Source organism: Mesorhizobium sp. M6A.T.Cr.TU.014.01.1.1 (assembly GCF_004022765.1).
Taxonomy (GTDB): Bacteria; Pseudomonadota; Alphaproteobacteria; order Rhizobiales; family Rhizobiaceae; genus Mesorhizobium; species Mesorhizobium mediterraneum.
Genome location: NZ_RZPG01000026.1, coordinates 1 through 57671, shown reverse-complemented (window position 1 = coordinate 57671; position 57671 = coordinate 1). Strand labels below are relative to the sequence as shown.

The 57671-nt window shown below is 63.2% G+C and carries 48 protein-coding genes and 1 tRNA gene (1 of these 49 running past the window's edge); 30 read left to right on the top strand and 19 right to left on the bottom strand.

The genetic code is table 11. From position 1 onward, the window contains the following. Nucleotides 1–723, top strand: the 3' portion of a protein-coding gene (tdh, locus tag EN885_RS25510) for an L-threonine 3-dehydrogenase (protein ID WP_128335231.1). It extends 312 nt beyond the left edge of the window; the window shows 723 of its 1035 coding nt (coding positions 313–1035); its start codon lies beyond the left edge, outside the window; the stop codon is at nucleotides 721–723. 4 nt (nucleotides 724–727) lie between these two features. Here tdh and EN885_RS25505 read toward each other — a convergent pair whose 3' ends face one another. Continuing rightward, entirely contained in the window at nucleotides 728–1195 is a 468-nt protein-coding gene (locus EN885_RS25505) for a MarR family transcriptional regulator (protein ID WP_128243899.1), read from the bottom strand. A gap of 145 nt (nucleotides 1196–1340) precedes the next feature. Here EN885_RS25505 and hmgA point away from each other — a divergent pair, with 145 nt between their 5' ends. The 6 genes from hmgA to EN885_RS25475 are packed head-to-tail and all read left to right on the top strand — an operon-like array spanning nucleotide 1341 to nucleotide 5720. After that, a complete protein-coding gene (gene hmgA / locus EN885_RS25500) occupies nucleotides 1341–2654 on the top strand; it encodes a homogentisate 1,2-dioxygenase (RefSeq protein WP_095485683.1) in 1314 nt (437 codons plus the stop codon). Next, nucleotides 2651–3547 carry an MBL fold metallo-hydrolase gene (locus EN885_RS25495; protein ID WP_128243900.1) on the top strand — a complete coding sequence of 299 codons (897 nt, stop codon included), beginning with the start codon at nucleotides 2651–2653 and terminating at the stop codon, nucleotides 3545–3547. The genes hmgA and EN885_RS25495 overlap by 4 nt, the downstream gene beginning before the upstream one ends. Beyond that, a complete protein-coding gene (locus EN885_RS25490; RefSeq protein ID WP_128243901.1) occupies nucleotides 3544–4557 on the top strand; it encodes a fumarylacetoacetate hydrolase family protein in 1014 nt (337 codons plus the stop codon). Before EN885_RS25495 ends, EN885_RS25490 begins: the two co-directional genes overlap by 4 nt. Before the next feature lie 4 nt (nucleotides 4558–4561). Further along, nucleotides 4562–4855, top strand: a complete 294-nt coding sequence (locus EN885_RS25485) for a hypothetical protein (RefSeq protein ID WP_127204350.1) — start codon at nucleotides 4562–4564, stop codon at nucleotides 4853–4855. Between the two features lie 36 nt (nucleotides 4856–4891). Then, nucleotides 4892–5179 carry a hypothetical protein gene (locus EN885_RS25480; RefSeq protein ID WP_127204349.1) on the top strand — a complete coding sequence of 96 codons (288 nt, stop codon included), beginning with the start codon at nucleotides 4892–4894 and terminating at the stop codon, nucleotides 5177–5179. A gap of 1 nt (nucleotide 5180) precedes the next feature. After that, entirely contained in the window at nucleotides 5181–5720 is a 540-nt protein-coding gene (locus EN885_RS25475; protein ID WP_127204348.1) for a DinB family protein, read from the top strand. Here the strand turns inward: EN885_RS25475 and EN885_RS25470 are convergent, their stop codons facing one another. The 3 genes from EN885_RS25470 to hppD all read right to left on the bottom strand — a co-directional run bounded on the left by EN885_RS25470 (nucleotide 5721) and on the right by hppD (nucleotide 7505). Beyond that, nucleotides 5721–6095 (bottom strand): type II toxin-antitoxin system VapC family toxin, encoded by a 375-nt coding sequence (locus EN885_RS25470; protein ID WP_095485688.1) that lies wholly within the window; start codon nucleotides 6093–6095, stop codon nucleotides 5721–5723. It abuts the gene before it with no gap. Next, complete coding sequence (locus EN885_RS25465; RefSeq protein ID WP_095485689.1) at nucleotides 6092–6319, bottom strand: type II toxin-antitoxin system prevent-host-death family antitoxin; 228 nt, start codon at nucleotides 6317–6319, stop codon at nucleotides 6092–6094. The genes EN885_RS25470 and EN885_RS25465 overlap by 4 nt, the downstream gene beginning before the upstream one ends. Before the next feature lie 70 nt (nucleotides 6320–6389). Next, complete coding sequence (hppD, locus tag EN885_RS25460) at nucleotides 6390–7505, bottom strand: 4-hydroxyphenylpyruvate dioxygenase (RefSeq protein WP_128243902.1); 1116 nt, start codon at nucleotides 7503–7505, stop codon at nucleotides 6390–6392. A gap of 142 nt (nucleotides 7506–7647) precedes the next feature. Between hppD and EN885_RS25455 the strand changes: the two genes are divergently transcribed. Further along, nucleotides 7648–8115 (top strand): Lrp/AsnC family transcriptional regulator, encoded by a 468-nt coding sequence (locus tag EN885_RS25455; protein WP_095485837.1) that lies wholly within the window; start codon nucleotides 7648–7650, stop codon nucleotides 8113–8115. Here the strand turns inward: EN885_RS25455 and EN885_RS25450 are convergent. From EN885_RS25450 to aztA, 4 genes are all read right to left on the bottom strand, one after another. Further along, nucleotides 8112–8450 carry a TIGR01244 family sulfur transferase gene (locus EN885_RS25450; protein ID WP_126106965.1) on the bottom strand — a complete coding sequence of 113 codons (339 nt, stop codon included), beginning with the start codon at nucleotides 8448–8450 and terminating at the stop codon, nucleotides 8112–8114. The two genes, EN885_RS25455 and EN885_RS25450, sit on opposite strands and share 4 nt — an antisense overlap. 234 nt (nucleotides 8451–8684) lie before the next feature. Beyond that, nucleotides 8685–9605, bottom strand: a complete 921-nt coding sequence (gene aztC, locus EN885_RS25445) for a zinc ABC transporter substrate-binding protein AztC (RefSeq protein ID WP_128243903.1) — start codon at nucleotides 9603–9605, stop codon at nucleotides 8685–8687. Nucleotides 9606–9627: 22 nt separating this feature from the next. Beyond that, on the bottom strand, nucleotides 9628–10503 hold the full coding sequence (aztB, locus tag EN885_RS25440) for a zinc ABC transporter permease AztB (RefSeq protein WP_127291041.1): 876 nt from the start codon (nucleotides 10501–10503) through the stop codon (nucleotides 9628–9630). Beyond that, a complete protein-coding gene (gene aztA, locus EN885_RS25435; protein ID WP_128243904.1) occupies nucleotides 10503–11309 on the bottom strand; it encodes a zinc ABC transporter ATP-binding protein AztA in 807 nt (268 codons plus the stop codon). The genes aztB and aztA overlap by 1 nt, the downstream gene beginning before the upstream one ends. 215 nt (nucleotides 11310–11524) lie before the next feature. On the opposite strand from aztA, the gene EN885_RS25430 reads away from it, so the two are divergent. Further along, nucleotides 11525–11869 carry a RidA family protein gene (locus EN885_RS25430; RefSeq protein WP_095485694.1) on the top strand — a complete coding sequence of 115 codons (345 nt, stop codon included), beginning with the start codon at nucleotides 11525–11527 and terminating at the stop codon, nucleotides 11867–11869. A gap of 156 nt (nucleotides 11870–12025) precedes the next feature. On the opposite strand, the gene hutC is transcribed toward EN885_RS25430, so the two are convergent. Then, nucleotides 12026–12772 carry a histidine utilization repressor gene (gene hutC / locus EN885_RS25425; RefSeq protein ID WP_128243905.1) on the bottom strand — a complete coding sequence of 249 codons (747 nt, stop codon included), beginning with the start codon at nucleotides 12770–12772 and terminating at the stop codon, nucleotides 12026–12028. Beyond that, nucleotides 12769–14121 (bottom strand): formimidoylglutamate deiminase, encoded by a 1353-nt coding sequence (locus EN885_RS25420; protein WP_128243906.1) that lies wholly within the window; start codon nucleotides 14119–14121, stop codon nucleotides 12769–12771. Before EN885_RS25420 ends, hutC begins: the two co-directional genes overlap by 4 nt. Before the next feature lie 99 nt (nucleotides 14122–14220). On the opposite strand from EN885_RS25420, the gene hutI reads away from it, so the two are divergent. The 10 genes from hutI (at nucleotide 14221) to EN885_RS25370 (ending at nucleotide 34498) form a co-directional block, all read left to right on the top strand. Next, nucleotides 14221–15456: an imidazolonepropionase gene (hutI, locus tag EN885_RS25415; protein WP_128243907.1), complete on the top strand. Its 1236-nt coding sequence runs from the start codon at nucleotides 14221–14223 to the stop codon at nucleotides 15454–15456. Beyond that, the gene (gene hutH / locus EN885_RS25410) at nucleotides 15453–16994 is read left to right on the top strand and encodes a histidine ammonia-lyase (RefSeq protein WP_128243908.1); all 1542 of its coding nucleotides are present in this window, start codon (nucleotides 15453–15455) and stop codon (nucleotides 16992–16994) included. The genes hutI and hutH overlap by 4 nt, the downstream gene beginning before the upstream one ends. After that, complete coding sequence (hutG, locus tag EN885_RS25405) at nucleotides 16991–17806, top strand: N-formylglutamate deformylase (RefSeq protein ID WP_128243909.1); 816 nt, start codon at nucleotides 16991–16993, stop codon at nucleotides 17804–17806. Before hutH ends, hutG begins: the two co-directional genes overlap by 4 nt. A gap of 38 nt (nucleotides 17807–17844) precedes the next feature. Continuing rightward, a complete protein-coding gene (gene hutU / locus EN885_RS25400) occupies nucleotides 17845–19515 on the top strand; it encodes a urocanate hydratase (protein ID WP_128243910.1) in 1671 nt (556 codons plus the stop codon). Between the two features lie 8 nt (nucleotides 19516–19523). After that, nucleotides 19524–20111: a HutD family protein gene (locus tag EN885_RS25395; RefSeq protein WP_128243911.1), complete on the top strand. Its 588-nt coding sequence runs from the start codon at nucleotides 19524–19526 to the stop codon at nucleotides 20109–20111. Nucleotides 20112–20358: 247 nt separating this feature from the next. Next, on the top strand, nucleotides 20359–28920 hold the full coding sequence (locus EN885_RS25390; RefSeq protein ID WP_128243912.1) for a glucoamylase family protein: 8562 nt from the start codon (nucleotides 20359–20361) through the stop codon (nucleotides 28918–28920). A 360-nt stretch (nucleotides 28921–29280) separates the two neighbouring features. Beyond that, complete coding sequence (locus tag EN885_RS25385; RefSeq protein WP_128243913.1) at nucleotides 29281–31053, top strand: glucan ABC transporter ATP-binding protein/ permease; 1773 nt, start codon at nucleotides 29281–29283, stop codon at nucleotides 31051–31053. 98 nt (nucleotides 31054–31151) lie between these two features. Then, nucleotides 31152–31913 carry a heme ABC transporter permease gene (locus EN885_RS25380; RefSeq protein ID WP_128243914.1) on the top strand — a complete coding sequence of 254 codons (762 nt, stop codon included), beginning with the start codon at nucleotides 31152–31154 and terminating at the stop codon, nucleotides 31911–31913. A 216-nt stretch (nucleotides 31914–32129) separates the two neighbouring features. Continuing rightward, nucleotides 32130–32810, top strand: a complete 681-nt coding sequence (locus EN885_RS25375; protein WP_095485704.1) for an outer membrane beta-barrel protein — start codon at nucleotides 32130–32132, stop codon at nucleotides 32808–32810. Between the two features lie 56 nt (nucleotides 32811–32866). After that, a complete protein-coding gene (locus tag EN885_RS25370) occupies nucleotides 32867–34498 on the top strand; it encodes a sulfotransferase (RefSeq protein ID WP_128243915.1) in 1632 nt (543 codons plus the stop codon). 34 nt (nucleotides 34499–34532) lie between these two features. On the opposite strand, the gene EN885_RS25365 is transcribed toward EN885_RS25370, so the two are convergent. After that, on the bottom strand, nucleotides 34533–35591 hold the full coding sequence (locus tag EN885_RS25365) for a D-TA family PLP-dependent enzyme (RefSeq protein WP_128243916.1): 1059 nt from the start codon (nucleotides 35589–35591) through the stop codon (nucleotides 34533–34535). 139 nt (nucleotides 35592–35730) lie between these two features. On the opposite strand from EN885_RS25365, the gene EN885_RS25360 reads away from it, so the two are divergent. Continuing rightward, nucleotides 35731–36417 (top strand): D-lyxose/D-mannose family sugar isomerase, encoded by a 687-nt coding sequence (locus EN885_RS25360; protein ID WP_127206727.1) that lies wholly within the window; start codon nucleotides 35731–35733, stop codon nucleotides 36415–36417. 41 nt (nucleotides 36418–36458) lie between these two features. Here the strand turns inward: EN885_RS25360 and EN885_RS25355 are convergent, their stop codons facing one another. Genes EN885_RS25355 through EN885_RS25335 form a run of 5 tightly spaced genes read right to left on the bottom strand, consistent with a single transcriptional unit; the run spans nucleotide 36459 to nucleotide 41449 of the window. Beyond that, nucleotides 36459–37769: an aspartate aminotransferase family protein gene (locus tag EN885_RS25355; protein ID WP_127290599.1), complete on the bottom strand. Its 1311-nt coding sequence runs from the start codon at nucleotides 37767–37769 to the stop codon at nucleotides 36459–36461. Beyond that, nucleotides 37766–38533, bottom strand: coding sequence for an N-formylglutamate amidohydrolase (locus EN885_RS25350; protein ID WP_128243917.1), 768 nt, complete (start codon nucleotides 38531–38533; stop codon nucleotides 37766–37768). The genes EN885_RS25355 and EN885_RS25350 overlap by 4 nt, the downstream gene beginning before the upstream one ends. Further along, a complete protein-coding gene (locus EN885_RS25345; protein WP_128243918.1) occupies nucleotides 38533–39855 on the bottom strand; it encodes a glutamine synthetase in 1323 nt (440 codons plus the stop codon). The genes EN885_RS25350 and EN885_RS25345 overlap by 1 nt, the downstream gene beginning before the upstream one ends. After that, the gene (locus tag EN885_RS25340; RefSeq protein ID WP_095485711.1) at nucleotides 39852–40499 is read right to left on the bottom strand and encodes an isochorismatase family cysteine hydrolase; all 648 of its coding nucleotides are present in this window, start codon (nucleotides 40497–40499) and stop codon (nucleotides 39852–39854) included. The genes EN885_RS25345 and EN885_RS25340 overlap by 4 nt, the downstream gene beginning before the upstream one ends. Then, the gene (locus EN885_RS25335; protein ID WP_126106946.1) at nucleotides 40496–41449 is read right to left on the bottom strand and encodes a MurR/RpiR family transcriptional regulator; all 954 of its coding nucleotides are present in this window, start codon (nucleotides 41447–41449) and stop codon (nucleotides 40496–40498) included. Before EN885_RS25335 ends, EN885_RS25340 begins: the two co-directional genes overlap by 4 nt. A 156-nt stretch (nucleotides 41450–41605) precedes the next feature. On the opposite strand from EN885_RS25335, the gene EN885_RS25330 reads away from it, so the two are divergent. The 9 genes from EN885_RS25330 to EN885_RS33885 all read left to right on the top strand — a co-directional run bounded on the left by EN885_RS25330 (nucleotide 41606) and on the right by EN885_RS33885 (nucleotide 53888). After that, the gene (locus tag EN885_RS25330) at nucleotides 41606–42772 is read left to right on the top strand and encodes an FAD-binding oxidoreductase (protein WP_128243919.1); all 1167 of its coding nucleotides are present in this window, start codon (nucleotides 41606–41608) and stop codon (nucleotides 42770–42772) included. A gap of 14 nt (nucleotides 42773–42786) precedes the next feature. Then, nucleotides 42787–44652: a branched-chain amino acid ABC transporter ATP-binding protein/permease gene (locus tag EN885_RS25325; RefSeq protein ID WP_245493141.1), complete on the top strand. Its 1866-nt coding sequence runs from the start codon at nucleotides 42787–42789 to the stop codon at nucleotides 44650–44652. A 42-nt stretch (nucleotides 44653–44694) separates the two neighbouring features. Then, nucleotides 44695–45867, top strand: coding sequence for an ABC transporter substrate-binding protein (locus EN885_RS25320; protein WP_128243921.1), 1173 nt, complete (start codon nucleotides 44695–44697; stop codon nucleotides 45865–45867). A gap of 4 nt (nucleotides 45868–45871) precedes the next feature. After that, complete coding sequence (locus EN885_RS25315) at nucleotides 45872–46576, top strand: ABC transporter ATP-binding protein (RefSeq protein ID WP_128243922.1); 705 nt, start codon at nucleotides 45872–45874, stop codon at nucleotides 46574–46576. Between the two features lie 3 nt (nucleotides 46577–46579). Then, nucleotides 46580–47461, top strand: a complete 882-nt coding sequence (locus EN885_RS25310; RefSeq protein ID WP_095485717.1) for a branched-chain amino acid ABC transporter permease — start codon at nucleotides 46580–46582, stop codon at nucleotides 47459–47461. Nucleotides 47462–47825: 364 nt separating this feature from the next. After that, on the top strand, nucleotides 47826–48455 hold the full coding sequence (locus EN885_RS25300) for an FMN-binding negative transcriptional regulator (protein WP_128243924.1): 630 nt from the start codon (nucleotides 47826–47828) through the stop codon (nucleotides 48453–48455). 11 nt (nucleotides 48456–48466) lie between these two features. Beyond that, the gene (locus tag EN885_RS25295) at nucleotides 48467–49540 is read left to right on the top strand and encodes an ornithine cyclodeaminase (RefSeq protein ID WP_245493140.1); all 1074 of its coding nucleotides are present in this window, start codon (nucleotides 48467–48469) and stop codon (nucleotides 49538–49540) included. 369 nt (nucleotides 49541–49909) lie between these two features. Then, the gene (gene metH / locus EN885_RS25290; protein WP_128243925.1) at nucleotides 49910–53719 is read left to right on the top strand and encodes a methionine synthase; all 3810 of its coding nucleotides are present in this window, start codon (nucleotides 49910–49912) and stop codon (nucleotides 53717–53719) included. Between the two features lie 19 nt (nucleotides 53720–53738). Beyond that, nucleotides 53739–53888, top strand: a complete 150-nt coding sequence (locus EN885_RS33885; protein WP_206616848.1) for an HK97 family phage prohead protease — start codon at nucleotides 53739–53741, stop codon at nucleotides 53886–53888. A gap of 438 nt (nucleotides 53889–54326) precedes the next feature. Here EN885_RS33885 and EN885_RS25280 read toward each other — a convergent pair whose 3' ends face one another. Beyond that, nucleotides 54327–54521 carry a hypothetical protein gene (locus tag EN885_RS25280; RefSeq protein ID WP_245329883.1) on the bottom strand — a complete coding sequence of 65 codons (195 nt, stop codon included), beginning with the start codon at nucleotides 54519–54521 and terminating at the stop codon, nucleotides 54327–54329. Nucleotides 54522–55122: 601 nt separating this feature from the next. Here EN885_RS25280 and EN885_RS25275 point away from each other — a divergent pair. Continuing rightward, nucleotides 55123–55392 carry a hypothetical protein gene (locus EN885_RS25275; RefSeq protein ID WP_128243927.1) on the top strand — a complete coding sequence of 90 codons (270 nt, stop codon included), beginning with the start codon at nucleotides 55123–55125 and terminating at the stop codon, nucleotides 55390–55392. Between the two features lie 186 nt (nucleotides 55393–55578). Here EN885_RS25275 and EN885_RS25270 read toward each other — a convergent pair. Further along, nucleotides 55579–55652: transfer RNA gene (locus EN885_RS25270), tRNA-Gln, on the bottom strand. 537 nt (nucleotides 55653–56189) lie between these two features. After that, nucleotides 56190–57122 carry a lysylphosphatidylglycerol synthase domain-containing protein gene (locus tag EN885_RS25265; RefSeq protein WP_127290625.1) on the bottom strand — a complete coding sequence of 311 codons (933 nt, stop codon included), beginning with the start codon at nucleotides 57120–57122 and terminating at the stop codon, nucleotides 56190–56192. Nucleotides 57123–57671: the final 549 nt, after the last annotated feature.

The window sequence follows — 57671 nt, the reverse complement described above, 5'->3', positions numbered from 1 at the left end:
GCGGGCAGGGGGCATCTGTGCCGCAACACACTCGGCGTCGGTGTCAACCGGCCGGGCGCCTTCGGCGAGTATCTGGCAATCCCTCAGCACAATGTCGTGCCGATCCCCGACGACGTGCCCGATGAGATCGCCGCGATCTTCGATCCTCTGGGCAATGCCGTGCACACGGCATTGTCCTTCGATCTCGTCGGCGAGGACGTGCTGGTCACCGGCGCCGGGCCGATCGGCATCATGGGTGCGCTGGTGGCGCAGTGCGTCGGCGCGCGAAAAGTGGTCATCACCGACATCAACCCGGTGCGGCTGGCGCTGGCGAAAAAGCTCGGCGTCCAGCATGTGGTCGACGCGTCGAAGGAAAAGCTGCGCGACATCATGCCGGCACTCGGCATGACCGAAGGTTTTGACGTCGGCCTTGAAATGTCGGGCGCCGCACCCGCCTTCCGCGACATGATCGACACCATGAACAATGGCGGCAAAATCGCCATCCTCGGCATCGCGCCGACCGGCTTCGAGATCGACTGGAACAAGGTTATCTTCAAGATGCTGCATCTCAAGGGCATCTATGGCCGCGAGATGTTCGAGACCTGGTACAAGATGATTGCGCTGGTGCAGGGTCCGCTCGACGTCAGCGGGTTGATCACCCACCGCATCGGCATCGACGACTTCCAGACCGGGTTCGATGCGATGCGCAGCGGCAATTCGGGCAAGGTGGTGATGGACTGGTGAGCACCTAATCCTTGCCCAGAGCCTTCTTAAGCGCAACCAGTCCGTTGGTGATCGCGGTGCGCTCGCCAGCGCCTAGTTTTGCCAGCAATTCCCGTTCGAATGCCTTCGCCAGCGGCACCATTTCGCGATAGGCGGCATGGCCGGCCTTGGTCAGCATCAGATGCTCGATCCGGCGGTCTTTTTCATCAGGTGTGCGAGTCAGCCACCGCCGCCGTTCAAGCTCGGCGACGGCGCGCGAAACCTTGGTCTTGTGCATGGCCGACTGCTCACCGAGCGCTGTCGCGGTCATGGTCCCGTGCTGTCCGAGCCCGGCCAGCGTGCGCCATTCGGGCCGCGTCAAGCCGTGGCGATCTTTGTAAATCCTGGAGAATTCGCGGCTGACGGCGTCGGCAAGGCGATAGAGCCGGTAGGGCAGGAAGCTTTCAAGTTCGAGGATTTCCGGTTCGTTAGAGATCTCGCGCTTGGTTGTCATTTTCGCAGTCGCCGCATCTCTTAAGTCAGTTGATGGTTACATTTTCAATGGTTACAAATGAAACCAGTTTGGTCAATCCAGAGCGGCCGCGCGTCCTCGTGGACGCGCAGAGGCCGCTCTGGCACTGTGGATTCGGGAGGAAACCATGGCCTTTTCCTACATGCCGGGGTTCGGCAACGACTTCGAAACCGAAACCCTGCCAGGTTCGCTGCCGCAAGGGCGGAATTCGCCGCAGCGACCGGCCTACGGCCTCTACGCCGAGCAGCTTTCCGGCTCGCCCTTCACCGCGCCGCGCGGCACCAACGAGCGCTCCTGGCTCTATCGCATCAGGCCGAGCGTCAGGCACACCGGCCGCTTCAAGCCGGCGAGTTATCCGCTGTGGAAGAGCGCGCCCAATCTCGGCGATCACGAGCTGGCGCTTGGTCAATATCGCTGGAATCCGGTGCCGATGCCGAAGGAGCCGACCGACTTCATCGCCGGCATGCGCAGCATCACCACCGCCGGCGACGTGCTCGGCCAGACCGGCATGGCCGCCCATGTCTATGTCGCCAACCGTTCGATGGTCGACGATCATTTCTTCAACGCCGATGGTGAGTTGCTGGTCGTGCCGCAGATCGGCAGCCTACGCCTCGTTACCGAGATGGGCGTCATAGAATTGCGACCGGGCGAGATCGCGGTGCTGCCGCGCGGCCTCGTGTTCAAGGTCGAGCTGGTCGATGAAACAGTGCGCGGCTATGTCTGCGAGAATTACGGCGCCAAGCTGACGCTGCCGGATCGTGGCCCGATCGGCGCCAATTGCCTGGCCAATCCGCGCGATTTCAAGACGCCTTGCGCCTGGTTCGAGGAGAAGGAAACGCCCTGCCGGCTGATCGTGAAATGGTGCGGACAGTTTCATGTCACCGAACTCGATCATTCGCCGCTGGATGTGGTGGCGTGGCACGGCAATTATTCGCCCTATAAATATGATCTTGCAACGTTTTCGCCGGTCGGCGCGATCCTGTTCGACCATCCCGATCCGTCGATCTTCACGGTGCTGACCGCGCCGAGTGGCGAGGAGGGCACCGCCAACATCGACTTCGTCATCTTCCCGCCGCGCTGGTTGGTGGCCGAAAACACGTTCCGCCCGCCCTGGTATCACCGCAACATCATGAGCGAGTTCATGGGCCTGATCCACGGCCAGTACGACGCCAAGGAGGAGGGGTTCGTTCCCGGCGGCATCAGCCTGCACAATCTGATGCTGGCCCACGGGCCTGACGCATCTGGCTTCGAAAAGGCCTCGCGCGCCGAGCTGAAACCGGTCAAGCTCGACAACACCATGGCCTTCATGTTCGAGACGCGATTCCCGCAGATGCTGACCCGCTACGCCGCCGAGGTTGAAACCCGGCAGGACAACTACATCGACTGCTGGGCCGATCTGAAGAAGCGCTTCAACGGCACGCCCGAGGGCGACTGGTCTTGAGCGCTGATCCAACGCGGCTGGTGCTGCTGGGCTCGAAAGGCGGCCCGGCGCTCCGGCCGGGCGGGCCGTGGCCGAGTTCATCGCTGCTGGAGATCGGCGGCCGCACCATCGTCGTCGATTGCGGGCTTGGCGTGACGTGTGGGCTGGCCGACGCCGGCTCCAGCTTGAAGACGCTGGACCTGATCTTCATCACGCATCTGCATTCCGACCATGTGCTGGAACTCGGTCCGCTGATCCACACCGCTTGGACGGCGGGTCTGGCGACACCGGTCACTGTGTTCGGCCCGCCCGGCACCGGCCACTACTGGCAGCGCTTTTGCCAGGCGATGGAATTCGACATCGAGATCCGCATCGTCGACGAAGGCCGGCCCAATATCGCAGACATCGTTTCGATCGTCGAATTCGGCGAAGGCCGGGTGATGGAGGAGCGCGGCCTGAAGGTTTCAGCGCTGCGCGTCGACCATCCGCCGGTGACCGACTGCTTTGCATTGCGCTTCGAGCATGCCGGACAAAGCGTGGTGTTCTCCGCCGATACGGCATTCTTTCCGCCATTGGCCGATTTCGCCAGAGGCGCCGCCATCCTCGTCCACGAAGCCATGCTGGAAGAAGGCATCGAGCGGTTGGTTGCTCGGACCGGCAACGGCGCACGGCTGAGAGAACATCTGCTTGCGAGCCACAGCTTCGCCGAGGAGGCTGGACGCATCGCCAGCGATGCCGGAGTGAAGAGGCTTGTGCTCAATCACCTCATTCCGGCTGACGACCCCGAGATCGGCGAAGCCGATTGGGTCGCCGCTGTCAGGAAAACATGGGCTGGCGACTTGACGATTGCCCGTGACGGCCTTGTTGTGGGCTTAAGCAGCGAGAAAACTGTACCAGGAGAGGAAACCGCATGAAGCTTGCCACATTGAAGGACGGATCGCGTGACGGAAAGTTGGTCGTCGTCTCGCGCGACCTGACGCGGTTCACCGATGCCTCGTTTCTGGTGCCGACGCTGCAGGCGGCACTCGACGACTGGAGCCGGATCGCGCCGCATCTGGCCGCCATGGCGGAATCGCTGGAGAACAATGCGGTGCCGTCAGCGCGCTTTCACGAGCATGACGCCCAGTCGCCGTTGCCGCGCGCCTATCAATGGGCGGATGGCTCGGCCTATGTGAATCATGTCGAGTTGGTGCGGAAGGCGCGTGGCGCCGAGATGCCAGCAAGCTTCTGGACCGATCCGCTGATCTATCAGGGTGGTTCCGACAGTTTCATCGCGCCGCGTGATCCGATCCGGGCGACCGACGAGGCTTTTGGCGTCGACATGGAAGGGGAGGTCGCCGTCGTCGTCGATGATGTTCCGATGGGGGCAAGCCTGGATGAGACGCGGGCGGCGATCCGGCTGGTCATGCTGGTCAATGACGTCACGCTGCGCTCCCTTACCGCGCCAGAGCTTGCCAAGGGCTTCGGCTTCTTCCAGTCGAAACCGTCCTCGGCTTTTTCGCCCGTCGCGGTGACGCCGGACGAACTGGGCGAGGCCTGGGATGGCGGCAAGGTCAGCCTGCCGCTGCTGGTCGATCTCAACGGCAAGCCGTTTGGCCGGGCGAACGCCGGTGTGGACATGACCTTCGATTTTCCGGCGCTGATTGCACATGCCGCGAAAACCCGGCCGCTGGCCGCCGGCACGATCATCGGTTCTGGCACCGTCTCCAACAAGCTCGACAGCGGCCCGGGCAAACCTGTCTCGGCAAGGGGCGCCGGCTATTCCTGCATTGCCGAGTTGCGTATGATCGAGACCATCGAGGCTGGCGCGCCGAAAACGCCATTCCTTCGCTTTGGCGACACTGTGCGCATCGAGATGAAGGACAAGGCCGGCCATTCGATCTTCGGCGCGATCGAGCAGAAGGTCGAGAAATACGAGAGCTAGGACAATGACAGGCACGTCTTTCTATATGCTGTGCGGTGTCTGGGCCCTGGTCATGCTGGCGATCTTCATCCACGCGATCCGGCTGAGCTATCGCATCGAGGCGCGCTCCCCCGACCTGACCAACCGCAGCGGCTTTCCGCGCAACGCGATGATGTTCCACACCGTCACCAACATGAACGTCGCGCGGGATCAGGAAACGCAAGCCATGCGGCGGCGCATGAACCGGCTTCTGCTGATCGTTCTCGCCGGATTTGCGCTTCTGTGGGCGGGCGTGTCCTTGGTCCAGTCAGTGGAGTGATCTAGCTTAATCGTTCCAAACGCGGGGGGACCCAAGATGCCTTACACCGCTACTTACCTTTGGTTCGTGGGAATTTGCAGCATCGTTACTGCCTGGCTTTTGATTTCGGCGATCCGGCTCTGCCGGCAGATCGAGGATCGATCTGAAAGACTGCGTAACTTCAGTAGCGTGGCGCGGCTGCCGAAGCTTGTTAACGTCGCTATAAATCGGGACGTTGCGAGCGATGTTGAAACGCAGGCGCTGCGCCGTGGTATGATCGCTCGTCTGCTAGCCATAGGTGCTATCGGTATCGCCGTGAATTTGGTTGCCTGGACTGGTGTGTGACGTGGACCTGCTCGACTATCTCCGCCGCATGGCGCGCAACAATCTCTGGTCGAACGACCGGCTCTATCGCGCTGTGCTGCAGCTTCAGCCCGGTGAATTCGAAGCCGAGCGAACCAGCTTCTTCCCTTCGATCAAGGCGACGCTCAACCACATCCTGGCGGTCGATCATCTCTATCTCGATTTTCTCGAAGAGGGTGGCGTTGGCGCCGCGGCCCATGACGATTTCGCGCCGTTCGATGAACCACAAGCGCTGTTTACCGCCCAAGCGGCGGCCGACCGGCGGCTGATCGCTTTTTGCGACCGTCTGTCGCCGGACGATCTCGAGCGGCGCGTCATCACCGACCGGCGCGAGGACGGAAAAATACCGGAGCGCATCGGTGACCTGCTCGCCCACCTCTTCATCCACGATATCCATCATCGCGGCCAGGTGCACGCAATGCTGTCCGGCACGTCGGTGAAGCCGCCGCAGCTCGACGAGTTCTTCCTCGACTATGATCTGAAGCTGCGGAAAGCGGAGGTCGAGCGGCTGAACCTGGAATGATCAAACCAACGCAACGTCATAGGCTGAAAAATGCCGATCCGCAGTGACCAACGTCAGGCCTTCAATTTGAGCCTGCGCGATGAGCAGACGGTCGAAAGGATCGCGGTGATGGAGCGGCAAATGCTCAAGCCTCGCCGCGTGTAGTTCATTCACACTGAGGATCGGAATGCCGTTCGATCGCAAGATTTCCACTATGTTGCCTGTCAGCGTGACTTTGCCGAGCGATTTCTTGATGGCGATCTCTGCTACCGAGACGGCGCTGACGACCACATCCTCGCCCGCAAGAAAGATGTCGCGATGGTGGTCCGAAAGGCGTGAGTCTGCGTTGAGTACCCAAAGCAGAATATGAGTATCCACCAGATATTGGTGGCTCATTTAGTGTACTCGTCCCATTCGGGACCGAGTTCATCAAAATCATCCGATATTCGAATTTGGCCTTTCAGGGCCCCAAAAAGGCCCTTGCTCCCGCCAGCCCGGGCGGGCGCGCTCAAGGTCGCCACCACCTCTCCATGCCGCGTCAGATGGATCTCTTCGCCGGCCTGGGCGCGTTTCACCAACTCGGAGAGTTGGGCCTTTGCTTTTGCCATCGGAACATTCATGGTCAGACCTCTTATGACCAGAATTTAGGTCATAACTGATCAAACCACAAGGCATCCTCGGCCGAACTGGCTACGCCGCCTTGCCGTCCACCTTGATCACCCCGCGCTTGATCTGGTCCTGCTCGATCGATTCGAACAATGCGCGGAAATTGCCCTCACCAAAGCCTTCGTCGCCCTTCCTCTGAATGAATTCGAAGAAGATCGGGCCGATCACGGTTTTGGAAAAGATCTGCAGCAGAATCTTGGTCGTGCCGCCATCGACCACGCCTTCGCCATCGATCAGGATGCCGTGCTTTTTCATGCGCTCGATCGGCTCGTCATGGCCGTGCACGCGGGCATGGGACATATCATAATAGGTTTCCGGCGGACCGGGCATGAATTTTAGCCCGTTGGCGGCCAGCCTGTCGGTGGCGCCGTAGATCTCGTCCGTGCCGACGGCGATGTGCTGGATGCCTTCGCCATTATACTTCTTCAGATATTCGGCGATCTGGCTGGTCTCGTCCTTGGATTCGTTGAGCGGGATGCGGATCTTGCCGCAGGGCGAGGTGATGGCGCGGCTGACCAGCCCGGTGATCTTGCCGTCGATGTCGAAGAAATGGATCTGCTTGAAGCCGAACAGGTCGCGGTAGAAGTCCCACCATTTGTCCATGTTGCCGCGATAGACATTGTGGGTGAGGTGGTCGAGATAATAGAAGCCGACGCCTTCCGGCTTCGGGTCGCGCGCGCCCAGCCAGTTGAACTCGGCATCATAGGCCGAGCCCTTCTCGCCATAGACCTCGATGAAATAGAGCAGCGAACCGCCGATGCCGACGATTGCCGGCACGTCGAGCGCCTTGTCGGTGCCCTCATAGGGGGTGGCGCCTTTGGCAATGGCGTGGTCGAACGCATGCTTGGCATCGACCACTCGCCAGGCCATCGAGGCCGCGCAGGGGCCGTGCTTGTCGGCGAACTTCATTGCATGCGAGCCGGACTCGGCATTGACGACATAGTTGATATCGCCTTGTCGCCAGACGGTGATGTCCTTGGTGCGGTGCTTGGCCACCGGCACATAACCCATGCGGGTAAAAAGCTCGGCGAGCTTTTCCGGTTCGGGATGGGCGAACTCGACGAATTCGAAGCCGTCTGTGCCGGCGGGATTGGCCTTGCTGATCTTTGCGGGCGGTGCATCGTGCGGGAAGGGACCCATGGCATTGTCCTCCAAAAAGCTTGGCGTGGCCGGAAAGGCCATTTCGGCGCTATTATAGCGCGAAGCAGCTGCATGGTGCTTGCATTCAAACGCTTGAAATGATCAGATTATGCGGGAATTGTGCATGATCGAAGGAAACTTTATGGATGACGCGCGCGTTGATCAGTTTGACCGCAAGATAATGGCTCTACTGCAGAGCGACGCGCGGCTGACCAACAACGATCTATCGGAACGGGTGAACCTGTCGGCGTCGCAATGTTCGCGCCGCCGCCAGAGGCTGGAGGAGGACGGCTATATCAGGGGCTACAGGGCTGTGCTCGACCGCGACAAGCTCGGCTTCTCGCTGGTCAACGTCATTTCGGTGACGCTCGCCACCCACAACCGCGACAATGCACAGCGGTTCGGCGAATTGGTGGCGCGGCTGCCGGAGGTGCAGGAGGCGCACGCGCTGACCGGCGAGATGGACTACATCCTAAAAGTGGTAACGCCGGACCTGAAGTCGCTGTCGGAATTCGTCAACGGCGTGCTTCTGCCGCACGAATCTGTGCAGCATGTGAAGACGGCGATCGTGCTCGAAACGCTGAAGGAAACCGGCGCGCTGCCGATTTAACCCTTCGATTGCTGGATCAGCCCATAAAGGTTGGTGCAGCGTGCGCCGGAACGGCAATAGGCGAAGATCGGGCCTTCGAGTTCGTCGAGCGCCTCGGCTTGATCCTCGACATTCTCATGCGTGATCTGGCCGCTGATGACCGGGATGTAGCGGAAAGCGAGCCCGGCGGCTTCGACCGCCGCCTTGACACTGTCCGCCGAAGGCTGGCCGGGCTGCTCGTCATCAGGTCTGTTGCAGATGACGCTCTTGAAGCCGGCGGCCTTGATGGCGGCGACTTCTTCGGGTTGGATCTGGCCGGAGACCGAATAGTCCTCGCTGATCTGACGATATTCCATGATGGCGTCCTCGCAATGTTCGATGCCTGCTGGCCAGGGGCGGAGTCTTGCCGCTCCCAGGCCTGGGCGGCAATCCGCGCAGAAAGAAATCCCTCTGCGCAGATAGACATTCTCATGCGGGAAATCCAGCCGGGCTACCTAAGGCGCCGTGCGTCCTTTGGATGCGCAAAGGACGCTGTAGCACTTTGTTGCCCGCACGTGCGCAAGCCCCACCGAGCGAACGGCGTCGACCGCTCAGCTTCCGAGGATCGCGCCTTTGATCTGGGCGATGTTGTTGTGCATCAGGTCGATATAGGTCGAGGCCGGGCCGTCGGGTTGCGACAGCGCGTCCGAATAGAGCGTGCCGCCAACCTTGATGCCGGTCTCGCTGGCGATCTGCTCGATCAGCCGCGCGTTGGTGATGTTCTCGATGAAGACCGCCGCCGCCTTGTCCTGCTTCACCTGGCTGACCAGCTTGGCGACGTCGGCAGCGGAAGGCTCCGACTCGGTCGACACCCCTTCGGGGGCCAGGAAGGTGAGGCCATAGGCCTTCTCGAAATAGCCGAAGGCGTCATGCGAGGTGATGACGACGCGTTTCTCTTCCGGTATGGACTGGATTGCCGCTTTCACTTCGCCTTCGACCGCATTAAGCTTCGCTGTGTATGCGGCGGCATTGGCCTTGTAGCTGTCGCAACCCTCAGCGTCGGCCGTGCAGAAGGCATCGGCGATGTTCTTCACATAGATCTTGGCATTGGCGATCGACTGGAAGGCATGTGGATCGGTGTCTGCACCTTCAGCGGCGTCGGCATCGGCGAATTCGGGTTTGAAGTTGATCGGCGTGACGTCCTTGGTCAGAACGGCGATTGTCGCCTTGGTGGCGCTGGCGTCGACCAGGCGCTGCAGAAAGCCTTCGAAATGCAGGCCGTTGACCAGCACCACGTCCGCCCCAGCCATTGCCACCGCGTCCGCCGGGCTCGGCTCGTAGACATGGGCATCGCCATCCGGCCCGACGATGGTGGTCAGATTGATGCGGTCGCCGCCGACATTTTTGGCGAAATCGGCGATGATGGTGAAGCTGGCGACCACTTTCAATGGCTCCGCGAGAGCCGCCGATGCACCAAAGGCGGTTAATGTTATAACGCTCATTGCCAAAGCGGCGCGGATCGATTTCAGCATGGACGGGTCTCCTTTGTTGGGATCAGGCGGTTCTGTGGCGGTGATGGATGATACGGGCGCGCAGGATGCCGCGCGTGCCGAACAGGATCGAGGCGAAATAGACGACGCCTGCAGACAGGATGATCGCCGGGCCGGAAGGCAGCGACACGTGATAGGACAGAAGCAGCCCGGCGACGCAGGAGGCAAAGCCGATCAGCACCGCCAGCGCGCACATCGGCTCGACGCGCATGGTCCAGAAGCGGGCGGCGGCTGCAGGCAGCATCATGAGCCCGACCGAAAGCAAAGTGCCGAGCGCCTGGAAGCCGCCGACAAGATTGAGCACGACGAGGCCGAGGAAGATGAAATGCACCGGGCTGCCCAGCCGGCTGACTGAGCGCAGGAACAGTGGATCGAGGCATTCGGCGACCAGCGCCCGCCAGAAGATGGCGAGGCTGACCAGCGTGACCACGACGATGCCGCCGATCAGTGTCAGCGCTTCATTGTTGAGTGCCAGCACGGTGCCGAACAGCACATGCATGAGATCGACGCTGGAGCCGCGGATCGACACCATCAGCACGCCGATAGCCAGAGAAATCAGGTAGAAGGCCGCCATCGAGGCGTCCTCGCGCTGGATGGTGAAGCGCGAGACGGCGCCGGCGCCGAGTGCGACGATGATGCCGGCGATCAGGCCGCCGATGGTCATCGGCAGGATCTCCAGCCCATAGAACAGGAAACCGGCCGCAGCGCCCGGCAGGATAGCGTGGGCCATGGCGTCGCCGGAAAGGCTCATGCGCCGCAGCATCAGGAACACACCGACCGGGCAGGCGCCGAGCGACAGCATCAGCGATCCGAAAAGCGCGCGCTGCATGAAGGCGAAATCGGCGAACGGAGCGATGAGAAGACCGTAGAGCGTGTCCATCATGCCGCCCTCGGCCCGGAACCGTGCTGATGGTCGTGCCCAGGGTCATGAGCGTGATCACCGTGCTCATGGTTGTCGGGCTCGCACCAGGGCGCGTTCTCCTCCCAGGCTTCGTGGAAGCGGCGCGCGCGCAACAGGTTTTCCGGCCGCAGCGTTTCCTTGGTCTCGCCCCAGGCGATCGGCTGACGCGCCAGCAACAGCGTTTCGGGGAAATTCTGCCGCACCAGATCCAGATCGTGGACGACGACCATGATGGTGCGCTCCTCGCCATGCCAGCGCTTGATCATCGCGATCAGATCGCCGACCGTCTTGGTGTCGACGGCGTTGAACGGCTCGTCCAGCAGGATGAGGTCGGCATCCTGCAGCAGAACGCGGGCAAACAGCGTGCGCTGTAGCTGGCCGCCCGACAGCGTGTCGATCGGGCGCTTCTCGAAGCCGCCGAGGCCGACGGCCATGAGCGCCTGGCTGACCGAATCGCGGTCTTCCTTGGTATGGCGGCCGAGCAGCCCGCGCTGTGGCCAGAGTCCGAGCGAAACCAGGTCGACAACCCTGGCCGGAAACGAGCGGTCGAGCTCCGACTGCTGCGGCAGATAGGCGGCGCGCACGCCGGGCGCGCGGACAACCGTGCCGGCCATCGGCTTCAACACGCCGACGATACCCTTCATCAGGGTCGACTTGCCCGAGCCATTGGCGCCGACGACGGCGGTCAGCGATCCCCGGCGGATCGTGCCGTCGAGATGATGGATCGCCGGATGGCTGTTGTAGCCCAGCGTCAGGTCGCGGAAGGTCAGGCAGGTTTTGGTCATGTGACGATCCGTGGGGGCACTGCTGGTACGGCGGCGGCGATTGGATATGTGATGTTATTACATTAGTCAACAAGTCAATCGGGCGGAATTGCGGCGACCGAGGCAATTTGCCCTGTGCTCTTTGGCGGTTGGCTCAAGAGGATTCGCTCGTGCAACCTTGCCCCCGGCGAACCGCGACTCTAAAGAGGCGCGACCCACAAAGGAAGGAACGTCCCATGAGCATTCGTCGCATCGATGTAGGCCCGCGCATGAGCCAGATCGTCATCCACGGCAACACCGTCTATCTGGCCGGTCAGGTCGGCCAGCCGGGCGGAAACGTCGGCGCCCAGACACGTGACATTCTGGCGGCCATCGACGAATTGCTGGCCAAGGCCGGCACCGACAAGACCAAGATCCTGCAGGCGATCATCTGGCTGGCCGACATGAGCACGTTCGCCGAGATGAACGCGGAATGGGACAAGTGGGTGCCGCAGGGCCACACCCCGGCCCGCGCTACCGGCGAGGCCAAGCTTGCCGGACCGGAATATCTGGTCGAGATCATTGTTACCGCTGCGATTTGAGGCAGAGCGCTTTACCCTCCCCCTTGAGGGGAGGGTCGGCGAGTAGTCGGAGCGAAGCGTAGCTTGCGAGACGGGGTGGGGTCGGTGGGTTGCACCGACCCCACCCCGTGCCGCCATGCGGCATTTGCTCCGCGACCCTCCCCTCGAGGGGGGAAGCTAGCCCTGCGAGGGCGTGAACCGTGCGACCAGCGCGTGGCTCTCGGCCGCATAGGTGAACCGGACATGGGTGACCGGGTGCTCGGCGCTCCATGTCCGTCGCTCGACCACCAGGCACGGCGCACCGGGCTCGATGTCGAGCGCGGCCGCAATGTGCCTGTCGGCGGCGACTGCGCGAATGCGGTGCTCGGCGGCACTCCACGGCACGCGGGCAATCAGCCACGGCCCGGGCGCGATGGCATGAAATTCCTCGTCGGCGGCTTCGGCCACGGCGGCTAGGTTGATCAGCCGCTGTTCGTGGGCAAACGGCCGTTTGCCGGCGAAATGCCGACATTCCAGCGCGAGCACCGGCCCGTTGGAGTCAAGTTCCAGCAAGGCGCGATCCTCCGCGCTGCTGCGCCTTTTATGTCGCGCCAGACGCTCGTAGCGGTAGGGCAGGCCGAGCGCCTCGACCTCGATCCTGATGTCGTGAATTTCCAATACCGCGGCTTGCGACTGCGGCCGCCGGACAAAGCTGCCGGAGCGGCGGCGGCGCTCGATCAGCCCGGCCTTGGCAAGCTGCGACAGCGCCTTGTTCACCGTCATGCGCGAACATTTGTACTCGGCCGTCAGCTCGTGCTCGAACGGAATGCGGTGGCCGGGTGCCCAGGCGCCGGACAGGATCCGTTCGCTAATGTCGGACAGGATGCGCTGATGCAGCGAGACAGACTCGCCGACGTCCACATCCACTGCCTCGATTGCGCTCATGCCGAAAGCGCCGTCATCACCTTGCGAAAACGCTCGGCAATGGCATCGCGCCTTGCATGCCTGCCGCCGCTGACCAGTTTCTTGCCATGCACCCAGGCGCAATCGACCTTGGCGCCGTTGGCGAAGATCCAGGCGTCGAGCACCGCATCGCCCGTCTTGCCGGCCAGCGAAGGGTGCTTGCCATCGAGCGAGACGAAATCGGCTGAGGCACCAGCGGCGATCCGCGAGGGGCCAGCACCAAGGGCGGCACTGCCGCCGTCGAGCGCTGCATCGAACAGCGCGCGGCCGGTCGAGCCGCCGGCGACCGCAAGCACATTGCGGGCGTGATGGGCGAGGCGCTGCGAGTATTCAAGCTGTCGCAATTCGTCCGGCAGGCCGATCAGCACGTTGGAATCGGAGCCGATGCCGAAGCGGCCGCCATGTCGTTTGAATAAGGGTGCTGCAAAGGTGCCATCGCCGAGATTGGCCTCGGTGATTGGGCAGAGACCGGCGATTGCCTCGCTTTTCGCCATGCCAATCGTTTCCGCATCGGTCATGTGGGTGGCATGGATCAGGCACCAGCGCTCATCGACCTTGGCGTTGGCGAGCAGCCATTCGACCGGTCGCGCCCCCGACCAGGCAAGGCAGTCCTCGACCTCCTTCACTTGCTCGGCGATATGGATGTGGATCGGCCCGCCGGGCACCATTGCCGCGATGTCTTCCAATTCTTCCGGTGTCACGGCGCGCAGACTGTGTGGTGCGACGCCAACGACGCCTTGATTCAAGGCGCGAACGGATTCGCGGCATTTCTCAACAAGCCGCGAGAACCGATTCACATCGTTGATGAATCGCCGCTGGCCTTCATTCGGCGTAGCGCCGCCGAAAGAGGAATGCGCATAGAACACCGGCAGCAGCGTCAGCCCAATGCCGGTGTCAGCAGCAGCGGAAGTGATGCGTTCGGCCATTTCGGCGATGTTGGCATAGGGCTGGCCGTCACGATCGTGGTGGAGATAGTGAAACTCGCCGACGCGCGAAAAGCCGGCCTCCAGCATCTCGACATAGAGCTGCGCGGCGACCGCCTCGACCTGATCCGGCGTCATCGACAGCGCGAAACGATACATCACCTCGCGCCAGCTCCAGAAACTGTCGGCTGAAGGGCCACGCAGCTCGGCAAGGCCGGCCATGCCGCGCTGAAAGGCGTGGCTATGCAGGTTCGGCATGCCTGGCAGCAGGATGGCATGGCGTTCGTCGCCGGGCCGAGATGTGGTGTTCGGCTCGACCGTGGCGATGCGGCCATCACTGACGATGATTCGGGCATTGGAATGCCAGCCGTCGGGCAGAAGCACCTGTTCTGCAAAGATCGCCGTCACGTTTTTCTCCAAAATCCCATTTGGCAGTATGATCATAGCACTTGCAGCGCCTTTCAATATGTATATACATAATCGCCATCGATTGAAACGGAAAAGATCATGGCTGGAGAGAGCAAAAGCCGGGCAGGGGAAGTTCGCCTCTGGCGCAATGCGCGCTTGGCAACCATGGCCGAAAACGCCGCTGGACTTGGCATCGTCGAACACGGCGCAATCGCCGCACGCGATGGCCTGATCGTCTATGCCGGCCCGGAGGCCGACATGCCGTCAGCACTTTTCCAAGACGCCAAGATTGCCGATTGCGAAGGCCGCTGGATCACGCCAGGCCTGATCGACTGCCACACCCATCTGGTCCATGCCGGCAACCGCGCCAACGAATTCGAGATGCGGCTCGCCGGCGCCAGCTATGAAGAGGTCGCCAAGGCCGGCGGCGGCATCGTCTCGTCGGTCAAGGCGCTGCGCGCCGCCAGCGACCACGAACTGGTTGCGCAGTCGCTGCCGCGCCTCGATGCGCTGATCGCCGAAGGCGTCACGTCAGTCGAAATCAAATCGGGCTACGGGCTCGATCTCGAAAACGAGAAGAAATCGCTGCGTGCAGCGCGGGTCCTGGGCGAACGTCGTCAAGTAACAGTAAGGACGAGCTTCCTCGGCGCCCATGCCCTGCCGCCCGAGGCGAAAGGCGACAAGGACGCTTTTATCGACCTGGTCGCAAACGAGATTTTGCCGGCCGCCGCCGCCGAGGGCCTGGTCGACGCGGTCGATGGTTTTTGCGAAGGCATCGCCTTCTCGCCCGAGCAGATTTCTCGCGTGTTCGACGCGGCGAAAGCAGCAGGCCTGCCGGTCAAGCTCCACGCCGACCAGCTGTCCAATCTGCACGGCGCCGAACTTGCGGCGCGTTATGGCGCCCTGTCGGCCGACCACCTAGAATACACTGACGAAGCGGGTGCTGCGGCGATGGCGAAGGCGGGAACCGTGGCGACGATCCTGCCCGGCGCCTACTATTTCATCCGCGAGACCAAGAAGCCGCCGGTCGGACTGTTTCGCCAGCACGGCGTCAGGATGGCGGTCGCCACCGATTGCAACCCCGGCACCTCGCCGCTGACTTCGCTGCTGCTGACCATGAACATGGCGGCGACTTTGTTTGGCCTGACCATTGACGAATGCCTTGCCGGTGTCACCCGTGAGGCTGCCCGCGCGCTCGGACTGCTCGGGCAAACCGGCACGCTGGAGGTCGGAAAGTCAGCCGATCTGGCGATCTGGGACATCGAGCGCCCGGCCGAGCTCGTCTACCGCATGGGCTTCAACCCGCTGCATGCCCGCATCTGGAGAGGACAATGAGCCAACTCAAACTCAAGCCGGGCAACACAACCCTGGCCGACTGGCGTGAAATCTATCGTGGTGCCGTGCCGAAGCTGGATGCCGCCTGCCGGCCGAAGATCAAGGCGAGCGCCGAGGCGGTTGCGCGGATCGTCGCCAAGGGTGAGCCGGTCTATGGCATCAACACCGGCTTCGGCAAATTGGCCAGCGTCCGCATTCCCGCCGCCGACCTCGAGACCCTTCAGCGCAACATCGTGCTGTCCCATGCCGCCGGTGTCGGCGAGCCGATGCCGGTTGCGATCACCCGGCTGATGATGGCGCTGAAATTGGCCAGCCTGGCCCAAGGTGCTTCCGGTGTGCGGCCGCAGACGATCGAGCTGCTGGAAGCGATGCTGGCCAATGACGTCATTCCGGTGGTTCCTGCGCAAGGCTCCGTCGGCGCCTCCGGCGATCTCGCGCCGCTGTCGCACATGACGGCGGTGATGATCGGCGTCGGCGAGTGCTTTACCCCGCATGGCCGGTTCCCGGCCAAGGTCGCCTTTGTCTCGCACGGGCTGGAACCGGTCACGCTTGGCGCCAAGGAAGGGTTGGCGCTGCTCAACGGAACGCAGTTCTCGACCGCCTATGCGTTGGCCGCCCTGTTCGATGCCGAAGTGCTCTACCAGTCGGCGCTGGTCGCCGGCGCGCTTTCGACCGATGCCGCCAAGGGCTCCGACGCCCCCTTCGATCCGCGCATCCATTTGCTCAGGAAGCATCCTGGCCAGATCGAGACGGCAGAAGCGCTGCGCAACCTGATGGCCGGCAGCGCCATCCGTGAATCGCACCGGCTCGGCGACGAGCGCGTGCAGGATCCGTATTGCCTGCGGTGCCAACCGCAGGTGATGGGCGCGGCGCTCAGCGTCCTGCGCCAGGCCGCCGACACGCTGGGCACCGAGGCCAACGGCGTCACCGACAATCCACTGATTTTCGCCGAGGACGACACAGCGCTTTCCGGCGGCAATTTTCACGCCGAGCCGGTGGCCTTCGCCGCCGACATGATCGCGCTTGCCGTCTGCGAGATCGGCTCACTGTCGGAGCGGCGCATCGCCATGCTGGTCGATCCGGCACTGTCGGGCATGCCGGCCTTCCTGACGCCGAAGCCCGGCTTGAATTCCGGCTTCATGATCCCGCAGGTGACGGCGGCAGCACTCGTCTCGGAAAACAAGCAGAAGGCCTATCCGGCCAGCGTCGATTCGATCCCGACGTCGGCCAACCAGGAAGACCACGTCTCGATGGCAGCACACGGCGCGCGCCGGCTGATCGGCATGGTCGAGAATGCGACGGCCGTCATCGGCATCGAATTGCTGGCCGCCGCGCAAGGCTGCGATTTCCATGCACCGCTGGTGTCGAGTGCGCCGCTCGAAGCAGTGCGCAGGCTGGTCAGGGCGGAGGTGCCGCATCTCGACAATGACCGGCATTTCCATCCCGACATGGAAAAAGCCATCGCCATGGTGCGCAGCGGCGCTGCGGTGAAAGCGGCGGGCGCGGTGGCGCTGCCGGCAATTTCTGGAGCGGCATGATGGACAGCTGGCTCACGGTTACGCGCGGCACGGCACCTTTACTGGTCTCGATCCCGCACACCGGCATCGATCTCGCCGGCCTCGAAAACCGGCTGGTGTCGCCTTGGCTTGGCCGCCGCGACGCCGACTGGTGGATCGACAAGCTCTATGATTTCGCCGAAGACCTCGGCGCGACGGTGGTGCATACGGCGATTTCGCGCACCGTCATCGACGTCAACCGCGATCCGTCCGGCGCCTCACTCTATCCCGGCCAGGCGACGACGGGTCTGTGCCCGACCGAGACCTTCGATGGCGATCCGCTCTATCGCGAGGGCGAGGAGCCTGATGCGTCGGAGATCGACGAACGGCGCGAAAAATTCTTCATGCCCTACCATGCCGCCTTACAGGCCGAGATCGACAGGCTGCGCGCCTTGCACCAGAAGATCGTCCTTTATGACTGCCATTCGATCCGCTCGGTGCTGCCGCGCCTGTTCGAGGGAACGCTGCCGGTGTTCAATCTCGGCACCAATGACGGCAAGAGCGCCGATCCGGCCTTGCAGGCAACGGTCGGCCAGATTCTCGCCGAAACCGGCGAGAGTTTTGTCGTCAACGGCCGCTTCAAGGGCGGCTGGATCACGCGCCATTTCGGCCAGCCGCAAGATGGCGTCCATGCGTTGCAGATGGAACTCTCCAACCGTGGCTATATGCGCGAACCGGAAGGCAAGGGCGCACCGGACAATTGGCCGGTGCCGTACGATGCTGCGTTCGCGGCGCCTATCCGCGTCACGCTGAAGAAGATCCTCGAAAACGCGATTGTCTGGGTACACGGCTGACGCGCAACGCCGCATCTCATTCGAAAGGGACTGACGCCATGACCGATCCTCGTCATAACATCCGCGAAGTCCGCAGCCCGCGCGGCAGCGAACTCAACGCCCGTACATGGCTGACGGAAGCGCCGTTGCGCATGCTGATGAACAACCTCGATCCCGATGTCGCCGAAAACCCCAACGAACTGGTCGTCTATGGCGGCATCGGCCGGGCGGCGCGCACCTGGAACGATTTCGATCGCATCGTCGCCTCTCTGAAGACGCTTGGAGATGACGAGACGCTGCTGGTGCAGTCCGGCAAGCCGGTCGGCGTGTTTCGGACGCACACCGATGCGCCGCGCGTGCTGATCGCCAATTCGAACCTCGTGCCGCACTGGGCGACATGGGAAAAATTCAACGAGCTCGATAGAAAGGGCCTGATGATGTACGGCCAGATGACGGCTGGCTCGTGGATCTACATCGGCACGCAAGGCATCGTGCAGGGCACCTACGAGACCTTTGTCGAGGCCGGCCGCCAGCATTATGGCGGCAATCTCAGGGGCAAATGGATCCTGACCGGCGGTCTCGGCGGCATGGGCGGCGCCCAGCCGCTGGCAGCGGTCATGGCCGGCGCCTGCTGCCTGGCGGTCGAATGCGATCCCGACCGCATCGATTTCAGGCTGCGCACCCGCTATGTCGACGAGCGCGCCGATACGCTCGACGAAGCGCTGGAAAAGATCGAGCGCTGGACCAGGGCCGGTGAGGCGAAATCGGTCGGTCTGGTCGGCAACACCGCCGACATCGTGCCGGAACTGGTGCGGCGCGGCGTGCGCCCCGACTTGGTCACCGACCAGACATCAGCGCATGATCCGCTCAACGGCTATCTGCCCAAGGGGTGGTCGCTCGCCGAATGGCGCGAGAAGCGCACAAGCGACCCGAAGGCGGTCGAGAAGGCGGCGCGCGCATCGATGCGCGAACATGTCGAGGCCATGGTGGCGTTCTGGAACGCCGGCGTACCGACGCTCGACTATGGCAACAACATCCGCCAGGTGGCGAAGGAGGAAGGGCTCGAGAACGCCTTTGCCTTCCCGGGTTTCGTGCCGGCCTATATCCGACCGTTGTTTTGCCGCGGCATCGGCCCGTTTCGTTGGGCAGCCCTCTCAGGCGATCCCGAGGACATCTACAAGACCGACGCCAAGGTGCGCGAACTGACGCCCGGCAATAGCCATCTGCACAACTGGCTCGACATGGCGCGCGAGCGTATCGCCTTCCAGGGTCTGCCGGCACGCATCTGCTGGGTCGGTCTCGGCGACCGCCACCGGCTCGGCCTCGCCTTCAACGAGATGGTGGCGAAGGGCGAGCTCAAGGCGCCGGTGGTCATCGGTCGCGATCATCTCGATTCCGGCTCGGTTGCCTCGCCGAACCGCGAGACGGAATCAATGAAGGACGGCTCGGACGCGGTGTCGGACTGGCCATTGCTCAATGCGCTGCTCAACACCGCCTCCGGCGCAACCTGGGTGTCGCTGCACCATGGCGGCGGCGTTGGCATGGGCTTTTCGCAACATGCCGGCATGGTCATCGTCGCCGACGGCACACGCGAAGCGGCCAAACGCCTGGAGCGGGTGCTGTGGAACGACCCTGCGACCGGCGTCATGCGCCACGCCGACGCCGGTTATGACATCGCCATCGACTGCGCCAGGGAGCACCAACTCAACCTGCCAGGCATCCTCGGCTGAGCCGCGCCTTGCACATCCTCCGGGCAGCCGAATACCGGTCTATGCCGTGGAAGAACCGCGGCGGAGTGACGACGGAGATCGCCGTCTCGCCGGCAGGTGCCGCGCTCGAGGATTTCGACTGGCGCGTCTCCATGGCGCGCGTCGAAAGCGGCGGGCCATTCTCCGGGTTTGCCGGAGTGGACCGAACGTTGGCCGTGCTGGAAGGCGAGGGGATTATCCTTGATATCGCCGGCCGCTCGGCGGCTACGATGACCAGGGCTTCCGCCCCGCTTTCCTTTCCGGCCGATGTGCCGACGCAAGCGACGCTGATCGCCGGTCCGATCACCGATCTCAACATTATGACGCGGCGCGGACGGATGACCCACGCCGTCGAGCGCATGGCGATTTCGGCCCCAGCGGACATCCACACAGTGGCCGATGCGACCCTCATCCTGTGTTTTGATGGCGAGATCACGGTTGCCGGCGCGACGCCTGTCCGCATCGGACCGCGCGACACTGTGTTGCTCGGGCCGGACGCCTTGAAATGGCGCCTGGAGCCTGTTCGAACGACCACGCTGTTCGTGATCCGCATCGATCGGGTTGCTGCGAACGATTAACGCCTGTTTCGAAACATGATCGCAACACCGGCGAAATATGCCGTAAGCTCAAGCCCACATCACGAAAAAGCCCGAATCCTTCCTTCGATCAGGTCTCGGCGGAAGCGAAGGGGTGATCGTCTGAAAGTTGTAGTGCGAAAACAAACTTTCGGCCTGTGTTTCAATGCAACCAATTGCATTTGAATCGGTTTTAGGGACATTGCCGTGGCGGTGACGCCGCTATGCGTCCCCCCATGCGGAATTTTCAATGAATATCCAGACGAACTCCACCCAAATGGAAAAGACGAGCGCGGGCTTCCCGGCCATCACCGAAGAGCCGATACGCTCCAATTTCCTGCCGGAAGAGCGCCTGCGCACGCTGGGTACAAGCCTTGCCGAGGGCGACGTCAAGGATCTGTTCGGCCTGGAGCCGTTCGATTTCCAGCCACGCGTCCGCGACAGTGCCAGCAAGATCCTCGAAGTCTACCGCTCGACCAATGCCGCGCAGGCGAAGGGCGAGACGATCACGCCGGCGGCGCAATGGCTGCTCGACAACAACTATCTGGTTGAGGAAACCATCTTTCAGGTCAAGCGCGACCTGCCGCGCCGTTTCTATCGGCAGTTGCCGACCCTGAAGCTGTCCGACGGCGCCAGCGTGCCGCGCGCGCTTGCGCTGGCCTGGACCTATGTCGCGCATTCCGACAGTTCCGTTTCGGCGACCATGTTCAAGGCGATCGTCGAAGGCTTTCAGTCCGTCGAGCCACTGAAGATCGGCGAGCTGTGGGCGCTGCCATCACTGCTGCGCTTCGTTCTGATCGAAAATCTTCGCCGGATCGCGGTCCGGGTCAACCGTACCCGGCAGATGCGTCAGATTGCCAACGAGGTCGCCGACCGCGTGCTGGCGATCGACGACAACGCCGACCGTCAGGCGATCCTGTCGAACTACGTCGCCCATGCGCAGGACACCACCTTCGCCACACAATTGCTCTACCGCCTGCGCGACGGGTCGCAAAATGCCGGCAGGGCGCTGGAATGGCTGGAGGGCGAGCTTGAAAAGTCCGGCTCCGATGCCGAGGAAATCATCATCAGCGAGCATCGCACGCTGTCCGGCGGCAATGTAACCACCGGTAACATCATCCGCGGCCTCAGACTCATCAACGATATCGACTGGACGGTTTGGTTCGAAGGTGTCAGCCGCATCGATACCTTGCTGCGCGAGCGCACCGATTTCGCCGCGCTCGATTTCTTCTCGCGCGACCAGTACCGGACCGCGATCGAGGAATTGGCGCGTCGCTCCGATCGTTCCGAATTCCGCGTCGCCGAAAAGGCGATCGAACTTGCCGGCCATGCCGCTGTCGCCGATACCACCGGCACCGGTCCAACCGCTCACACCGACGTCGGCTTCTTTCTGGTCGGCCCGCGCCGGCTGGAACTGGAAAAGGCGATCGGCTATCGGCCGACCATCAGCGTCACGACCAAACGGGCGTTCCGCAAGACCGGATGGCTGGGCATTGTCGTACCGGTGTTCGCGCTGACGGTGCTGCTGCTGGTCCTCTCAGGCAACGCCCTTGCCAATCTTGGCCTGTCCGTGCCGTCGATCGTCTTGATGCTGGCGCTGTTTGCCGTGCCGGCCAGCGAAGGCGCGCTTGCCTTCTTCAACACCGTCGTATCGTTGTTCCTCAAGCCGACGCGCCTTGTCGGCTATGACTACAGACGCGGCATGCCGCCCGAGGCTCGCACACTGGTGGTAGTGCCGTCGCTGATCGGCTCACGCGACGACGTCGAAGAAAACATCCGCAACATCGAAGTGCATCACCTGGCCAACACGGCTGACGAAATCCATTTCGCTCTGCTTTCGGACTGGCCGGACTCGAAGACCGAAATCGATGCCGCGGATATTGAGATCCTCCAATATGCTCGCGACGAGATCGCGCGGTTGAACGCCCGCTATCCCAGCGAAGGCGCGCCGCGTTTCTACGTTCTGCACCGCCGGCGGCTCTACAATGAATCCCAGGGCGTCTGGATGGGCTGGGAACGCAAGCGCGGCAAGCTGCACGAACTGAATCTTCTGCTGCGCGGTGATAGCGACACCACGTTTTTGCCGCTGGATGTGCCGTTGCCGGATAGCGTCATCCATGTGATGACGCTGGACGCCGACACGCGCACCACCCGCGATGCCGTCGCCAGTTTGGTTGGCAAGCTTTGCCATCCGCTCAACCGCCCGCATTTCGATGCGGCAAAGCGCCTTGTCACCGCCGGCTACACCATCCTGCAGCCGCGCATCACCGCCTCGCTGACCAGCGGCGACGACGCATCCTTCTTCCAGCGGGTGTTTTCCGCCAATCGCGGCCTCGATCCTTACGTCTTTGCTGTCTCGGACATCTACCAGGATGTCTTCGGTGACGGCTCTTTCACCGGCAAGGGTCTCTATCATGTCGACGCCTTCGAAGCGGCGCTGAAGGGCCGCATCGACGAAAATACCATCCTCAGCCACGATCTGCTCGAAGGCGCCTTGGCACGCGCGGCGCTGGTCACGGACGTCGAACTGGTCGAGGACTATCCGACCCGCTATTCGGTCGACGCGTCGCGCCACCATCGCTGGGCACGCGGCGACTGGCAGCTTCTGGGTTTCCTTTTCGATCCACGCTCCGGCGTGCCGGCGCTGTCGCGCTGGAAGATGGTCGACAATCTGCGCCGCTCGCTGACGCCGATCTTCTGGGTGATGGCGGCGATCGCCGGCTGGACGCTGCTGCCCTTCACACAGGCCGCGCAATGGCAGGCGCTGCTGATCCTCACATTGTTCATGGCGCCAACGTTCGACATCATCCACGCCATCCTGCCGAAAAGCGGCGACCAGACACCGCGCGGCCATTTCTCGGCACTGGCACGCGATGTTGTCTTCGGCACCGCCCTGGTGGCTCTGAAGATCGTGCTGATGGCGCATCTGGCGTGGATGATGGGCGACGCTATCATCCGCACGCTCTACCGCTTGTTCGTCAGTCGGCAGAACCTGCTCGAATGGCGCACTGCCTCGCAGGCGCACAAGAACGGCGACAACGATCTCGGCTCCTATTACGGCATGATGTATGGCGCGGTGATTATCGGCGTCGTCGGCCTTGCCATCCCGGTTCTGGCCGATTCCACCGGAGCTTTCGTCGCCTTCTTCTTCGCGCTGTTCTGGATCGGCTCGCCGGCCTTCGCCTTCTGGATCAGCCGCTCGGCCGAAACCGAGGACCGTTTGCGCATATCGGCGGCCGACATCCATGCGCTGCGCACGGTTGCGCGGCGCACATGGCACTATTTCGAGACCTTCGTGACGGCCGAGCATCACAATCTGCCGCCGGACAATTTCCAGGAAAGTCCGGCGCCAGTCGTTGCGCCCCGCACCTCGCCGACCAATATCGGCGTCTATCTCCTGTCGGTGATTTCGGCGCGCGATTTCGGCTGGATCAGCCTGTCCGACGCCGCCACCCGCATCGACGCCACGATGTCGACCATCGAGAGCATGCCGCGTGAGCGCGGCCATCTCTTCAACTGGTATGACACGACGACGCTGAAGCCGCTCTATCCGCTCTACATTTCCGCAGTCGATAGCGGCAATCTCGCAGGCCATCTGGTGGCGGTGGCGGCAGCCTGCGCCGAATGGGCGGAAGCGCCTGCAGTCCACCTTCAGGGCGACTTCGAAGGTATCCTCGATACGGTGACGATCCTCGACGAAAGCCTGGCGGAGTTGCCTGACGACCGCCGCCAATTGCGGCCGTTGCGCCAGCGGCTCGCCGATCGCCTTGACGGCATGCGGCGGGCGGTCGAATCGGTCAAAGCGCAGCCCGAGATGGCGTCGATCCGGACCATAAACCTGGCCGTTCTGGCCGGCGAGATCCGCAAGCTCGCCATCGCCATCCATACCGAGGCCGCATCGACACAGAGCGACACCATCGCCGACTGGGCGGCAAGGCTGGAAGCCACCTGCGAGGCGCATGTCCATGACGCGCACAGCGACGACAATGCCATCGGAGCCTTGCGGGCCAAGCTTCTTTCGTTGCGCGAGCGCACGCGCCGCTTCGCCTTCGAGATGGATTTCTCCTTCCTTATGCGGCCGGAACGCAAGCTCCTGTCGATCGGTTATCGGGTCGAGGAGCATCAGCTCGACGAAAGCTGCTACGACCTCCTGGCGTCCGAGGCGCGGCTGACCAGCCTGTTCGCCATCGCCAAGGGCGATCTGCCGACCGAGCACTGGTTCCATCTCGGCCGGCCGATTGTCGAGATCGGGTTCAAGGGCGCGCTGATGTCCTGGTCCGGCTCGATGTTCGAGTATCTGATGCCGCCGTTGGTGATGAAGGAGCCGCAAGGCTCGATCCTCAACCAGACCAGCAAGCTCATCATCAAGCGCCAGATCCAGTACGGCCGCTCGAAGAACGTGCCCTGGGGGATTTCGGAAGCGGCCTACAACGCCCGCGACCGCGAACTGACCTACCAATATACCAATTTCGGCGTGCCTGGGCTCGGCCTGAAGCGAGGTCTTGGCCAGAACACGGTGATCGCGCCTTATGCAACCGTGCTGGCGGCACAGTTCACCCCGCGTGAATCGGTGCAGAACCTGGCCAGGCTGAGGCAGATCGGCGCCCTTGGCCGGCACGGCTTCTACGATGCGGTCGACTTCACGCCGCAGCGCGTGCCGGAGGGCACCGACCACGTCGTCGTGCTGAACTACATGGCCCACCATTCCGGCATGTCGATCGCCGCCGTCGCCGACGCCATCTTCGAGGGACGCCTGCGCGACCGCTTCCACAGTGATCCGGTCATCGAGTCGGCCGAACTGCTGCTGCAGGAAAGGGCGCCGCGCGACATCCCGACCGCCACCGTCAGGACCGAGGCCGACGAACGATCGAAGGACGAAACGGAAGTCGAGAGCCCCGATACGCGCATCGTGCTCAACCCGCTCAAGGCGCTGCGTTCGACCAGCGTCATGTCCAATGGCCGCTACTCGGTCATGGTCACCGCGACCGGCTCCGGCTACAGCCGCTGGGGCGAGCTTGCGATCACGCGCTGGCAGCCGGATCCGACCGAGGATCGGCTTGGCTCCTATATCTTCCTGCGCGACGCCGGCACCGGCGACTGGTGGTCGGCCACCGCCGAGCCGAAGCGTGCCACCCACGAAGAGGTGCAGACGCTTTTTTCGGACGACAAGGCGAGCTTCGTCAAATCGGTGGGATCACTGCGTTCGGAAGTTGAATGCATCGTCATCTCGGAAGGAAACGGCGAAGGCCGGCGGGTGACGCTCTACAATGACGGCCCGGTCGACCGGCATATCGAAGTGACCTCCTTTGCCGAACTGGTGCTGGGCTCAGAGGCATCCGATAACGCGCATCCGGCCTTCTCGAAAATGTTCGTGGAAACCGAAATCGCTGCGAATAACGGGGCAATCTTCGCCACAAGACGCAAGCGGGAAACGGACGAGCCTGACGTCACCCTGGTGCATTTCGTCACCGACCCGTCCGGATCGACGCGCGACGCCGAGGCCGAAACCGACCGGCGCGCTTTTATCGGCCGCGGCCGCACCATTGTCGAAGCTGCCGCCTTCGATCCCGGCGCCAAGCTTGGAGGCCATTCCGGCTTCACGCTGGATCCAATCGCAGCGCTTCGCCGGCAGGTGCGCGTGCCGGCCAACAAGAAGATCTCGCTGACCTTCTGGACGGCCGTCGGCGCCAACCGTGCCGAACTCGAAGACGCCATTGCGCGGCTCGATCATCCGGAAGCCTTCGCCCGCCAGGCGATGCTCGCCTGGACCCGCTCGCAGGTCCAGACCCGTCATCTCGGTCTCAGCCTCGCCGATGCCGCCAACGTGCAGAATCTGGCGCGCTATCTGATCTATCCTGATCCGTTCTTACGCCTTCCGGCCGAATCGATCGCTTCCGGGCTTGGTAAGCAGTCGGGCCTGTGGCCGACCAGCATATCCGGTGACTTTCCGATTTTCCTGGTCAGGATCGGCGATGTCGCCGACCTCGAAATCGTCGCCCAGGCGCTCCGCTTCCAGGAATATATGCGCGCCCGCGGCATGATGATCGACTTCGTCGTGGTCAACGAGCAGGCTTCATCCTACGTGCAGGACCTGCAACGGGCGGTCGAGACGCTGTGCGAAAACAGCCGCCTGCGCGGCAAGGAGCTTGGACCCCGCCAGCACATCTTCGCGGTGCGCCGCGATCTGATGGACGAGACGACCTACAAGACGCTGCTCGCCGTCGCCCGCGTCGTCCTGCACACGCGCAACGGCACCATCTTCGATCAGATCGAGCGCGCCGAGGCCGCTGCGCTGCAAGCGCGGGACGCCTTGCAGCCGGCGGGTGCACCAGCGCTTCGTGAACCGTCTCCGCCGGCGCTACAGACATGGGCTGCTCAGGCTTCGACCGAAGGCAGTGCCGACGGCAGCGGGCTCAACCAGTGGAACGGTTTTGGCGGCTTCGAGGGCGACGGACGCCACTATGTCGTGCGCCTTGCTGGGCGGCGCACGACGCCGCAGCCCTGGATCAACGTCGTCTCCAACGCCTCGTTCGGTTTCCATGTTTCGGCTGAAGGCGCTGCCTTCACCTGGAGCCGAAACAGCCGCGATTATCAACTGACGCCTTGGGCGAACGACCCGGTCACCAACCGGCCCGGCGAGGGCATCTATATTTACGATCATGCCAGCGGCCGGGCGTTCTCGCCGTTGGCCGCCGTGGTGCGCGATCCCGCCATGACCTACGAGACATGGCATGGGCAGGGTTTTTCGACCTTCCGTTCGACGCGCGGGCCGTTGTCGATGGATCTTACCCATGTGGTTGATCCTGTCGATCCGGTGAAAATCTCCCGATTGCGCATCCAGAATACCGGTTCGGTGCCGGCGCGCCTGCGCGTCTATGCCTATGCGGAATGGGTCCTTGGCAGCCATCGTTCGCGTACGGCGGCGACCATCGTTCCGTCCAGAGATGCTGCGACGGGCGCGTTGCTGGCGCAAAATCCCTACGGGCTCGACTTCAGCGAGCGGGTCGCCTTCCTGGCCGCCGACAGCGCGGCACATTCGGTGACGGCCGATCGCGGCGAGTTCATCGGCCGGCACGGCACCAGCGAACTTCCGCATGCCGTGCTCAACGGCGCCAGCCTGACGGGCCGCGTCGAAGCCGGCGACGATCCTTGTGCTGCGATTGCACGCGACATCGACATTCCTGCCGGCGGCGACGTGACGCTGCTCTGGCTGCTTGGCGATGCAGCCTCTGCCGAGGAAGCCAGCGCCCTGGTGCAGCACCATAGCAGCAAGGATTTCGATCAGCGGCTGGCTGACAATGAACGCACGTGGCGAGGGTTTCTCGACACCATCCAGGTCGAGACGCCGGACAAGGCGCTCGACGCCATGGTCAACCACTGGCTGCCCTATCAGAGCCTTGCCTGCCGCATCCGCGCCCGCTCCGCCTTTTACCAGGCGAGCGGCGCCTTTGGCTTCCGCGATCAGTTGCAGGACACGCTGGCCCTGCTTGTCCATGATCCGAAACTGGCGCGCGACCAGATACTCAACGCGGCGCGGCGGCAATTCCCCGAAGGCGATGTGCAGCACTGGTGGCTGCCGCGCACCGAGGCAGGCGTCCGCACCATGATTTCCGACGACGTGGTCTGGCTCGCCCATGCCACGGCGCACTACTTGCAGGTGACCGGCGACACCGCGATCCTCAGGGAACAACTGCCCTTCATCGACGGGCCGCCGCTGGAAGAAGGCGAGCACGATGCCTTCTTCACCCCGGAGATATCGAAGAAGACCGCTTCGCTCTATGATCATTGCGCGCGCGCACTCGACCTTGCCATCAAGCGCAGCAGCCCCGCCGGACTACCGCTGATCCTCGGTGGCGACTGGAACGACGGCATGAACCGTGTCGGCGAGCACGGCAAGGGCGAGAGTGTCTGGCTGGGCTGGTTCCTGCTGAAGACGCTGGGCGACTTTGCACCTGTCGCCAAGGCGGAAGGCGACACCAAGCGCGCGCAGGCCTGGACAAAACACGCAGACGTGCTGAAGCGGGCGCTGGAAAGCACGGCCTGGGATGGTGAATGGTATCGTCGCGGCAGCTTCGACGACGGCACGCCGCTGGGGTCGCGCGGTTCACAGGAGTGCAAGATCGACTCGATTGCCCAGTCGTGGAGTGTGCTGTCGGGCGAGGGCGATCCGGCGCGGTCGACGACGGCGATGCAGCAGGCGATGAAAATGCTCGTCGACGACGAGCTCAAGATCGTCAAGCTTTTCACCCCGCCCTTCTCCAAGACGGAAAAGGACCCGGGCTACATCAAGAGCTACCCGCCGGGTGTTCGTGAAAACGGTGGCCAGTACACCCATGCGGCGTCATGGTTCGTCATTGCGCTCGCCGAAATGGGGCGCACCGACGACGCCTACCGTTGTTTCTCGATGCTCAACCCGGTCAACCACGCGCTCGACGAGGCCGCTGCCGAGCACTACCGCGTCGAGCCTTACGTCGTTGCGGCCGATGTCTATGCCGGGCAAGGCAAGGGCGGCCGCGGCGGCTGGACCTGGTATACCGGCTCGGCCGGCTGGCTTTATCGCGCGGCGGTCGAAGGCATCCTCGGCATTGAGCGCAGGGGAGCGCGCATCCAGTTCAAGCCGAAACTCCCCAGCCATTGGGACGGTTATGCGGCAACCCTCAAGGTGCTGGGGGCCGAGATCAGGGTTCGCGTTGTCCGCGACGCCAAGGTCAAAGCCATCTCGCTTGAGGTAGATGGTAAAAAGACGAAGGCTTCGTCTTTCGAACCGAAAGCCGGCGACAAGGCCGAGGTGGTCGTCAGGATACCGGCGTAGTTTCAAGGATTTTGAGCGTCTTTACACGTCTTGGGGACGGGCGTTGTTTAAGGATGTTCTGGCAATTCTACAGCGCATCAGCTTTCCGAAAAGCCGATGCAGGCTTTAGAAACTCGTACATAACCATTTGCTGATTAAAATTGCGGCAGTGCTTGCAGCCTGCCATGATTTTGCCGTAAGGCTGACATTTTACCTTTTTTCTCAAACTGTTAGGTGATCACGACAGATTTCGCAGCGTCGCCATCTTTTGTTCGCGAATTGGGAACTGAAGGGGTACACGAGCATTGTTTCGCGACACGTCAACAGGTACGAGTCAGAAAATGATGCAGTGCACAATAACAATTTGCCGGAGTAGCTGAAGTGTCCCTTCTGCAAATCTACTGGAGAGCGCTCGGTTATCTCGCTGCCGACCGGAAACGCGTGGCGTTTATCTGCGGAGCGAACATCGCGCTTGCCATTATCGCCATCCTTGAGCCGATCATGTTCGGACGGGTGATCGATGCTATTTCGGACGGCGGCTCGGTCTTTTCGACGCTCGGCGTATGGGCCGGTATCGGCGTCTTCAACGTCGTCGCCTTCGTTCTGGTGGCGCGCGGCGCGGACCGCTTTGCCCATGCGCGGCGCAGCGAGGTCCTTTGCCAGTCATTCGAGCGCGTGATCACCATGCCGCTTGCTTGGCATCATCAGCGCGGCACCTCCAATTCCCTGCATACGCTTCTGCGCGCGGTCGAGACCTTGTTCAGCCTCTGGCTCGAGTTCATGAGGCAGCATTTGTCCACTGTTGTCGCGCTGGTTCTGCTGGTGCCGACGGCGATCAGCATGGATATTCGCATGTCGATGGTCCTGCTGGCGCTGGGCGCGCTCTACGTCGGAATCGGGCGGCTGGTGATGCGTCGTACCAAGGAAGGCCAAGCGTCCGTGGAGCGGCACTTTCACAAGGTGTTCGCGCATGTGAGCGACTCGGTCAGCAATGTCGCCGTGCTGCAGAGCTACAATCGCATCGGCCACGAGACCGACGCCTTGAAGCGTTATGTCAAGAATCTGCTTGATGCCCAATATCCGGTGCTTGACTGGTGGGCATTGGCCAATGCTCTGCACCGCTTGTCGTCGACCATTTCGATGATGGTCGTGCTGTTGATCGGCTCCTATCTGGTCATGCATGGCCAATTGCGTATCGGTGACGTCATTGCCTTTACCGGCTTTGCCACGCTGCTGATTGCCCGGCTCGACCAGATGTCGGCCTTCGCCAACCAGATTTCGGAAGCCAGGGCCAAGCTCGAGGAATTTTATCGCCTTGAGGACTCCGCGGCCGACGCCGCCGAGCCGGACGGGTTGCGCGACCTCGGCAACGTCACCGGTCATGTGCGTTTCGAAAACGTCAGCTTCGAATTCGCCAATTCGGGCCAGGGCGTGAACGATGTGTCGTTCGAGGTCCGTGCCGGCCAGACCGTGGCCATCGTCGGTCCGACGGGCGCAGGCAAGACCACGCTCATCAATCTTTTGCAGCGCGTCTTTGCGCCGTCCAGCGGCCGTATCCTGATCGACGGCATCGATACCCGCACGGTGACCCGCAAGTCGCTGCGCCACTCGATCGCCACCGTGTTCCAGGATGCGGGCCTGCTCAACCGCTCGATCGAGGACAATATCCGCGTCGGGCGCGCCGAGGCGACCTATGATGAGGTCCACGCCGCCGCCAATGCTGCTGCCGCGCAGGATTTCATCCTGTCGAAGAGCAATGGCTATGACACGGTCGTCGGCGAACGCGGCGGACAGCTTTCGGGCGGCGAGCGCCAGCGTATCGCGATCGCGCGCGCCGTGCTGAAGGATTCGCCCATCCTGGTGCTCGACGAAGCGACCAGCGCGCTCGATGTCGAGACGGAAGACCGCGTCAAGGAGGCGATCGATGAATTGCGGCGCGGCCGCACCACCTTCATCATCGCCCACCGCCTGACCACCGTTCGCGATGCCGATCTGGTCGTATTCATGGACAAGGGCAAGGTGGTCGAAATGGGCGGGTTTGCCGAATTGTCGATGCGCAATGGCCGCTTCGCCAGCCTGCTGCGAGCCGGCGGCCTGCTCAACGACGAGGAAGTCCGCCGCCTCAGCCGCACCATCACGGACGAGGCCGCCTGAGTTCTTTCCCTTCTCCCACCTGTGGGAGAAGGGAAAGCCCCGCCTGCGACACCACCGCTCGATTGCCCCAAACGCGTCGCCGGTTTATGTAAAGCCGCATGAGTGACCTGACTTCACGCCTCAGCGGCTGGATGGATTTCGCCAACCCGACGCGATTTGTCGGGTTGGCCGATAGGGTGGTGCCATGGCTGGCGACCATCGCCACACTCCTCCTGGCTGCCGGGCTCTATATGAGCTTCACGGCGCCGGATGATTTCCAGCAAGGCATCACCGTGCGCATCATGTATATCCATGTGCCCTTCGCCTGGCTGGCCATGATGTGTTTCACGCTGATGGCGGTTGCCGCGTTGGGCACGCTGGTATGGCGCCATCCGCTGGCCGATGTCGCGCTGAAGTCGGCGGCACCCATCGGCGCCGTCTTTACAGCGCTCGCGCTGATCACCGGTTCGATCTGGGGCAAGCCGATGTGGGGCACCTGGTGGGTGTGGGATGCGCGGCTGACCTCGGTCTTCGTGCTGTTCCTGATGTATCTCGGCATCATCGCGCTGACGCGGGCACTCGACGATGCGGCGCGCGCCGCCTGGGCCGCCGCAATCATCACCCTGGTCGGCTTCATCAACATCCCGATCATCAAATTCTCGGTCGACTGGTGGAACACGCTGCATCAGCCGGCTTCGGTGTTCCGGCTCGGCGGGCCGACCATCGATCCCAGCCTGTTGCGGCCGTTGCTGGTGATGGCTCTGGGCTTTACCGTGCTGTTCTTCGCGCTGCATCTGATGGCGATGCGCACGGAAATCCGACGTCGCCGTGTCATTTCCATGCGCCGCGTTGCGGCCCGGCAGGCCGATAAACACCATTAGAGGCGCCTGACTTGGCCGTCATTTCACTCTAATTCGCCGACAACCACGTGTCTGCCGTCAACATTGTCTGTGACTGGCCGAAGTAGGCATGTTGCAATGCTGCAACAGCGATCTCTATAACCTCGATCCCACCCCGTTTTCACTGTTGACAGCTAAGCCATGCACCGGAAGTGATGCATTATATTTGCCTGTTAATTGTCGTGGGGGATTTTGTCGATGAAAGTGCGTCTGCTTGCCGGTGTCTCCGCAATAGCCTTGACGCTTGGCTGGAACTCAGCCAATGCCGCCGACGCGGCGGTCGAAGTTCCGGCGGCCCAGGATCTCTGGTATGTCACACTGTTTGGTGGCGCCAGCTTTCCGAATGACGTGAAAACGCATTCCGACACCTACAACAATGACTTTTCGATGGACTTCGACACCGGCTTCGTGATCGGCGGCGTCGTCGGTAAGCGGCTCAACGATGTGTTCCGCGTCGAAGGCGAACTGTCCTATGCGCGATACAAGGCGAGTACGTATGACGAGGGTATCTTTCACGGGTATCCGGCTGACGGCGATTTGTCCGCCACCTATCTGCTCGCTAACGTCTGGGCCGACGTTGCTCATTTTGGAGATGCCAAGCTCTATGTCGGCGGCGGCATCGGCGCCGCCTATGTGACCGCCGACACAACCTGGGGCGGTCACGAATATGGATACGGATCTGGTGGGTGGGGTTTTGCCGGCCAGGTGGGAGCCGGCGTCACTTACGCGCTGGCGCAGAATATCGACCTCGATTTCGGCTACAGGTTCAAGGCCGTCTCCGCCGTCGACTTCGATTCCTCCCGCGAAGGCGATGCTGTATTCTCGGACGGGAAGTTGAATTCCCACAATCTGCAGCTCGGCGTTACATTCAAATTCTGATTGCTTCGAATTCTTGCTGAAGGCTGACTGCCGTTGCAGGCGATTGGGGGTGAAGCATGCCGCTCTTGCCACGCCGGCAGCCTGTCGGTCTACCGGCCATGGTCCAGGACTTTCTCCCGGCCGCCGGCGAGTCGGCGCCGGAGACGTTGCAGCGCGGTATCGACCTGCAGCGCCGTAAGCGCTTTCGCGAAGCCGAGTTCTGCTATCAGACCGTGCTTCGCCGGCAGCCCAAAAATGCCATGGCGCTCAATCTGATGGGTACGCTGGCGATCGAGGCCCAACGAATTGAGACGGCCATCGACTTTATGAAGCGTGCGGTCAAGCTCGAACCGGGCAACGCCATTTTCCGCAACAATCTCGGCAACGCCTACAACCTGGTCGGCAACATCGAGCAGGCGCGCAAACAGCTGAAAAAAGCGATCGAGCTCGACGGGCGGCTTGTCGAGGCCTTATGCAATCTCGGCAAATCCTACCGGAGCCAGCTCGAGGGCGACATCGCCGAGGCTTTCTATCGCCGTGCACTGGCGGTCGACGGCCAGTCGCTGACAGCGCTTGTCGGCATGGGCGAGTTGCTCACCGACATGGGCCGGCAAGCCGAGGCGGTCGAATGCTTTGGCCGCGCCATCGCCATCGACAAGGCGAATGTCGAGGCGCTGTCCGGGCTGGCGCTCGCGCGTCGGGCCGTCAAGGGCGATCCAGCTCTGGCTTTGGTGCGGGGCCGCCTCGAACTGCCGATGACCACCGATCGCGAGCGGGTTATCCTGCATCACGCCGCCGGAAAAATCCTCAACGACCAGCGCGAGTATCGCCTGGCTATCCACCATTTCGCCCGGGCCAAGGCAATCTCCGGCAATGATTTCGACATTGCCCTGCACACGCGGCTCTATGACAGTTTCATCGAGACTTTCGACGCCGGTTTTTTCGAAGCGCGGCCAAAATTCGGCAATCCGTCCGAACGGCCGGTCTTCATTGTCGGTATGCCACGTTCAGGAACGACGTTGACCGAGCAAATATGCGCCAGCCATCACGATATCCATGGTGCCGGTGAACTGCCGACCATCCGTTCATTGGCCGGCGAACTTGGATTCGACCAGCTTGATCCGGCGATTTTCGCCAAGGCCATGGAGGCGCTCACACCGGCGAAGGCGAGGGAGCTTGGCTCGAAATATCTCGACCATCTCAACAAGCGCAACGGCAAGGCGGCGTGTGTCGTCGACAAGATGCCGCATAATTTCGAGCTGCTGGCTTTCATCAGCCTGATTTTGCCGAATGCCCGCATCGTCCACTGCAGGCGTGACCCGATGGACAATTGCACGTCCTGTTTCATGCACAATTTCTCCGATACCCACGGCTACAATGCCGATCTGACCAAGCTTGGGCAGTATTACCGGCAATATGATCGCCTGATGCGCCATTGGGCCAAGGTCGTGCCGCTTGCCATCCACGACATGCCCTACGAAAAAACGGTGGCTGATTTCGAGACCCAAGCCCGCGGATTGATCGGATTCCTTGCCGTCGAATGGGACGATGCGTGTCTTCGTTTCCACGAAACCGAGCGCACGGTGCGCACGCCGAGCCGCTGGCAGGTACGCCAGCCGATCTATTCGTCCTCGGTCGAGCGCTGGAAACTGTACGGCGATGCCCTCGATCCGCTGAGGGCTGCGCTGGGTCCGCTTGTCCAACCCTGATCCAAACGGTCGTTCGGTCCGAACGGCCTCGATCTCAGCTCATGCGGCCGCGTGCCGCCACCGGCAGCGTCTCCAGCACCCGTTCTCCGTCGACCAGATGCACCTCGTCGAACAGGTTGGTGACCACACAGCAATGGTCGGGCACGACGCGCACGCGCTCGCCGATATGCAGCCTGGCGTCGCCGGAAAGCGTGATGTTGCCGTGTTCCTCGCTGAGGCCGGTGACGGTGGCGCCCGGAACGCCCAGCAATTCGCCGAAATCGGGCAGCCCCAGCGTGTCACTCGACAAGGCCTTGCTGCCGGCATCGAGGATGGCCCGTGTCGGCGTCGGATGGCTGACCACCGTCGACAGCACCGTCAGCGCGCAATCGTCGAGGCTTCCAACGCCTTTGGCGACCTGGTAGCGGTCGAGATAGATGTAGGTGCCGGGACGGTACTCGGTGACGACGGAAGCCTCGCTTGAGCGCCACATATCCGGTGTGCCGCCGCTGGAGATGCGTTCGCAGGCAAGACCGGATGCGGCGAGCGCCTGGCGCGCATCGGCGAGCCACGCCTCGGCCTCGGCAGCGCGGCCTGCCGCCGGATAGGTCATCAGCCCGCCGAAGGCGAGCCCCTTGGCCTTGTCGATCTCTCTGGCCAATGCGACCGCCTCGCAGGCCGACTGGACGCCGCAGCGGCCCATGCCGGTGTCGCATTCCACCAGCACCTGTAGCGGCTGGCCGGGATCGGTGAAGGTGGCGGCGAGACCCGCAAGCGTTTCCATGCTGTCTGACGTCACCGACAGCGTCACACGGCCGTGCAGCGCCTTGAGGCGCTCCAGCTTGGCCTTGCCCAGAATGTTGTAAGGGAGAAAAATGTCGGTGAGGCCGGCATCGGCCATCACCTCGGCCTCACCGATCTTCTGGCAGGTGATGCCGACCGCACCCGCTGCGATCTGCTTCTTTGCCCAGTAAGGCAATTTGTGGGTCTTGATGTGCGGCCTGAGCTTCAGCCTGTGGCGGTCGGCATGGGCCTGCGCCCGTGCGATATTGGCTTCGGCGCGGTCTACGTCGATCAGGATCGCCGGCGTATCGAGGTCGTCTATGCTCAGCATGGAATGCCACCCTAGGAATTTACCTGGACTTATGGCCTTGATCGAACCGGATGTCATGAGGCCAGCATGCGGTTTGCGTCGACACCGGAGCGGTGTTCGGTTATGCGCTGTAGGCGCCGCCTGAAGAAGGATCACGACCATGAAACGTTCCACCGTCAACGACATCATCCGCGACGCCGATGCCTTCATCCGTTCGTTCGGCTACATCATGCCGCCCTTCGCCTATTGGTCGCCGGAAGAGATGAAGGCGCGCCGGCAGGATTCGTCGGCCATCTTCTCCTCTCGGCTCGGCTGGGACATCACCGATTACGGCCAGGGCAAGTTTGGCGAACTCGGCCTCTTCCTGTTCACCGTTCGCAACGGTCGCTACGAGGACATGAAGAAGGGCATGGGCATGCTCTATGCCGAGAAGATCATGATCTCGCGCAAGGATCAGCTGTCACCAATGCATCGCCACAACATCAAGGCCGAAGACATCATCAACCGTGGCGGCGGCAGACTGGTGCTGGAACTGTTCATGCATGATCGCGATGGCGGCATCGATCCGAAGGCCGAGGTATCGGTGCCTGTCGACGGAACCATCCACAGGCTGCCGGCGGGCGGGCTGCTGAAGCTCGACCCAGGCCAGAGCGTCACGCTGCTGCCGGGCGTCTGGCACGCCTTCTGGGCCGAGGGCAAGGATGTGCTGATCGGCGAGGTGTCGACCGTCAACGACGATCTTACCGACAATGTCTTCCGCGAACCGATCGGCCGCTTCGCAGACATCGACGAGGATGTCGCGCCGCTGCACCTCTTGGTGTCCGACTACGAGAAGTGGGTAGGGTAGCTTTTCCCAATGGCGGGCGCCGCCCTTCATCTGGCCCCCGCCTACCACATCATGAAGGAAGCGACGTCCGCGTCGGAGACCTTGCCTGCCATCACGTCGGCGATCGCCTGGTCGACGATGGCCACGCCCTCAGCCACCTCGTGCTCGGTCAGCGTCAGCGGCGGCATGAATTCGAGCACATTGGCCTTCAGCCCGACATAGGTGAAGGCCGCACCCAGTTCGTAGCCGCGATAGATGATCTTGGCCGTCGTCGTCGCCGCGACCGGCTCGCGTGTCTTGCGGTCCTTGACCAGATCGACACCGACGGCAAGGCCACGCCCGCGCACGTTGCCGATGATCTCGTGTTTTGCGCCGAGCGCCCGCAGCGCATCTGTAAACAGCGTGCCGACGCGCGCCGAGCGTTCGACCAGGCCTTCGCTGTCGATTGTTTTCAGCACAGCGTTGCCGGCGGACGTCGCCACGGGATTGCCGGCGGTCGTCTGCAGCGCGAAGGCCGGCGCGTGATCCATGATCTCCTTCGGGCCGATAACAGCCGAAAGCGGCAGGCCGCCGCCGATACCCTTGCCGAACACGACCAGATCGGGCGTCAGTCCTTCGTGCTGGAAACAGTGCATCATGCCGCTGCGGGCCAGCCCGACCTTGACCTCGTCGACGACTATTCTGATGCCGTGCCTGCGGCAACGCTCTTGCAACGCTTTGAGGAAGCCGGGCGGCGGCACGATCAGCCCGCCATCCGACATCAGTGGCTCGATGAATACGGCAGCCACCTGATGCGGCGGGCAGGTGGTCTCGAACTGGTAGTCGAGGAGAGCAAGAACAGCCTCGGCGCTGAACTGCGGCCGGTACGGATCGGGGTAGGGGAGCAAAAGCACCCCTGGCCTCGGCAGCGTGTGGGTCATGGCGGTATGGCCGCTGATGCCCATCGAGCCGGAGAGATTGCCGTGATAGGAGCCGATGAAGGAGATGAAGCGCGAGCGGCCTGTCGCGGCCTGCAGAACGCGCACGGCGCAGTCATTGGCGTCCGACCCGGAATGGCCGAACCAGACGCGCCGTTCGCCGTTGCCCGGTGTGATCGCCAGCAGCCGCTCGGCCAGCGAAACTGCTGGTTCGTTCGGGTAGAGCAGGAGACTGGCGCCCGCCATGTCGCGGATCGACGCTTCGACCGCGGCGACGATGGCCGGATGGCCGTAACCGAGGATTGCCGGACCGGCCGAGCCGGACAGGTCGAGCAGCGAGCGGCCGCCTTCCTCGATCAGCCGATTGCCCTGGCCGCCGACGACGCTCAGCGGCGAGAAACGCAGCTTGCCGATTTGGGCGATGGTTGCCGCGTCGCGCTCGCGCAGATTGCTCATGACGCCTTCTCCTTCTGCTGCGCGGGCAAGGCGGCGGCCAGACGGTTCGCCCACGCCTCGATGCCGGAGCGGCTCGACAACAGATCCTGCCGGATCTCGATGAGGACGGCGGGAATGCCGCGATCGTCGCCATGGATGGGCACGGCGTAGTCGGCATCGCGGCTGATCACGTAAGGCACATTCGCCGCGACGTTGAGAGCTGTGTCGATGCGCAGGCTGGAAAGGATCGTTTCACCGAAATCTCCGGCGCGATCGTAAAGCACGCCGGCATGCCAGGGCCTGGGAACCCCGAGGAAGACCGGCGTGAAGCTGTGGATCGTCGCGATCCGCGTCGGCCTGCCGTCCTTCGCCCGGCGGTCGAGATGGGCGGCCACCTGGTCATGGAAAGGCGCGAACATGATTTCGGTGCGCCGTGCCCGCTCGGACGGATCGAGCCCGATATTGCCGGGAATATCGGTGTCTTCGGAGAGCACCGGAATGCTGCCGCTCGTGCCCAGCGGCCGGTTGAGGTCGATCAGCAGCCGCGAATAGCCGCTGAGGAAGGCCGGCGCATCGAGCAGCACCGACAGACGGCGCGTCACTTCGGCGGCGCCGATGTCCCAGGCGATGTGGCGCTGCAAATGGCCGATATCGAGCCCGAGCTGTCCATACTCCGCCGGAATGTGGTTGGACGCATGCTCGCACAACAGCACGATGTCGGAGCGGCCATTTTCGTTGAGCACGTCGACGGCAGCCGGCCACCCAGTTGCAAGCTGCGCAGCCATCAATAAAGCGTCCGGTAGAGGTCGCAGACAGCCACCGGATCGAGACCGGCAAGGCGCTCGGTCTCATGCCGCTTGAGGCCGACGAAGGTCTCGACGAAGACCGGTGCGAACCATCCGGTTACGGTGCTGTCGGTGGCGAGCGCGTCGAGCGCCGCCGGCAGGGTTTCCGGCAGGCGTACGAGGCCAAGCTTCTTGCGCTCCGTCTCGCTCATCAGCGTCGGGTCGCCAGTCACCAGCGGCGGCGTCGGCAGCTTTGCCTTCAGCCCTTCCAGTCCCGCGCGCACGATGGCCGCCAGTGACAGATAGGGATTGCCGGTGGCGTCGGCGGCCCGGTATTCGATGTTGTATTGCCGCGCCGGGTCGCGCCCGCCGATCGTCACCGTCGGGCAGATGCGCAAGGACGCCTCACGGTCGCGATCGGCAAGCCAGGTGTAGGACGAGCTCCAGCTATGCGGCTTCAGCCGGTAGTAGGATGACACGCTCGCCGCCGTCATCGCGGTGATACCAGGCAGATGGCGAAGCACCCCGGCACAGAAGGCGCCGGCCTGGCTGGAAAGGCCGCCCGGTCGTGCTGGGTCGTAGGTCGCCGGCTTGCCGGCCGCATCGACGAAGCTGAAATGGATGTGGACGCCGTTGCCGACGGCGTCGGGAGCGGCTTTCGGCGTGAAGCTGGCGCGCCAGCCGGCACTGCGCGCGACTTCGCGGGTGATTTCTCGGATGGCGACAGCGCGGTCGGCTGCGGCAAGCGCATCGGTTGGCTCGTGCGTCACCTCGAATTGGTCGGTGCCGAATTCGGCGATGACCACTTCGGGTGCGACGCCCGCTTCTTCCAGCGCCGCCATCAAATTGGGAGCAAACGGGTCGGCGCGGCGTAGCGCGGCGAACGACATAGAATGAGCCGGCGCGAAGTCGGCGTCGGCGATATGGAATTCATGCTCGAAGGCGGCGACGACGGAAAGCCCGGTTGCGGCCTTCAACTCCGCCAGCGCATCTATGAGCATGGTGCGTGTGCAGCCGACCCATGGGCTGCCGTCGAGTTCGACGATGTTGCCGGCGACCATATCGAAGGCTGTCGCCGATCCGGTCAGCACTGTCCGAAAACGGGCGTTGAGGTCAGGCACCAGCCGCACATCGCCGGAGGAGCCCCAGGGATTGGGATCGACGATGGAATTGAACGGCGTCAGCGACAGATTGGCCTGCAGCCAGCCGACGCCGGTGGCGGCGATCTTCTGCAGCTTGCTTTCGACGACCGAGCGGCCGCGCGTGATGGCGGAGAGATCGGTGGTGACGACGGCAACGAGCGGTTCGACGGTCGATGTCATGCAGGTTTTCCCAAGGCTTCGAAGCGGGCGGCTATGGTGGCGGTATCAGTGACCCAGCAATAGCCGCCAAACGCCTTGAGGGCACCATCATGGCGCTCCTGCGTGGCGGCCGCGCAGGCATCAGACACGCAGGTGACGAGGTAGCCGCGATCGGCGGCGTCGCGCACCGCCATGTCGACGCACTGGTCGGTCATGATGCCGGCAACGATCAGGTAACGCACGCCGAGGTTCTTCAAGACATAATCGATGTTGGTCGAGTTGAAGACGCCAGACGACGTCTTCGGCAGCATGATCTCGTCGCCAACCGGGGCCAGCGACGACACTGGCAGGCCTTCCGGCCGGCTGGGCGCGATATGGATCGGCGTCAGCTTGTGGTCGAGCGAGCAGTCGCGGCCGTCTTCCGTTAAGCTCTGGATGATGGTGTGGATCACCTCGACGCCATTGGCGCGGGCGGCCGCCAGCAGGCGTTCCTGGTTGGGGATCGTCTGCGACGCCGTCTGCCGGTAGAAATAGTGGTCAGGGCCGCGCTCCGGATGCGCCGGATCGGCGCCGGGCTCCAGCCAAACACGTTGCATGTCGACCAGAAGCAGCGCGGTTTCGCCGGCCCGGAAGGGCTCGTTTCGTTTTGGCAATGCCTGCGTCATGCTTTCTGGTCCTGCTTCACTGATTTGGATTGGACTGATTTAGGTTGGGCTGATTTGGGCCCGGGCATCCTGCGTGTCCCGGTTTCTTCGGGGCCGGCACTGTCGAGGGTCACGGCATTCGCATGCCGCACCTCCTCCAACTTTTCGATGCGTTCGCGGGCGCCATCGCTTAGCGTGGACACGATATGGGCGACCAGCGCCTCCATCTGCGCAATCGCCGGCGCCAGCGTGTCGTATGGGGAGGCGACTTCCAGCGGGCTGACGATGGTGACCTCGGCGAGATCGGCGATCGGCGACAGCCATTGATCGGTGAACAGCACGATGCGCACGTCGCGCGCCGCCGCCTGCCGGGTGTAGTCGATGACGTCGAACTGGTAGCGGCGATAATCGAAAACGACCAGCACGTCGCGGCGGCCAAGATCGGCCAGCGTGTCGAAGGCCTGTGCCGACAACGTGCCGAGGTCGCGCACACCCGGCCTGAATTGCAGCATGTAGCCGGCGAACATGCTGGCGATATGGCGGCTGAAACGGCCGCCGAGCATGACCGCCTCGCCCTTGGCTTCCATCAGCAAACGGGCGGCGCGCTCGTAGCTCTGCAACGGCGTCAGGCTGACCGATTTCTCGAGCGCAGCACCGACCGAGCCGAGATAGGCGAGGATGGCGCTGTCTTCCGCGCCTGTCGGCCGCTTGGCTTCCATCATAAGCAGGGGTGAATGCAGCCTGGCCTCGACTTCGGCCAGAAGCTTCGCCTGGAAGTCCGGAAAGCCATCATAGCCGAGCTTCACCACCAGCCTGACCACGGTCGGGTCGCTGACGCCGGCGCGCCGGGCGAGTGACGAAGCGGTGCCGAGGCCGGAGGTCGGATAGTCGGTCAAAAGCAGCCGGACGATCTTTTCCTCCGACGGCGTCAGCGCAAAATCCCCGCGCATCAGAACATCGCGTATCGACATTGGCCTCCCCAAAATCGGTGTTGGGCTTACCTGCCTCGTTGTGTCGAGTTTATTACAGAGATTTTAATTGCGGTCAACAATGAAGAGATGTTGACATAACCGGACGACTGGTCTTAGCTTTGTTGGAAAGCAGCCAAGAGACTGTGGGGAACAGCCATGCGGAACGGAAGCGACGTCATTGTCGTCGGCGCGGGTATCGTCGGATCGAGCGCGACCTATCAACTGGCCGCGGCCGGCGTGACGGTGACGCTTGTCGAACAGACGCATCCGGCCGGCGGGCCGTCCGGCAAGTCCTCGGCGCTGCTGCACGCCTTCTATTTGATGCCGGAACTGTCGCAGCTTGCCATTCGTGGCCGCGAGATCCTTGTGTCCTTGCCGGAGATATCAGGCGAGGGCGCCTTCGTCACCGAGATCGGCATGATGTGGGTCTGCGGCAACGACAATGAAGCGAGCTGGAAGGCCGCCGCCGAACGGATTCGCGGCGAGGGCGCATTGCTCGAGACGCTGTCGCCGCAAGCCTTCGCCGATGCTGCGCCCGGCTTTGCGCTGGACAATGTCGCGCTGGCGCTATGGGAGCCCGAGTACGGCTATGCCGACGCCTTCGGCGCAACCAATGCAATTGCCCGCGCCGCCAAGGCACGCGGTGCCAGGATCATGCAGAACAGCCTCGTCGAACGGCTGGTGAAAGAGGGCGACCGCATCAGCGGCGTCGCGCTCGCCGATGGAACGGTGCTGAAGGCCGATGCCGTGGTGCTCGCCGCCGGGCCATGGACACGCCGGCTGCTGGCGACGGTCGGCCTCGATCTGCCTCTGCATGTCGAGCGCCACCCGATGGCCGTGCTCGACGCCGCCGGCAAGGCGCGCCAAATCATGCCTTTCGCTTGGTGCGACGACGTCTCCTGCAACTATGCGCGGCCCGACAATGACGGCGTAATCCTTGCCGGCACCTGGGCCGGCGGCGGCACCGGCTTGCGTCATGAGCACGCAGGCCGGCCGCGTTTCGTCGAAAATCCGGACGACTACATGGAAGGCGTCGAGGAATCGGAATCGGTCGAGATCCTCGAGACCTTCGCGACGCGCGTGCCGGCGATGGCCGATCTCGGCATCCGCCCCGGCTATGCCGGGCTCTACGACATGAGCCCCGACGACCTGCCGGTGATCGGCGCTATGTCAGGCGTCGATGGGCTGTTCGTTTCGGCCGGCTCCTCGGGCCATGGCTTCAAGACCGGCCCGGCGGTCGGCGAAGCGGTGGCCAGGCTGATCACCGAAGGCGCCCAGCCGATCCTGGCGCCATTCTCGCCCAGCCGCTTCAAGGCTGCGTGATGGCGCAGGTGGCGATGAGCGAAAGCCCGAGCCGGTCCTTCATGCCGGCCGCGTTCCGCAACGCCTCAGCCGATGCGCTTTGCATGGTGGCGGTGCTGCTGCTGGCGGGGCTCATTGTCTTCTTCTTCGGCGGCGCCGCCATGCAGCGCGTCGTCACCTATGCCGCGATCATGCTGACGGCGGTGCTCGGCTTGCAGATATTCTCCGGCAACAGCGGCATCGTCTCCTTCGGCCACGCCGCCTTTGTCGGTCTCGGCGCCTATGCCACCGGCATCCTGACCATGCCGGCGGCGCTGCAGCGCACCGCGTTGCGCGACCTGCCGCAGTTTCTCGCTGGCTATGAACTCTCCTTCTTCGCCGCGCTCGCCGTCGTGCTGATCCTTGCGATCGTCATCGGCCTGCTGACCGGCACGCCTCTGCTCAGGCTGTCCGGATCGAGCGCTTCCATCGCCACGCTCGCCATGCTGATCATCGTCTACACGCTACTGGTTGCCGGACGCGAGATCACCCGCGGCAGCCAGCCCTTTTACGGCGTGCCGCGCGAGGTCGGTCTGTGGACCGCTATCGGCGTCGCTTCGGTGGCGCTGGTCGTGGCTAGGCTGTTCCGCGAGACTGCCTTCGGCCTTGCCACCCGCGCCGCCGCCAATGACGAGCGCGGTGCCGCCGCCGTCGGCGTCGACCAGCGCACCTCGCGGCTGGCCGCTTGGGTTGTGGGCGCGGTCGCCGCCATGGCCGCGGGCGCCATGATGGCGCAGTTCCTTGGCGCCTTTTCGCCGCGCGACTTCTATTTCGACCTCGGCTTCACCTTGCTGGCCATGCTGATCGTCGGTGGCATGAGCTCCTCGCTCGGCGCCTTTGCCGGCGTCGTCGTCACCATCGTCGTTATCGAGGTGGTGCGTCGCTTCGAAGGCGGCGGCGAGGTGTTCGGCCTGCATCTGCCGGTGCTGTTCGGCCTGACCCAGGGCGTGCTTGCCATCGCCATGATCCTGGTCATCTGGCGGCGGCCGACCGGCCTGTTCGGCGAGCGCGAGCTGAACCTTTTGCGCCGGCCCGGACGCCAGGCCGCGACGGTCCCGGCCGCGCCGCTGATGCACGCCGAGCAGGATCGGCTGGCGGCCGATCGTCTGTCGCGGCGCTATGCCGGCGTCGTCGCCGTCGACGACGTCACGCTCGCCTTCGACACCGACAGCATCACCGGCATCATCGGCCCGAACGGCGCCGGCAAGACGACGCTGCTCAACATGCTCGCCGGCGACGTCGAGCCGAGCGCCGGCAGCGTGTCGATCGGCGGTTCGGTGAGGCAGGCTTCGGCCTTCCGCTTCGCCCGCTCCGGCGTTGCCCGCACCTTCCAGAACATCCGCGTCTTCCCGCAGATGACCGTGGTGGAAAATGTCGTGGTCGCCGCCCGCTCGGTCGAGCCCGACCTTGCCAGTGCCGAGGCGGCCGCGATGCGCGAGCTTTCCCGCATGGGCCTGGAGAAATTTGCCGATCAGCCCGCCGCCAGGCTCGCCTACGGCCAACGCCGCCGGCTGGAGGTGGCGCGGGCGCTGGCGCTGAAACCGCGCTTCCTGCTGCTCGACGAGCCCGCCGCCGGCATGAACGCGGTCGAGACCGCCGAGCTGGTTTCCATCCTCTCGGCCGTCCGCGCCGAGCGGCGCATCGGTGTCGTCCTGATCGAGCACGACATGCGGCTGGTGATGAACCTGTGCGAACGCATCGTCGTCATCGACCATGGCCGCGTCATCGCCGACGGCACGCCGGCCGAGGTGCAGAAGAACCCTGCCGTCATCGCCGCCTACCTCGGCAGCCGCACCGCTCGCGCCAAGACGGGACAAGAAACGCCTGCCAACGAAACGCCTAAACGTAACGCCTACAAGTGAAACCGCATAGCCAACGATAACAAATCCAGAAGGAGAACCGACATGCCAAAGCTTTATCGCCTTCACCGCGCCGCTCTTTATGCGGCGGTGTTCGGCACGACTGTCGCCATCGTTTCCACGGCTTCCGCCGAGGAGATCATCATTGGCGCCGCGACCGCGCAGACCGGCGGCCTTGCTCCCTACGACCAGCCGGCACTTGCCGGTCTGCGCATGGCGCTCGACGAACTCAACGCCAAGGGCGGTCTCGCAGGCAAATACACCGTCAAGCTGTTCATCAAGGACACCCGCTCCGACACGGCGCAGACCGCCACCGTCGCGCAGGAACTGATCGACGCCGGCGCCAAGATCATGATCACGCCGTGTGACGCCGACCCCTCGATCTCGGCCGGCCAGCTCACCCAGCCGCTCGGCATTCCGACATTGACGCTGTGCGGCTCCGCCCCGGTGCTCACCGCCGCGGTCGGCGACGTCATGTTCGGCACCTATCCGGCCGACAATGTGCAGGCGACCGCGGTCGCCGACTTCGCCGTCGCCGAAGGCAAGAAGAAGGTCTTTCTCTTGACGTCGCCGGATTCCACCTACACCGCCAACCTGCCCGAATATTTCGGCAAGGTGTTTGAAAAGAAGGGCGGCGCTGTCGTCGGCCGCGGTACTTTCACCATGGGCCAGCCGGACTTTTCTGCCGAGATCACCAACATCAAGAGCCTCGCCGACCAGCCGGACCTGATCATGACGGCCGCCTACGAGCCTGATTTCCCGGCCTTCATCCAGCAATTGCGCGGCGCCGGCGTCACCATTCCGGTCTATGGCGCCGACGCCATCGGCACGCCGACCATCAAGGGGTTGGGCAAACTGGTCGACGGCGTCGTCTACACGGCGGCCGGCTATGCCGAGCCGGGCAGCAAGCTGGAGGCCTTCAACGCCGCCTTCACAAAATATGCCGGCCACGCGCCGGAATCGACCTATGAGGTGAATGGCTACGAGATCGGGCTGATCCTCGACCAGGCGGTCAAGACGGCCGGCTCCGATGATCCCAAGGCGATCCGCGATGCCATCGCCGGCCTCAAGGACTTTGACGGCATCACCGGCAAGATCACCTATGCCGGCACCGACCGCATGCCGCTGAGGCCTGTGGCGCTGATGCGCTATGAGAGCGGCGAGGGCAAGCACATCCAGACCTTGATCCCCGACGCCGCCGACGTGCCGGCGCCGTGACATCATGCTGAGCGTCGAAGCCCTGAAAATACGCTACGGCGAGGTCGAGGCGGTGCGCCGCGTCGATCTTGCCGTCGACAGTGGCGAGATCATCGCGCTGGTCGGCGCCAATGGCGCCGGCAAGAGCTCGACACTCGGCGCCATCGCCGGGCTGGTGCCGGCTGTGTCGGGGAAAGTGGTCTTCGACGGCGTCGACATCACCGGCCTGGCGCCGGAGGCGATCGCCCGCAAGGGCGTGTCGCTGGTGCCGGAGGGCCGGCGCATCTTCGCTGGCCTGACCGTGGCCGACAATCTGCGTCTCGGCGGCGCGATGCACCTGCCGGCCGTGGAGGCGAGGGCGCGCGAAGAGGAGATGCTGGAGCTGTTTCCGATTCTGCGGCGCTACCATCGCGTCAAGGGTGGCAATCTCTCCGGCGGCGAGCAGCAGATGCTGGCCATCGCCCGCGCATTGATGGGCAAACCGCGCATGGTGCTGCTCGACGAGCCGTCGCTCGGCCTTGCCCCGCAGCTGATCGACACCGTCTTCGACCTGATCGCCGAATTGCGCCGCAACGGCCTGACCATCCTTCTGGTCGAGCAGAACGTGGCGCTGGCGCTGGAGATCGCCGACCGCGCCATCGTGCTCGCCAATGGCGAGGTGGTGCTGTCGGGCACCGCGAAGGAGCTCGCCACCTCGGACCTTGTCCGCCAAGCCTATCTCGGAGCCTGAACCATGATCGCGCAGCAGATCATCAATGCGGTGAGCCTCGGCGGCGTCTATGCGCTGCTGGCACTGGGGCTGGCGATCGTCTTTTCCATCGTCGGCCTGATCAACTTCGCCCATGGCGAGCTGATGACACTGTCGGGCTATGCCTTGCTTGCCGCGCTGGTTTTCGGTCTGCCGTTTCCGGCGGCGGTGCTCGTCGCCGTGTCCTGCGGCGCGCTCGCGGCAGTTGCCATGGAACGCGTCGCCTTCCGGCCGATGCGCGGCGCCAGCGTCACCAGCCTGCTTCTGACCAGCTTCGCCGTTTCGAGCCTGCTGAAGGTCGTCTTCCAGAACGGCATCTCGGCCCGGCCGCAGGCCGTCGCCATGCCCAGCTGGATGACCGGCGCCTTCTCGTTCGGCGATTTCACCATCGGCGTCGGCCCGAGCATCTCCATCGTCGTCTCGGCATTGGCCCTGATTGCGCTGGAACTCTTCCTGCGCCGCACCGTGACCGGCACGGCGATGCGCGCCGCGGCCGAGGATTTCAATGTCGTCCGGCTGATGGGCATCCCGGCCAGCCGCATCATCGCCACCGCCTTCCTGCTCTCCGGCCTGCTGGCCGGGCTGGCGGCGATGCTGTGGGTGGCGCAGCGCGCTTCCGTCGATCCGCTGATGGGGTTCACCCCGGTGCTGAAGGCCTTCATCGCCGCGGTCGTCGGTGGGCTGGGCAGCCTGCCGGGCGCGGTCGCCGGCGGCTTCCTGCTCGGCATCATCGAAGTGCTGCTGCAGGCGACGCTGCCGGCAGCGGTCGCACCTTATCGCGACGCCATCGTGCTCTCCGGCGTCATCGCCGTGCTGCTGGTGCGGCCGCAAGGCCTGATCCCGGCGGTTCGCGTGCAGAGAAGCTAGTTCCTTAGTGCAAAAGTTCTGAAAGGTCGGATAGTGCTTACGTTGGCAGATCGCAAGCCTTGGAGATTGGCTGAAAACACCCATCGCTTCGTCATCCTGGGGCGGAGCAAGGAGCGAAGCGACGCGGCGCAGACCCCAGGATCCATGCCGCGACTTCAGAGCGCTGCTACGGTGCAGAATTCTGCTCCGCGGCGCCCTTCGGCCAAGATTACGGCATGGATCCCAGGGTCTCCGCGACGGAGCTCCGCTCCTGCTTCGCCCAGGGATGACGAAGTTGGAGAAGCCTCGGCCAATCCCGAACGTTGGAGATGGCCAGCACGGCAGCGACTGTCAAGATCACTCATGTCGAGGAACTAGCCCCATAATGTACACCAAGCCCGAATTCGCGCCGCTCTCGCAGGACGACGTCTTCGGCCTGATCGAGGCGGCGGCCTTCGCCACGGTGGTGACGTCAGGGCCGGAGGGACTCGTCGCCTCGCATCTGCCTATCGTGCTCGACCGAAAGCGGGGAGCGAACGGCACGCTGGTGTCGCATCTGGCCCGGCAGAACCCGCACAGCGCGTTGATTGCGGAGGGCCGGGAGACGATCGCAATCTTCCACGGGCCGCATGGCTATATCTCGCCGTCCTGGTATCCGCGCAACCCGGCGCGCGACAGCGCGCCGACCTGGAACTTCGCCGTCGTCCATTGCCACGGCCGGCCGGCGCGACTCGACGATCACGCCACCGCCCGGCACCTCTTGCGGCTCGTCGACGTGCTGGAAAAGGACCGCGCCGACCGCTGGCGCATGCGCGAGCTCGGGCCGGGCGGCATGGAGCGGCGCATACCGCACATCCTTGGCTTCCACCTGCCGATCGAACGGCTCGAGGCCAAATTCAAAATGGGGCAGGACGAGCGGCTGTACGACACCAATGCCGCGATCGGCACGCTGGAGCGGAGCGATCCGGCACTGGCGACGATGATGAAGGCGCACAACGCGCATCGCAAGGACTGACGGTCGCAAGAATGCGGGCAAGGACAAAAGTGATCCCCAATCTCAACATCGTCCCTTTCGTCAGCGTCGACCACATGATGAAGCTGGTGCTGAAGATCGGGGTCGAGCGTTTCCTCGCCGAGCTTGCCGTCTATATCGAGGATGACTTCCGCCGCTGGGAGGCCTTCGACAAGTCGCCGCGCGTCGCCTCCCACAGCGCCGAGGGCGTCATCGAGCTGATGCCGACCAGCGACGGCGAGGTCTACGGCTTCAAATATGTCAACGGCCACCCCAAGAACATGCGCGAGGGCCGCCAGACCGTGACCGCCTTCGGGATGCTGGCCGACGTCCACAATGGCTACCCCGTGCTGCTGTCGGAAATGACCATCCTGACCGCGCTGCGCACCGCGGCGATGTCGGCGCTCGCGGCCAAGCATCTGGCGCCACCCGGCGCTGACTGCATGGCGCTGATCGGCAATGGCGCCCAGGCGGAATTCCAGGCCCTGGCCTTCAAGGCCTTGCTGGGTGTGCGCAAGCTGCGCTTCTTCGACATCGACCGCTCGGCGACGGAAAAGTGCATCCGCAATCTCGCTGGTTTTGGCTTCGAAATGGTCGCCTGCCGCTCTACCGAAGAGGCCGTCGAAGGGGCTGAGATCATCACTACCGTCACCGCCGACAAGCAGTACGCCACCATCCTCACCGACAACATGGTCGGCTCGGGCGTGCACATCAATGCGGTTGGCGGCGATTGTCCAGGGAAGACTGAACTGCATCGCGATATCCTGCTGCGCTCCGACATCTTCGTCGAGTACCCGCCGCAGACCCGCATCGAGGGCGAGATCCAGCAGCTTGCTCCGGACCATCCCGTGACCGAGCTGTGGCAGGTCATCACCGGCGTCGTACAAGGCCGGCGCGACCCGGCCCAGATCACGCTGTTCGATTCGGTCGGCTTCGCCATCGAGGATTTCTCGGCGCTGCGCTATATCAGGGACCAGCTGCGCTCGACCGGCCTCTACCAGGAACTCGACATGCTGGCCGACCCCGACGAGCCGCGCGACCTGTTCGGGATGTTGCTCAGGGCGGCGGTGGTGGCTAAGGCGGGGTAGGCGGCGGTGTAGCGCCGGCGGCGAAGCTGCCGATCTCCCCCTTGCGGGGGAGATGCCCGGAAGGGCAGAGGGGGGTGCTGTCCCTCCGGCCTGTCAGTCGATCGCGGCGACACCCTCAGCCTGGTTACCGGTTGGAATGGCTGAAGTCGAGTTGGCGATCCTTCCCACCCCCTCTGTCCTGCCGGACATCTCCCCCGCAAGGGGGGAGATCGGATGACACTTCGGCTTTCGCCAACCACCAACGCTGAAACGCAGATGGCTGAGGGAAGCGCGAACCTGAAGCGATTGCTCTTGGTACAACAACGGCGTATATTGACATAAAGATGTCTTTATGTGACTTAGGCGCGACTGTCGCGCCGAGGATGAAATATGTCGCAAAACCCATCATCGTTGGACGACCTGTTCGGCCCCGTCGCGGCCAAGCCCGACGGATCGGAAGTCCTTGCAGCACTGACGGCGGCGGCGCGCGAACGCATCCTCATCCTCGACGGCGCCATGGGCACGCAGATCCAGGGCCTCGGCTTCGACGAGAACCACTTCCGTGGCGACAAATTCGCGGAGTGCGCATGCCACCAGCAAGGCAACAACGATCTGCTGATCCTGACGCAGCCCAAGGCGATCGAGGAGATTCACTATCAATACGCCATATCAGGCGCGGATATCCTTGAAACCAACACCTTCTCCTCGACCGCCATCGCCCAGGCGGATTACGGCATGGAGGACGCGGTCTACGCGCTGAACCGCGATGGTGCGCGGCTGGTGCGCAGGGCAGCGGTGAGGGCACAGCAGGAGGACGGCAAGCGTCGCTTCGTCGCCGGTGCGCTGGGACCGACCAACCGCACCGCCTCGATGTCGCCGGATGTCAACAATCCCGGCTACCGCGCCGTGACGTTCGATGAATTGCGCCTCGCCTATGGCGAGCAGCTGCGCGGTCTCATCGACGGCGGCGCCGACATCATCCTGATCGAGACCATTTTTGATACGCTGAACGCCAAGGCGGCGATCTTCGCTTGCAACGAGATCTTCATCGAGAAGGACGTGCATCTGCCGATCATGATCTCCGGCACGATCACGGACCTGTCCGGCCGCACGCTGTCCGGCCAGACGCCGACGGCTTTCTGGCACTCGGTCCGTCACGCCAACCCGTTCACGATAGGCCTTAATTGCGCGCTGGGCGCCAAAGCCATGCGCGCGCATCTGGACGAAATATCAGGCGTCGCCGACACCTTTGTCTGTGCCTATCCCAATGCCGGCCTGCCCAATGAATTCGGCCGTTATGACGAGAGCCCGGAATTCATGGCCGCGCAGATCGAGGATTTTGCGCGCGACGGATTGGTCAACATCGTCGGCGGCTGTTGCGGCTCGACGCCGGACCACATCCGCGCCATCGCACAGGCGGTGAAGAAATACCCGCCGCGCGCTGTTCCCGTCATCGAACCGAAGATGCGCCTGTCGGGGCTCGAGCCGTTCACGCTGACCGACGAAATTCCGTTCGTGAATGTCGGCGAGCGCACCAACGTCACCGGCTCGGCGAAATTCAGGAAGCTGATCACGGCGGGCGACTATGCCGCCGCGCTCGACGTCGCCCGCGATCAGGTCGCCAACGGCGCGCAGATCATCGACATCAACATGGACGAGGGCCTGATCGATTCGAAGAGGGCGATGGTCGAATACCTCAACCTGATCGCCGCCGAGCCTGACATAGCCCGCGTTCCCGTGATGATCGACAGCTCCAAATGGGAGATCATCGAAGCCGGCCTGAAATGCGTGCAGGGCAAGCCGCTGGTCAACTCCATCTCGATGAAGGAGGGCGAGGAAGCCTTTCTGCACCATGCGAAGCTCGTCCGCGCGTATGGCGCGGCGGTGGTCGTCATGGCCTTCGACGAGGACGGCCAGGCCGACACCCAAGCGCGCAAGGTCGAAATCTGCACCCGCGCCTACAAGCTCTTGACCGAGCAGGCCGGATTCCCGCCCGAGGACATCGTTTTCGATCCGAACATATTTGCCATCGCCACCGGCATCGACGAGCACAACAATTACGGCGTCGACTTCATCGAAGCCGCACGGCAGATCACCGCGACGCTTCCCCATGTCCATATCTCGGGCGGCGTGTCGAACCTCTCCTTCTCGTTTCGCGGCAACGAGCCGGTGCGCGAGGCCATGCATGCCGTGTTCCTCTACCATGCCATCCAGGCCGGCATGGACATGGGCATCGTCAACGCCGGGCAGCTTGCCGTCTACGACACGATCGATCCGGAACTGCGCGAAGCCTGCGAGGATGTCGTCAACAACCGTCAGCCGAAGGGCGGCGGCACAGCGACCGAACGCATGCTGGAACTCGCCGAGCGCTTCAAAGGCACGGCGGGCAAGGAGGCGCAGGAACGCGATCTCGCCTGGCGCGACTGGCCGGTCGAGCAGCGCATTTCGCACGCGCTGGTCAACGGCATCACCGAATTCATCGACGCGGACACGGACGAAGCGCGACTTGCCGCCGAGCGCCCGCTGCATGTCATCGAAGGTCCTTTGATGGCAGGAATGAATGTCGTCGGCGATCTGTTCGGCGCGGGAAAAATGTTCCTGCCGCAAGTGGTGAAGTCCGCCCGCGTCATGAAGCAGGCGGTGGCGGGCCTGCTGCCGCACATGGAGGCGGAGAAGCTGGCGAACGCCGCCAACGGCGTCGAGACCGGCGAGCGCCAGACCGCCGGAAAGATCCTGATGGCGACGGTGAAGGGCGATGTCCACGACATCGGCAAGAACATCGTCGGCGTGGTTCTCGCCTGCAACAATTACGAGATCATCGACCTCGGCGTCATGGTGCCGGCGGCGAAGATCCTGCAGACGGCGCGCGAGCAACAGGTCGACATTATCGGCCTGTCCGGCCTGATCACACCTTCGCTCGACGAGATGGCGCACATGGCCGCCGAGATGGAGCGCGAAGGTTTCGACATTCCGCTTCTGATCGGCGGCGCGACGACCAGCCGTGTGCACACGGCGGTAAAAATCCATCCGCGCTATGCCAGGGGCCAGACGGTCTACGTCACCGATGCCAGCCGCGCGGTCGGCGTGGTGTCGGCGCTGCTGTCGAACGAGACCAAGGGCGGCTATGTCGACAACGTCCGTGCCGAGTACAAGAAGGTTGCCGATGCGCACGCGCGCAGCGAAGCCGACAAGCAGCGCCTGCCGCTGGCCAAGGCGCGGGCCAATGCCCACAGGATCGACTGGTCGGCCTATGAGCCGCCGAAGCCGTCCTTCCTCGGCCTGAAAATCTTCGAAGGCTGGGATCTGGCCGAGCTGGCGCGCTATATCGACTGGACGCCATTCTTCCAGACCTGGGAGCTGAAGGGGCGCTATCCAAAAATCCTCGACGACGAGGCCCAAGGGCCGGCGGCACGCCAGCTTTTCGAGGACGCCCAGGCGATGCTGGCCAAGATCATCGCCGAAAAATGGTTCGCGCCGAAGGGCGTGATCGGCTTGTGGCCGGCGAATACCGTCGGCGACGATATCAGGCTGTTCACGGACGATAAGCGATCGCAGGAGCTGGCGACCTTCTACACGCTGCGCCAGCAACTAACCAAGCGCGACGGCAAGGCGAACGTCGCGCTGTCGGATTTCGTTGCGCCTGCCGACAGCGGCAAGGCCGACTATCTCGGCGGCTTCATCGTCACCGCTGGCATCGAGGAAGCGGTGATCGCCGAGCGCTTCGAGCGGGCGAACGACGACTACTCGTCGATCATGGTCAAGGCGCTGGCCGACCGCTTTGCCGAAGCCTTCGCCGAGCGCATGCACGAACGCGTGCGCAAGGACTTCTGGGCCTATGCGCCGGACGAGGATCTGGCACCGGACGCGCTGATCGGCGAACCCTATCGCGGCATCCGCCCTGCGCCCGGCTATCCGGCGCAGCCCGATCACACCGAGAAAGCGACGCTCTTCCGCCTGCTCGACGGCGAGCGCAATGCGGGCGTGAGCCTGACCGAGAGCTTTGCGATGTGGCCGGGCTCCTCGGTGTCCGGCATCTACCTGTCGCATCCCGAAAGCTATTATTTCGGCGTGGCCAAGGTCGAACGCGACCAGGTCGAGGACTATGCGCGGCGCAAGGCCATGCCACTAGCCGAGGTCGAGCGCTGGCTCGGGCCGATCCTCAACTATGTGCCGGCGCAGGGGCTGGATGCGGCCGCGTGAGCATAGTCGCAGACGGCCCTTGGGCTGGTTCGACGTCGAGACGCCAACCGGCATGTCGTCTGGATTCATGGCCAGGGCCGAGGATTGGACAGAAACCTCAGGGCTGCCGCTTAGAACGCTGACCGGCATCGATCTGTTGGAGGTAGCGCTTACCGGCTTCCCAGCCTAACAAGCGACCAGCGCAGCCTTGCGGCCTTTCGCCGTAGCAATGCTGCAACGAAGGTGCGCATGAAGATGGAGCTAGATCAGCGTGTGCGTGGTGTCCATTGATCGCATCGTCTTAGCTCCAGATGAACGCGAGGAAGAAACCGGCAATAGCAATTGCCGAGATGACATTGGGCCATACGGCATCGTGGGCCGGTTTGGCTGGCTTGTACCTGTGCCCCGTGCGGGGCAGCAGGTCCGGATCGTAGCGCACGTGGCGCTTAAGATAGTATTTGATTGGCCGTTTCATCGCGGGCCTTGACCACCAGCGAGCTTAAGAGGAGGCGCTGTGCTGGCTGACCAAAAACTTGCGCTCAAGGCAACGGAGTAGCATCATTCGAACGAACACTGTTCGTCATGACGAGTAGGGAAGTGAATGCGGTCGGCGCCGCTTTCAAAAAATCTAACCGCGCGTTCTGGCTTTCGGTTCTGGCGCGCTTTCCGACGGATTTTCAGTCAACTTTTCAGATCGCCGATCCCTTGCCAACAGGGACTTCTTTTTTCTCGCCGGCAGCTCATCACCCTCAGCGGTCGCGCGGCCATGCTTCGCGGCAATCGCATAGTCGGCTCTGTTCGTTCGATAGTCTTTTTTTTGCACAGCTATCTCCCGATTCAGAAGATTAACGCGGCATAGCGCCAGGCAGTTCCGAAGGTCGCTAATGTACAGCGACAGCACGCTTCGCTCTGGGGCGGCCCAGCGGCTTGGTTAGGGGGTGAGGCCGCTGGGCCTGACCAGCGAGTCTTCGGGGCGCGCGCTCGACTGGCTGTTTAATATTTTAGCTAAATCTAATGTAATCGAAACATGCGAAGTACGCGGCGGCAATGGTCGACGTTCGGTGAGGAGACCCGCGCTAGCCCTTCAGCCTCACGCCCGGCCCGCCTCGAAATTACAAGCACAATCAGCAAGTAGGCGGTTTCGCATATCACGACTGGACTTTTAAGGCGAAAATGCCTTATGATTTCAATATCTTACAAGATATTGCTCTTGCGTCAGCTTCGATTCTCCGCCATGCTTTCTGGCGAGGGAAGGGTCACATGGGTCGACGCGGCGGCGGACCAGACCTTGGCCGGGGTGGCATAGCTATGTCCAAGGTCGAGACCTAAAAGCTTGCCGGCGATTTCCAGGTCGTCTCACACCACCGGCTGCCGGTGCCACTTCCGGCTTGGCTTTGTGAGAGCCGCAACCTGGAGACTTGCAAATGAACTTCCACGTAAACGCTGCCGGCATCGACGCCGACTGGCAATTCGAACTACGGGCATGGATCACACACCGCGACCAGCCCATGCCGTCGCTGGTGCTGTCTCGAGCGAAAGCCGGAAAGCTAGGAGATGTTTACGGCGTGCGCTCATTCGCAACCGTGGATCCGAATAGAGACAGGATGATATTGGGTAGCCTCAAGCCGATCGATGACGCGGCTTGGGCGGTTTGCTTGTTAACACCGGAATGGGCCGCCGAACTTGCGGCCTAGCTGGTGGGCGAAGCACCGGCAAACGACAAAACCCCGCTCCGACGGGAGTTTTTCATGTCGCCATGTTGCTATTCGCAGCCTCCGCTCATTACCAAGCCTTACAAATCAATGGCTTATGTTGCTGCCAATTCCAGCGCTAGCAACATGGTTTTTGGCGATTTAGGCAGCTAAGTGCTTGATTTTGTTTGGCTGGGGAACCTGGATTCGAACCAGGACTAACGGAGTCAGAGTCCGTGGGTCTACCGTTAACCTATTCCCCAGCAGGCGCGGTTGAAGAAAACCGCGCGGGCAGGGCGGCGATGGCGCCGCGCGTGCCTTGTAGCCGCCGCCGGAAAATAGTCAAGCCTGTGCCATGCTTCATTTGGGGCAATCGCGTCAGGTTTTTGATGCGTCCCTTACCCTTACACATTCCTCGACGAGACAGTGAAGCCACTGCATCGCTGCGTTCTTCGGCCACTGTAACGGCATGGATCCTAGGGTCTGCGCGACGTCGCTTCGCCCTAGGATGACGAAAGGAGTGTAGTTTCGGCCAATCTCCAAGGTTGGAGATTTGCCATTAGCGTCAGCTTGGTTTGCGACCGGTGCTAATTTTCAACATTTGCGACTAGCCGTAAGCCAACACGCCTTCGTCATCCTAGGGCGGAGCAGGAGCGAAGCGACGTTGCGGAGACCCTAGGATCCATGCCGTTACCTCTGGGCGTCGCGGCGTTGAACAGCAGGGGGCCGCGCCTCACTCAGCGTTGCGGCCCTCTTCCCCATTCTTCGCGCATCACCGTCTGAAACGATTGCCCGGCATCTCACTTCCCACCCCGCCCGAGCTGCGAATGCTCGAAGTACAGCACCACGCTGAGCGCGATCACCAGCGGGATGATCAGGTAGAACAGCCGAAACACCAGGAGTGCGGCCAGCACGCCGACCGGGTCCATGTGCGACAGGCCGGCGAGGAAGACCACCTCGAACACGCCGAGCCCGCCCGGCGCATGCGAGATCTGCGCGATCGAGAACGACACCAGGAAGACGCCGAGCACGACGAAATAGCCGGGATTGCCTGATACGGGCAGGGCGAAGAAGATGATCGCCGCCGCTGCCAGAAGCTCGATCGGGCCGATCAGCAATTGCCGCGCGACGATCGGCAGGGCCGGATAATGAACCTGGAAGCTGCCGATCTTCAGCGGCCGGAGATGCAGCCAGCTGCCGAAGACATAGGCCGCCACCAGCAGCAGCATGGCGACGCCCGCGGCAATCGTCAGGCCATGGTGCGGCGCGCCGGAGAACCGGCCGATAATCTCCGGCTCGAAGACCAGCACGAGGCCGGAGACGAGGATCGTCGACAGCACGAATGTGATCCAGCAGATCGCTACCAGGACGCCGACATCCTGCCCGGTCAGCCCCCTTGTGCCATAGGCGCGGTAGCGGATCACGGCGCCGGAAAACACCGAGCCGCCGATATTGTGCGACAGCGCGTAGGTGGTGAAGGAGCACAGGGTGACGAACAGCCAGGAGACTCGTCTGCCGATATGCAGGAGCGCTATGTGGTCGTAGCCGGCCAGCGACGCATAGGCGATGACCGAGCTCAGCGCGGCGAGTACCCAGCCGCGGGCAGGGATGGCGACGATGCCGTCCCAGACGTCGTCGAGCGAAATGCCGCGCAGCTCGTGCAGCAGCAGCCACAGCGAGAAGACGACCGCCGCAATGCCGACGACCGGCCAGAAATAGCGCCTCCAATTCATGACGTGACGATCATGCGTTGCAGCCCCGTTGCCCCTTTTTCGGTTCGCGTCGGGAAAACTGTCCGCGATTCCGAATGTTCCATCCCCGCCATTTCAGAAATGCCTTATCGAAGCCGGCTATTCAACCGGCAAGGCGCGCTGCTGCGGCCTCTTCTTCCCTTCTCCCCTTGTGGGAGAAGGTGGATCGGCGCGTAGCGCCGAGACGGAAGAGGGGTGTTGGAAGAAATGAGGCCTTGCCAAGCTGGAACACCCCTCATCCGACCGAGCGGAGCCTGTCCTCGGGCTTGCCGGAGGCAAGACCCGTGGGCTCGGCCACCTTCTCCCACAAGGAGGGCTTTGCACGGGGAGCGAAGTGGATTTCGGTGGTCAGTGAGGGCCTTTTTGAAGGCCGGCAGAGCGGTTTTCCGCGGCCCTTGCGGGGCCTTTGTCGGTTTAGGCAGCCATCCTGCCGGATTGTGGACGCACTCCTCCCTCATGTCCGCCTCTCATCGGGTGGATAGAGGACGCCAATCATGGTGCGCAGATTGTAAGCGCAGGCGGCCAGTATGC

Bases quoted from the DNA above. Each gene is read 5' to 3' on its own strand.
- EN885_RS25505 (WP_128243899.1), bottom strand. From the start codon at position 1,195: ATGACAACCAAGCGCGAGATCTCTAACGAACCGGAAATCCTCGAACTT.
- hmgA (WP_095485683.1), top strand. From the start codon at position 1,341: ATGGCCTTTTCCTACATGCCGGGGTTCGGCAACGACTTCGAAACCGAA.
- EN885_RS25490 (WP_128243901.1), top strand. From the start codon at position 3,544: ATGAAGCTTGCCACATTGAAGGACGGATCGCGTGACGGAAAGTTGGTC.
- EN885_RS25485 (WP_127204350.1), top strand. From the start codon at position 4,562: ATGACAGGCACGTCTTTCTATATGCTGTGCGGTGTCTGGGCCCTGGTC.
- EN885_RS25480 (WP_127204349.1), top strand. From the start codon at position 4,892: ATGCCTTACACCGCTACTTACCTTTGGTTCGTGGGAATTTGCAGCATC.
- EN885_RS25470 (WP_095485688.1), bottom strand. From the start codon at position 6,095: ATGAGCCACCAATATCTGGTGGATACTCATATTCTGCTTTGGGTACTC.
- EN885_RS25465 (WP_095485689.1), bottom strand. From the start codon at position 6,319: ATGAATGTTCCGATGGCAAAAGCAAAGGCCCAACTCTCCGAGTTGGTG.
- hppD (WP_128243902.1), bottom strand. From the start codon at position 7,505: ATGGGTCCCTTCCCGCACGATGCACCGCCCGCAAAGATCAGCAAGGCC.
- EN885_RS25455 (WP_095485837.1), top strand. From the start codon at position 7,648: ATGGATGACGCGCGCGTTGATCAGTTTGACCGCAAGATAATGGCTCTA.
- EN885_RS25450 (WP_126106965.1), bottom strand. From the start codon at position 8,450: ATGGAATATCGTCAGATCAGCGAGGACTATTCGGTCTCCGGCCAGATC.
- aztC (WP_128243903.1), bottom strand. From the start codon at position 9,605: ATGCTGAAATCGATCCGCGCCGCTTTGGCAATGAGCGTTATAACATTA.
- aztB (WP_127291041.1), bottom strand. From the start codon at position 10,503: ATGGACACGCTCTACGGTCTTCTCATCGCTCCGTTCGCCGATTTCGCC.
- aztA (WP_128243904.1), bottom strand. From the start codon at position 11,309: ATGACCAAAACCTGCCTGACCTTCCGCGACCTGACGCTGGGCTACAAC.
- EN885_RS25430 (WP_095485694.1), top strand. From the start codon at position 11,525: ATGAGCATTCGTCGCATCGATGTAGGCCCGCGCATGAGCCAGATCGTC.
- hutC (WP_128243905.1), bottom strand. From the start codon at position 12,772: ATGAGCGCAATCGAGGCAGTGGATGTGGACGTCGGCGAGTCTGTCTCG.
- hutI (WP_128243907.1), top strand. From the start codon at position 14,221: ATGGCTGGAGAGAGCAAAAGCCGGGCAGGGGAAGTTCGCCTCTGGCGC.
- hutH (WP_128243908.1), top strand. From the start codon at position 15,453: ATGAGCCAACTCAAACTCAAGCCGGGCAACACAACCCTGGCCGACTGG.
- hutG (WP_128243909.1), top strand. From the start codon at position 16,991: ATGATGGACAGCTGGCTCACGGTTACGCGCGGCACGGCACCTTTACTG.
- hutU (WP_128243910.1), top strand. From the start codon at position 17,845: ATGACCGATCCTCGTCATAACATCCGCGAAGTCCGCAGCCCGCGCGGC.
- EN885_RS25390 (WP_128243912.1), top strand. From the start codon at position 20,359: ATGAATATCCAGACGAACTCCACCCAAATGGAAAAGACGAGCGCGGGC.
- EN885_RS25380 (WP_128243914.1), top strand. From the start codon at position 31,152: ATGAGTGACCTGACTTCACGCCTCAGCGGCTGGATGGATTTCGCCAAC.
- EN885_RS25375 (WP_095485704.1), top strand. From the start codon at position 32,130: ATGAAAGTGCGTCTGCTTGCCGGTGTCTCCGCAATAGCCTTGACGCTT.
- EN885_RS25370 (WP_128243915.1), top strand. From the start codon at position 32,867: ATGCCGCTCTTGCCACGCCGGCAGCCTGTCGGTCTACCGGCCATGGTC.
- EN885_RS25365 (WP_128243916.1), bottom strand. From the start codon at position 35,591: ATGCTGAGCATAGACGACCTCGATACGCCGGCGATCCTGATCGACGTA.
- EN885_RS25360 (WP_127206727.1), top strand. From the start codon at position 35,731: ATGAAACGTTCCACCGTCAACGACATCATCCGCGACGCCGATGCCTTC.
- EN885_RS25355 (WP_127290599.1), bottom strand. From the start codon at position 37,769: ATGAGCAATCTGCGCGAGCGCGACGCGGCAACCATCGCCCAAATCGGC.
- EN885_RS25350 (WP_128243917.1), bottom strand. From the start codon at position 38,533: ATGGCTGCGCAGCTTGCAACTGGGTGGCCGGCTGCCGTCGACGTGCTC.
- EN885_RS25345 (WP_128243918.1), bottom strand. From the start codon at position 39,855: ATGACATCGACCGTCGAACCGCTCGTTGCCGTCGTCACCACCGATCTC.
- EN885_RS25340 (WP_095485711.1), bottom strand. From the start codon at position 40,499: ATGACGCAGGCATTGCCAAAACGAAACGAGCCCTTCCGGGCCGGCGAA.
- EN885_RS25335 (WP_126106946.1), bottom strand. From the start codon at position 41,449: ATGTCGATACGCGATGTTCTGATGCGCGGGGATTTTGCGCTGACGCCG.
- EN885_RS25330 (WP_128243919.1), top strand. From the start codon at position 41,606: ATGCGGAACGGAAGCGACGTCATTGTCGTCGGCGCGGGTATCGTCGGA.
- EN885_RS25325 (WP_245493141.1), top strand. From the start codon at position 42,787: ATGAGCGAAAGCCCGAGCCGGTCCTTCATGCCGGCCGCGTTCCGCAAC.
- EN885_RS25320 (WP_128243921.1), top strand. From the start codon at position 44,695: ATGCCAAAGCTTTATCGCCTTCACCGCGCCGCTCTTTATGCGGCGGTG.
- EN885_RS25315 (WP_128243922.1), top strand. From the start codon at position 45,872: ATGCTGAGCGTCGAAGCCCTGAAAATACGCTACGGCGAGGTCGAGGCG.
- EN885_RS25310 (WP_095485717.1), top strand. From the start codon at position 46,580: ATGATCGCGCAGCAGATCATCAATGCGGTGAGCCTCGGCGGCGTCTAT.
- EN885_RS25300 (WP_128243924.1), top strand. From the start codon at position 47,826: ATGTACACCAAGCCCGAATTCGCGCCGCTCTCGCAGGACGACGTCTTC.
- EN885_RS25295 (WP_245493140.1), top strand. From the start codon at position 48,467: ATGCGGGCAAGGACAAAAGTGATCCCCAATCTCAACATCGTCCCTTTC.
- metH (WP_128243925.1), top strand. From the start codon at position 49,910: ATGTCGCAAAACCCATCATCGTTGGACGACCTGTTCGGCCCCGTCGCG.
- EN885_RS25275 (WP_128243927.1), top strand. From the start codon at position 55,123: ATGAACTTCCACGTAAACGCTGCCGGCATCGACGCCGACTGGCAATTC.
- EN885_RS25265 (WP_127290625.1), bottom strand. From the start codon at position 57,122: ATGAATTGGAGGCGCTATTTCTGGCCGGTCGTCGGCATTGCGGCGGTC.